The organism is Micromonospora sp. NPDC049374, from assembly GCF_040677165.1.
Lineage (GTDB): Bacteria > Actinomycetota > Actinomycetes > Mycobacteriales > Micromonosporaceae > Micromonospora.
Genome location: NZ_JBFAQH010000004.1, coordinates 56,136 through 111,756, shown reverse-complemented (window position 1 = coordinate 111,756; position 55,621 = coordinate 56,136). Strand labels below are relative to the sequence as shown.

General features: G+C 72.0%; 54 protein-coding genes (1 of these 54 running past the window's edge). 40 read left to right on the top strand and 14 right to left on the bottom strand.

Annotated elements, in window-relative coordinates; translation table 11 throughout:
• The first annotated feature begins 234 nt into the window (after positions 1 to 234).
• From AB0J93_RS08855 to AB0J93_RS08815, 9 genes are all read left to right on the top strand, one after another.
• A complete protein-coding gene (locus tag AB0J93_RS08855) occupies positions 235 to 864 on the top strand; it encodes an RNA polymerase sigma factor (protein ID WP_363919693.1) in 630 nt (209 codons plus the stop codon).
• A gap of 1 nt (position 865) precedes the next feature.
• Positions 866 to 1,621 carry a hypothetical protein gene (locus tag AB0J93_RS08850; protein ID WP_363919691.1) on the top strand — a complete coding sequence of 252 codons (756 nt, stop codon included), beginning with the start codon at positions 866 to 868 and terminating at the stop codon, positions 1,619 to 1,621.
• A 289-nt stretch (positions 1,622 to 1,910) separates the two neighbouring features.
• On the top strand, positions 1,911 to 3,146 hold the full coding sequence (gene egtA, locus AB0J93_RS08845; protein WP_363919689.1) for an ergothioneine biosynthesis glutamate--cysteine ligase EgtA: 1,236 nt from the start codon (positions 1,911 to 1,913) through the stop codon (positions 3,144 to 3,146).
• Complete coding sequence (gene egtB, locus AB0J93_RS08840; protein ID WP_363919687.1) at positions 3,143 to 4,477, top strand: ergothioneine biosynthesis protein EgtB; 1,335 nt, start codon at positions 3,143 to 3,145, stop codon at positions 4,475 to 4,477. The genes egtA and egtB overlap by 4 nt, the downstream gene beginning before the upstream one ends.
• A 22-nt stretch (positions 4,478 to 4,499) precedes the next feature.
• Positions 4,500 to 5,246 (top strand): ergothioneine biosynthesis protein EgtC, encoded by a 747-nt coding sequence (egtC, locus tag AB0J93_RS08835; protein WP_363919685.1) that lies wholly within the window; start codon positions 4,500 to 4,502, stop codon positions 5,244 to 5,246.
• 75 nt (positions 5,247 to 5,321) lie between these two features.
• Positions 5,322 to 6,287 (top strand): L-histidine N(alpha)-methyltransferase, encoded by a 966-nt coding sequence (gene egtD / locus AB0J93_RS08830; protein ID WP_363919683.1) that lies wholly within the window; start codon positions 5,322 to 5,324, stop codon positions 6,285 to 6,287.
• A gap of 267 nt (positions 6,288 to 6,554) precedes the next feature.
• Positions 6,555 to 7,142: a TMEM165/GDT1 family protein gene (locus tag AB0J93_RS08825; protein WP_363919681.1), complete on the top strand. Its 588-nt coding sequence runs from the start codon at positions 6,555 to 6,557 to the stop codon at positions 7,140 to 7,142.
• Positions 7,143 to 7,236: 94 nt separating this feature from the next.
• A complete protein-coding gene (locus AB0J93_RS08820) occupies positions 7,237 to 7,587 on the top strand; it encodes a DUF1622 domain-containing protein (RefSeq protein ID WP_363919679.1) in 351 nt (116 codons plus the stop codon).
• Positions 7,584 to 7,874 (top strand): hypothetical protein, encoded by a 291-nt coding sequence (locus tag AB0J93_RS08815; RefSeq protein ID WP_363919677.1) that lies wholly within the window; start codon positions 7,584 to 7,586, stop codon positions 7,872 to 7,874. Before AB0J93_RS08820 ends, AB0J93_RS08815 begins: the two co-directional genes overlap by 4 nt.
• 18 nt (positions 7,875 to 7,892) lie before the next feature.
• On the opposite strand, the gene nhaA is transcribed toward AB0J93_RS08815, so the two are convergent.
• Positions 7,893 to 9,224: a Na+/H+ antiporter NhaA gene (nhaA, locus tag AB0J93_RS08810; protein WP_363919675.1), complete on the bottom strand. Its 1,332-nt coding sequence runs from the start codon at positions 9,222 to 9,224 to the stop codon at positions 7,893 to 7,895.
• Positions 9,225 to 9,593: 369 nt separating this feature from the next.
• Here nhaA and AB0J93_RS08805 point away from each other — a divergent pair, with 369 nt between their 5' ends.
• Positions 9,594 to 11,060, top strand: a complete 1,467-nt coding sequence (locus AB0J93_RS08805; RefSeq protein WP_363919673.1) for a polysaccharide biosynthesis tyrosine autokinase — start codon at positions 9,594 to 9,596, stop codon at positions 11,058 to 11,060.
• Here AB0J93_RS08805 and AB0J93_RS08800 read toward each other — a convergent pair.
• Complete coding sequence (locus AB0J93_RS08800) at positions 11,041 to 11,595, bottom strand: low molecular weight phosphatase family protein (RefSeq protein WP_363919671.1); 555 nt, start codon at positions 11,593 to 11,595, stop codon at positions 11,041 to 11,043. The two genes, AB0J93_RS08805 and AB0J93_RS08800, sit on opposite strands and share 20 nt — an antisense overlap.
• 162 nt (positions 11,596 to 11,757) lie before the next feature.
• Here AB0J93_RS08800 and AB0J93_RS08795 point away from each other — a divergent pair, with 162 nt between their 5' ends.
• The 3 genes from AB0J93_RS08795 to AB0J93_RS08785 all read left to right on the top strand — a co-directional run bounded on the left by AB0J93_RS08795 (position 11,758) and on the right by AB0J93_RS08785 (position 15,527).
• Positions 11,758 to 13,005 (top strand): glycosyltransferase family 4 protein, encoded by a 1,248-nt coding sequence (locus AB0J93_RS08795; RefSeq protein WP_363919669.1) that lies wholly within the window; start codon positions 11,758 to 11,760, stop codon positions 13,003 to 13,005.
• An 88-nt stretch (positions 13,006 to 13,093) separates the two neighbouring features.
• On the top strand, positions 13,094 to 14,878 hold the full coding sequence (locus AB0J93_RS08790; protein ID WP_363919667.1) for a DUF4012 domain-containing protein: 1,785 nt from the start codon (positions 13,094 to 13,096) through the stop codon (positions 14,876 to 14,878).
• Positions 14,879 to 14,891: 13 nt separating this feature from the next.
• The gene (locus AB0J93_RS08785; protein WP_363919665.1) at positions 14,892 to 15,527 is read left to right on the top strand and encodes a hypothetical protein; all 636 of its coding nucleotides are present in this window, start codon (positions 14,892 to 14,894) and stop codon (positions 15,525 to 15,527) included.
• A gap of 86 nt (positions 15,528 to 15,613) precedes the next feature.
• Here the strand turns inward: AB0J93_RS08785 and gdhA are convergent, their stop codons facing one another.
• Positions 15,614 to 16,951, bottom strand: a complete 1,338-nt coding sequence (gene gdhA, locus AB0J93_RS08780; protein WP_363919663.1) for an NADP-specific glutamate dehydrogenase — start codon at positions 16,949 to 16,951, stop codon at positions 15,614 to 15,616.
• 262 nt (positions 16,952 to 17,213) lie between these two features.
• Here gdhA and AB0J93_RS08775 point away from each other — a divergent pair, with 262 nt between their 5' ends.
• Positions 17,214 to 18,098, top strand: a complete 885-nt coding sequence (locus AB0J93_RS08775; protein WP_363919661.1) for a hypothetical protein — start codon at positions 17,214 to 17,216, stop codon at positions 18,096 to 18,098.
• Between the two features lie 68 nt (positions 18,099 to 18,166).
• The gene (locus AB0J93_RS08770; protein ID WP_363919659.1) at positions 18,167 to 19,138 is read left to right on the top strand and encodes a pirin family protein; all 972 of its coding nucleotides are present in this window, start codon (positions 18,167 to 18,169) and stop codon (positions 19,136 to 19,138) included.
• A 74-nt stretch (positions 19,139 to 19,212) separates the two neighbouring features.
• Here the strand turns inward: AB0J93_RS08770 and AB0J93_RS08765 are convergent, their stop codons facing one another.
• Complete coding sequence (locus AB0J93_RS08765; RefSeq protein WP_363919657.1) at positions 19,213 to 20,331, bottom strand: alpha/beta hydrolase; 1,119 nt, start codon at positions 20,329 to 20,331, stop codon at positions 19,213 to 19,215.
• A gap of 65 nt (positions 20,332 to 20,396) precedes the next feature.
• Between AB0J93_RS08765 and AB0J93_RS08760 the strand changes: the two genes are divergently transcribed.
• The 3 genes from AB0J93_RS08760 (at position 20,397) to AB0J93_RS08750 (ending at position 22,320) form a co-directional block, all read left to right on the top strand.
• Positions 20,397 to 20,987, top strand: coding sequence for a TetR family transcriptional regulator (locus AB0J93_RS08760; protein ID WP_363919655.1), 591 nt, complete (start codon positions 20,397 to 20,399; stop codon positions 20,985 to 20,987).
• A gap of 10 nt (positions 20,988 to 20,997) precedes the next feature.
• The gene (locus tag AB0J93_RS08755) at positions 20,998 to 21,594 is read left to right on the top strand and encodes a dihydrofolate reductase (protein ID WP_363919653.1); all 597 of its coding nucleotides are present in this window, start codon (positions 20,998 to 21,000) and stop codon (positions 21,592 to 21,594) included.
• Positions 21,595 to 21,657: 63 nt separating this feature from the next.
• Positions 21,658 to 22,320 (top strand): hypothetical protein, encoded by a 663-nt coding sequence (locus AB0J93_RS08750; protein ID WP_363919651.1) that lies wholly within the window; start codon positions 21,658 to 21,660, stop codon positions 22,318 to 22,320.
• A 245-nt stretch (positions 22,321 to 22,565) separates the two neighbouring features.
• On the opposite strand, the gene AB0J93_RS08745 is transcribed toward AB0J93_RS08750, so the two are convergent.
• On the bottom strand, positions 22,566 to 22,838 hold the full coding sequence (locus AB0J93_RS08745) for a DUF2795 domain-containing protein (RefSeq protein ID WP_363919649.1): 273 nt from the start codon (positions 22,836 to 22,838) through the stop codon (positions 22,566 to 22,568).
• 145 nt (positions 22,839 to 22,983) lie between these two features.
• On the opposite strand from AB0J93_RS08745, the gene AB0J93_RS08740 reads away from it, so the two are divergent.
• Positions 22,984 to 23,394, top strand: a complete 411-nt coding sequence (locus tag AB0J93_RS08740) for a DUF2267 domain-containing protein (protein ID WP_363919647.1) — start codon at positions 22,984 to 22,986, stop codon at positions 23,392 to 23,394.
• A gap of 73 nt (positions 23,395 to 23,467) precedes the next feature.
• On the opposite strand, the gene AB0J93_RS08735 is transcribed toward AB0J93_RS08740, so the two are convergent.
• Positions 23,468 to 24,634 carry a CaiB/BaiF CoA-transferase family protein gene (locus tag AB0J93_RS08735; protein ID WP_363919645.1) on the bottom strand — a complete coding sequence of 389 codons (1,167 nt, stop codon included), beginning with the start codon at positions 24,632 to 24,634 and terminating at the stop codon, positions 23,468 to 23,470.
• A gap of 243 nt (positions 24,635 to 24,877) precedes the next feature.
• Between AB0J93_RS08735 and AB0J93_RS08730 the strand changes: the two genes are divergently transcribed.
• From AB0J93_RS08730 to AB0J93_RS08710, 5 genes are all read left to right on the top strand, one after another.
• Complete coding sequence (locus tag AB0J93_RS08730) at positions 24,878 to 25,891, top strand: TerC/Alx family metal homeostasis membrane protein (RefSeq protein WP_363919643.1); 1,014 nt, start codon at positions 24,878 to 24,880, stop codon at positions 25,889 to 25,891.
• Between the two features lie 79 nt (positions 25,892 to 25,970).
• Complete coding sequence (locus AB0J93_RS08725; protein WP_363919641.1) at positions 25,971 to 26,570, top strand: sulfite oxidase-like oxidoreductase; 600 nt, start codon at positions 25,971 to 25,973, stop codon at positions 26,568 to 26,570.
• An 8-nt stretch (positions 26,571 to 26,578) separates the two neighbouring features.
• Complete coding sequence (locus AB0J93_RS08720) at positions 26,579 to 27,301, top strand: ferredoxin reductase (protein WP_363919639.1); 723 nt, start codon at positions 26,579 to 26,581, stop codon at positions 27,299 to 27,301.
• Between the two features lie 13 nt (positions 27,302 to 27,314).
• Positions 27,315 to 27,596, top strand: coding sequence for a DUF6510 family protein (locus AB0J93_RS08715; protein ID WP_363919637.1), 282 nt, complete (start codon positions 27,315 to 27,317; stop codon positions 27,594 to 27,596).
• Positions 27,597 to 27,723: 127 nt separating this feature from the next.
• Positions 27,724 to 29,025, top strand: coding sequence for an NAD(P)/FAD-dependent oxidoreductase (locus AB0J93_RS08710; protein WP_363919635.1), 1,302 nt, complete (start codon positions 27,724 to 27,726; stop codon positions 29,023 to 29,025).
• Between the two features lie 73 nt (positions 29,026 to 29,098).
• Here AB0J93_RS08710 and AB0J93_RS08705 read toward each other — a convergent pair whose 3' ends face one another.
• Positions 29,099 to 30,079: a DUF2267 domain-containing protein gene (locus tag AB0J93_RS08705; RefSeq protein ID WP_363919633.1), complete on the bottom strand. Its 981-nt coding sequence runs from the start codon at positions 30,077 to 30,079 to the stop codon at positions 29,099 to 29,101.
• 213 nt (positions 30,080 to 30,292) lie between these two features.
• Between AB0J93_RS08705 and AB0J93_RS08700 the strand changes: the two genes are divergently transcribed.
• Positions 30,293 to 30,595, top strand: a complete 303-nt coding sequence (locus AB0J93_RS08700; protein ID WP_363919631.1) for a hypothetical protein — start codon at positions 30,293 to 30,295, stop codon at positions 30,593 to 30,595.
• 67 nt (positions 30,596 to 30,662) lie between these two features.
• Here AB0J93_RS08700 and AB0J93_RS08695 read toward each other — a convergent pair whose 3' ends face one another.
• A complete protein-coding gene (locus AB0J93_RS08695; protein WP_363919629.1) occupies positions 30,663 to 31,010 on the bottom strand; it encodes an STAS domain-containing protein in 348 nt (115 codons plus the stop codon).
• 64 nt (positions 31,011 to 31,074) lie between these two features.
• Entirely contained in the window at positions 31,075 to 31,401 is a 327-nt protein-coding gene (locus AB0J93_RS08690; protein ID WP_363920233.1) for an STAS domain-containing protein, read from the bottom strand.
• A 252-nt stretch (positions 31,402 to 31,653) separates the two neighbouring features.
• Here AB0J93_RS08690 and AB0J93_RS08685 point away from each other — a divergent pair, with 252 nt between their 5' ends.
• From AB0J93_RS08685 to AB0J93_RS08675, 3 genes are all read left to right on the top strand, one after another.
• Positions 31,654 to 33,408 carry a PP2C family protein-serine/threonine phosphatase gene (locus AB0J93_RS08685; protein WP_363919627.1) on the top strand — a complete coding sequence of 585 codons (1,755 nt, stop codon included), beginning with the start codon at positions 31,654 to 31,656 and terminating at the stop codon, positions 33,406 to 33,408.
• Complete coding sequence (locus AB0J93_RS08680) at positions 33,405 to 34,451, top strand: B12-binding domain-containing protein (RefSeq protein WP_363919625.1); 1,047 nt, start codon at positions 33,405 to 33,407, stop codon at positions 34,449 to 34,451. Before AB0J93_RS08685 ends, AB0J93_RS08680 begins: the two co-directional genes overlap by 4 nt.
• Before the next feature lie 220 nt (positions 34,452 to 34,671).
• Complete coding sequence (locus AB0J93_RS08675) at positions 34,672 to 35,118, top strand: response regulator (RefSeq protein ID WP_363919623.1); 447 nt, start codon at positions 34,672 to 34,674, stop codon at positions 35,116 to 35,118.
• Between the two features lie 43 nt (positions 35,119 to 35,161).
• Here AB0J93_RS08675 and AB0J93_RS08670 read toward each other — a convergent pair whose 3' ends face one another.
• The 3 genes from AB0J93_RS08670 to AB0J93_RS08660 form a co-directional block, all read right to left on the bottom strand.
• Positions 35,162 to 36,016 carry a hypothetical protein gene (locus AB0J93_RS08670; protein ID WP_363919621.1) on the bottom strand — a complete coding sequence of 285 codons (855 nt, stop codon included), beginning with the start codon at positions 36,014 to 36,016 and terminating at the stop codon, positions 35,162 to 35,164.
• A gap of 335 nt (positions 36,017 to 36,351) precedes the next feature.
• Positions 36,352 to 36,774, bottom strand: coding sequence for an OsmC family protein (locus tag AB0J93_RS08665; RefSeq protein ID WP_093402731.1), 423 nt, complete (start codon positions 36,772 to 36,774; stop codon positions 36,352 to 36,354).
• Between the two features lie 60 nt (positions 36,775 to 36,834).
• On the bottom strand, positions 36,835 to 37,782 hold the full coding sequence (locus AB0J93_RS08660) for a serine/threonine-protein kinase (protein WP_363919619.1): 948 nt from the start codon (positions 37,780 to 37,782) through the stop codon (positions 36,835 to 36,837).
• 164 nt (positions 37,783 to 37,946) lie between these two features.
• On the opposite strand from AB0J93_RS08660, the gene AB0J93_RS08655 reads away from it, so the two are divergent.
• From AB0J93_RS08655 to AB0J93_RS08625, 7 genes are all read left to right on the top strand, one after another.
• Positions 37,947 to 38,171 carry a hypothetical protein gene (locus AB0J93_RS08655; RefSeq protein ID WP_099846198.1) on the top strand — a complete coding sequence of 75 codons (225 nt, stop codon included), beginning with the start codon at positions 37,947 to 37,949 and terminating at the stop codon, positions 38,169 to 38,171.
• Positions 38,172 to 38,262: 91 nt separating this feature from the next.
• Positions 38,263 to 39,009: a response regulator transcription factor gene (locus tag AB0J93_RS08650; protein ID WP_363919617.1), complete on the top strand. Its 747-nt coding sequence runs from the start codon at positions 38,263 to 38,265 to the stop codon at positions 39,007 to 39,009.
• A 17-nt stretch (positions 39,010 to 39,026) separates the two neighbouring features.
• Positions 39,027 to 40,460 (top strand): ATP-binding protein, encoded by a 1,434-nt coding sequence (locus AB0J93_RS08645; protein WP_363920231.1) that lies wholly within the window; start codon positions 39,027 to 39,029, stop codon positions 40,458 to 40,460.
• A gap of 201 nt (positions 40,461 to 40,661) precedes the next feature.
• Complete coding sequence (locus AB0J93_RS08640; protein ID WP_363919615.1) at positions 40,662 to 40,811, top strand: hypothetical protein; 150 nt, start codon at positions 40,662 to 40,664, stop codon at positions 40,809 to 40,811.
• A 9-nt stretch (positions 40,812 to 40,820) separates the two neighbouring features.
• Positions 40,821 to 42,296 (top strand): class I SAM-dependent methyltransferase, encoded by a 1,476-nt coding sequence (locus tag AB0J93_RS08635; protein ID WP_363919613.1) that lies wholly within the window; start codon positions 40,821 to 40,823, stop codon positions 42,294 to 42,296.
• Entirely contained in the window at positions 42,293 to 44,419 is a 2,127-nt protein-coding gene (locus tag AB0J93_RS08630; protein WP_363919611.1) for a sulfatase-like hydrolase/transferase, read from the top strand. The genes AB0J93_RS08635 and AB0J93_RS08630 overlap by 4 nt, the downstream gene beginning before the upstream one ends.
• 251 nt (positions 44,420 to 44,670) lie before the next feature.
• Entirely contained in the window at positions 44,671 to 45,954 is a 1,284-nt protein-coding gene (locus AB0J93_RS08625) for a citrate synthase (protein ID WP_363919609.1), read from the top strand.
• 154 nt (positions 45,955 to 46,108) lie between these two features.
• On the opposite strand, the gene AB0J93_RS08620 is transcribed toward AB0J93_RS08625, so the two are convergent.
• Complete coding sequence (locus tag AB0J93_RS08620; protein WP_363920229.1) at positions 46,109 to 46,678, bottom strand: hypothetical protein; 570 nt, start codon at positions 46,676 to 46,678, stop codon at positions 46,109 to 46,111.
• Between the two features lie 99 nt (positions 46,679 to 46,777).
• Between AB0J93_RS08620 and AB0J93_RS08615 the strand changes: the two genes are divergently transcribed.
• Positions 46,778 to 47,224 carry a hypothetical protein gene (locus AB0J93_RS08615; protein WP_363919607.1) on the top strand — a complete coding sequence of 149 codons (447 nt, stop codon included), beginning with the start codon at positions 46,778 to 46,780 and terminating at the stop codon, positions 47,222 to 47,224.
• Positions 47,225 to 47,352: 128 nt separating this feature from the next.
• A complete protein-coding gene (locus AB0J93_RS08610) occupies positions 47,353 to 47,838 on the top strand; it encodes a DinB family protein (RefSeq protein WP_363919605.1) in 486 nt (161 codons plus the stop codon).
• Positions 47,839 to 47,953: 115 nt separating this feature from the next.
• Here the strand turns inward: AB0J93_RS08610 and AB0J93_RS08605 are convergent, their stop codons facing one another.
• A complete protein-coding gene (locus tag AB0J93_RS08605; protein ID WP_363920227.1) occupies positions 47,954 to 49,357 on the bottom strand; it encodes a glycosyltransferase family 4 protein in 1,404 nt (467 codons plus the stop codon).
• A gap of 360 nt (positions 49,358 to 49,717) precedes the next feature.
• Here AB0J93_RS08605 and glgX point away from each other — a divergent pair, with 360 nt between their 5' ends.
• The 3 genes in view from glgX to treZ are tightly spaced (at most 16 nt apart) and all read left to right on the top strand, a layout consistent with a single transcriptional unit that may run on beyond the window.
• Positions 49,718 to 51,835 (top strand): glycogen debranching protein GlgX, encoded by a 2,118-nt coding sequence (glgX, locus tag AB0J93_RS08600; protein WP_363919603.1) that lies wholly within the window; start codon positions 49,718 to 49,720, stop codon positions 51,833 to 51,835.
• A gap of 1 nt (position 51,836) precedes the next feature.
• Positions 51,837 to 54,122, top strand: a complete 2,286-nt coding sequence (gene treY / locus AB0J93_RS08595; protein WP_363919601.1) for a malto-oligosyltrehalose synthase — start codon at positions 51,837 to 51,839, stop codon at positions 54,120 to 54,122.
• Between the two features lie 16 nt (positions 54,123 to 54,138).
• A protein-coding gene (gene treZ / locus AB0J93_RS08590; protein WP_363919599.1) for a malto-oligosyltrehalose trehalohydrolase crosses the window boundary here: on the top strand, positions 54,139 to 55,621 show its 5' portion. 245 nt of this gene lie beyond the right edge of the window; the window shows 1,483 of its 1,728 coding nt (coding positions 1-1,483); its start codon is at positions 54,139 to 54,141; its stop codon lies beyond the right edge, outside the window.

Below are 55,621 nucleotides of genomic sequence, written 5' to 3'. Positions count from 1 at the left end.
CGTCCGCGGTCCCGACGCCAGCCCGATCCGACCGAGTTCGACGGGCGCGCGGGTCAGGTTGTGGTCCTCGGCGTTGTCGGCGAGAATCCGCTACCGGGCCGCACGGGCCCGGTTCGGTTCAGGCCAACGGGGGTGGGGTGCGGATCGAGGTCCGGCGCGCGGAGCGGGCCGAGCCGACGCGTGCCGCCGCTTGGTGGGCCTCCCGACAGCGGCCGGTGGGTCGGCGGTGCGACCGTGGCCGGTGAACTGGACCAACTGGTGGCGGCTGCCCGGGCCGGTGACGAGGACGCCTTCCGTCACCTCTACCGCAACCTTCAGCCCGGGCTGCTGCGCTACCTGACCGCCCTGGTCGGACCGGACGCCGAGGACGTCGCGTCGGAGACCTGGTTGCAGGTCGCCCGCGACCTGCCCACCTTCACCGGTGGCGAGTTTCGTGCCTGGGCCGTCACCATCGCCCGGAACCGGGCCATGGACCACCTGCGCCGGCAACGCCGTCGTCCCGCCTTGTCAGTGCCGGTGCAGGAACTCAGCGAGTTGGCCGGAGACGCGGACACCGCCGAGCGGGCGGGCGAGAGCCTCGGTACCGAGGCGGCGCTCGCGATGATCGCCAGCCTGCCGCCCCGGGAGGCCGAGGCGGTCCTGCTGCGCGCCGTGATCGGGCTCGATGCCGAGACCGCCGGGCGGGTGCTCGGCCGTCGGGCCGGTGCCGTGCGTACCGCCGCCCACCGTGGCCTGCGCCGGCTGGCCGTTCTGCTGGACCAGCGGGCGGCGACCACCGCACCGGACGATGTCCCGACCGCGGCTGACACCCGGCCCCGTCAACGCGCCGGCCTGCCGCCCCAGACCGAACCGGTGGACGGCTGACATGCGCGGACTGCGAGTGATGCTGCGCCGGTCGCAGCGCGCCGACCACGAGCGGCTGTTGGACGCCGCCCCTGACGGCCGGCCGACGCGGCCGGCGCCGGGTCCGGCCGGCCCGCTCGGCGACCTGTTGCGGGCCGCCGCCGCTCCGGCCCGGGAGCGGGAACTGGCTGGGGAGGAGGCCGCCGTCGCGGCGTTCCGCGCCGCCCGCCAACCCGGGGCGGCGGCATCGACGCCCCGGCGACGACGGCACCGGTTCACCGTCGGTGCGGTGGCCTGGATCGCCGGGCTGGCGGCCACCGCCACCGCGGGCGTCGCCCTGGCAGCGGTCGGTCTGAATCACACCGGTCCGGTCTCGCCGCCGGTCGTCACCAGCCCGGCCACGCCAGCACCCAGCACCGACGACGGCACCCCCACCGGCGAGGGCACGGCAGCCCCGACCGACGGTCCTACCGGTGGCGTGACCTCCCCACCCGAGCGGGCACCGAGCGCGTCGGTGCGACCGTCGAGCGCATCGGCGACGCCGGGTCCCGAGGCCGGCGGGCACGTCGGCCCCGGCAACTCGGACAACACCACGGACCGTCCTGGTCTGTGTCGGGCCTACCTGGCCAAGTCGGAACGGCAGCGGGAGAAGGCGCTGAAGACGCCCGCCTTCAACGAACTGGTGGTCGCCGCCGGCGGCGCCGAACACGTCGACGAGTACTGCCACGGCCTGCGGGCCGAACCCGACCCGGAGCCGAGCAGGAGCCCGGCCGGCTGAGTCCGCCCGAACACCTCGGGCCGCCCGCGCGGATCGGGCCTCGCTCGCCCGGCAGAATTTGACCGGATCGTGAAATCCGTTCGACGCACGGTTGGCCCCTGCTACACAGATGGTGGCGGAATCGCCCGTGCCGACATCGGGTGAAGCGCCTCGTCAGCCTGCCGCCGAGGGCGACGTGCCGGGGCTGTGGAACCGGTGCGCCAGCACCGTGCGGTTCAGGTTCACAAGGGTTCGATGTCACTGGGGTGGGCTACCGTGGCGGCGGATCCGATCGGGAAGGGAGCCCCGCATGGTGATGTCACCGGAGGTGGACCGGATCCCGGTGCTGCGGGACCGTGCCGCCGCCGCCCGGCACCTCGCCCGGATCTGCTTCAAGACCGGTCCACCCACCCTCACCGGGGTCGAGCTGGAATGGACGGTCCACGACGCCGTCGATCCGGTCCGGCCCGTCGACGCCGCGCGCCTGCGCACGGCACTGGGGCCGTACGGCCCCACCACGCTGGACCCGACCAGCCCGGCCCTGCGCCTGCTCCAGGGCAGCGCGATCACGGTCGAGCCCGGCGGGCAGCTGGAGATCTCCACCCCACCGCGAGCCTGCGTCGCCGCGCTGATCGAGGCTACCCAGTCCGACGTGGCGCAGGCCACCAGACTGTTGGACGCCGCCGGCCTGACTCTCGGCCGGTCCGGCATCGACCCACACCGACACCCCCGGCCGGTGATCGACACCCCCCGCTACCGCGCCATGCGCCAGGTCTTCGACCGTCGCGGGCCCGACGGGCGGACGATGATGTACAGCACCGCCGGCCTCCAGATCTGTCTCGACGCCGGGCAGCCCGACCAGTTGCCGGTCCGCTGGCAACTGGTACACGCGGTCGGGCCGTCGCTGCTCGCCGCCTTCGCCACCGCCGCCCGGCACGCCGGCCACGACACCGGTTGGGCGTCGGCCCGGATGGGCGCGTGGTGGCGCATCGATCCCGCCCGCACCGCCCCGGTCTGGACGCCCGCCCGGGCCGACCCGGATCCGGTCGCCGCCTGGACGGCGTACGTGCTGGCCGCGCCGCTGCTCTGCGTCCGCGGGGACGGTCCGGACTGGACAGCTCCGCCGGATGTGACGTTCGCCGACTGGATCGACGGGGCGCTGCACCGACCGCCCCGCGTCGACGACCTGGAATACCACGTCAGCACGCTCTTTCCACCGGTACGTCCACGCGGCTACCTGGAGATCCGCTACCTCGACGCCCAACCGGGGCGGGGCTGGATCCTGCCGTTGGCGGTGCTCAGCGCGCTGCTCAGCGGCCCCGACACGATCGTCGAGGCGATGGAGGTGACCGCGCCCGCCGCCGACGGCTGGCACCGCGCCGCGCGGTACGGCCTGCGTGACGCCACCCTGGCCCGCGCCGCCGCGGGTCTGCTCGACCTGGCCCGGACCGCACTGCCGCGGCTGGAGCTGCCGCCGGCCCTGCACCGGGAGATCGACCACGGATTACGACGGCGGCGTGACGCCGCGGAGAGGAGTCAGCGGTGACCGACACCGGCATCGACCGCGACGCCGAGGGGTTGCGCGGCCGGATCGCGGCGGAACTGGCGCGTACCCGCGCCCGCACCGCCCTGTTGACCGAAGCGGTGGACGACGCCGACCTGATGCGCCAGCACTCACCGTTGATGTCCCCGCTGGTGTGGGACCTCGCGCACGTGGGCAACCAGGAGGAGCTCTGGCTGGTGCGCGACGTCGGCGGGCGGGAACCGGTCCGGTGCGACATCGACGACCTGTACGACGCGTTCAAGCAGCCGCGTCGGGACCGCCCGTCGTTGCCGCTGCTGCCGCCTCCGGAGGCCCGGTCGTACGTGGCCACGGTCCGGGAGAAGGTGTACGACCTGCTGGACCGCGTCACCTTCGACAGTGGTCGGCTGGTCGCCGACGGCTTCGCCTTCGGCATGATCGTGCAGCACGAGCAGCAGCACGACGAGACGATGCTCGCCACCCACCAGTTGCGTTCCGGCGCCGCAGCGCTGCACGCGCCGCCGCCACCGGAGCCGACCGTACGGGTGCCCGCCGAGGTGCTGGTGCCGGCCGGCCCGTTCGTGATGGGCACCGACACGGACCCGTGGGCTCTGGACAACGAGCGCCCCGCCCACCGGGTGGACCTGCCCGCGTACGTCATCGACGCCGCACCGGTGACCAACGGTGCGTACCGCGCGTTCATCGCCGACGGGGGTTACGACGACCCGCGCTGGTGGACCGAGGTGGGCTGGCAGCACCGCCAGCAGGCCGGGCTCAGCGCGCCGATGCACTGGCGGCGGGACGGAGACGGCTGGGCCTACCTGCGGTTCGGCAGTTGGGACCGGGTCCGCGACGACGAGCCGGTGGTGCACGTCTGCTTCCACGAGGCGCAGGCGTACGCCACCTGGGCGGGTAAGCGGCTACCCACCGAGGCGGAGTGGGAGAAGGCCGCCCGGTGGGATCCGGTGACCGGCCGGTCCCGGCGCTACCCGTGGGGCGACGGTGACCCCACGGCGGCCCACGCCAACCTGGGCCAACGGCACCTGTCGCCGGCACCGGTGGGCGCCTACCCGGCAGGTGTCTCGCCGCTCGGGGTGCATCAACTCATCGGCGACGTGTGGGAGTGGACCTCCACCCCCTTCCGGGGCTACCCGGGCTTCGCCGCCTTTCCCTATCGGGAGTACTCCGAGGTTTTCTTCGGCGACGACTACCAGGTCCTGCGGGGCGGTTCGTTCGGTACCGACCAGGCGGCCTGCCGCGGCACGTTCCGCAACTGGGACTATCCCATCCGTCGACAGATCTTCAGCGGCTTCCGCTGCGCCCGGGACGCCCGACCGGACGAGGCGCACCGGTGACGGTCGGGAAGCCGGTCGTCTGATGTGCCGACACCTGGCCTACCTGGGGCCACCGGTGACCCTGCGGGAGCTGCTGTTCGACCCACCGCATTCGCTGCTACGCCAGTCCTGGGCCCCGCGCGACATGCGTGGCGGCGGGACCATCAACGCCGACGGTTTCGGCGTCGGGTGGTATCCGGACGGCGAAGCGCCGGTGCGGTACCGGAGGGCGCAGCCCATCTGGAGCGACCCGACCATCGCCGAGCTGGCGGCGGTCACCTCCGCCGGCGCGGTGCTGGCCGCCGTCCGCTCGGCCACGGTCGGCATGGCGATCGTCGACACCGCCGCCGCGCCCTTCGCCGAGGGGCGGTGGCTGTTCAGCCACAACGGCGTGGTGCGGGGCTGGCCCGACTCGATGGTCCCGCTCGCCGCCGAGCTGCCCGTGCGGGACCTGCTCACCCTCGACGCGACGACCGACTCGGCACTGCTGTGGGCACTGGTCCGCAACCGGTTGCGCGCCGGTGTCGCGCCGGCACGGGCGGTCGCCGAGACGGTGACCTCGGTGGCCGCGGCGGCACCCGGCTCCCGGCTCAACATGCTGCTCACCGACGGGCACACGGTGGTGGCCAGCGCGGCCGGGCACGCCTTGTCACTGCGTGTCACGCCCGCGTCGGTGCTGCTGGCCTCCGAACCGCACGACGACGGACCGGGCTGGCGTGTGGTGTCCGACGGGCAGCTCGTGCAGGCCACGGCGACCGATCTGCGCCAGCAGGAGGTGGCGGCGTGGTGAGGCGTCCGGGCGGGGGACCACCGAGAAGACACCGGGCCGCACGGACCTGTCAGACACGACGGAAGGGGACCGCAGATGGGTGCTGAGCCGCTCGAGATCCACCTCGACGACCGGGACATCAGCCGCAGCCTGCGGCGGGATGTCCGGATCGGGCTGACCGCCACGGAGAAGTGGCTGCCGCCGAAGTGGTTCTACGACTCCCGGGGCAGCGAACTCTTCGACGAGATCACCCGCCTGCCCGAGTACTACCCGACGCGGGCCGAGCGTGCCGTCCTGGCGGCGCAGGCGACGGAGATCGCCGAGTTGACCGGCGCGAAGACCCTCATCGAGCTGGGTTCCGGTTCCTCGGAGAAGACCCGCCTGCTGCTGGACGCCTTCACCCAGCGCGGCGGCCTCGGCACGTTCGTGCCGCTGGACGTCTCGGTCAGCGCGCTGGCCGGGTCCACCGCCGCCCTCGCCGCCGACTACCCGGGGCTGCGGGTGCGCGGCATCGTCGGGGACTTCACCCGCCACCTGGATCACCTGCCGACCGGCGGGCGGCGGCTGGTCATCTTCCTCGGTGGCACCATCGGCAACCTGCTGCCGGACGAACGGGCGGAGTTCGTCGCCGGGATGCGGGCCGCGCTGGAGGCGGGCGACTGGCTGCTGGTCGGTACCGACCTGGTCAAGGATCCGGCGGTGATCGTGCCCGCGTACGACGACGCGGCAGGGGTGACCGCGGAGTTCAACCGTAACGTGTTGCGGGTGCTCAACCGCGAACTCGACGCCGACTTCGACCCGGCGGGGTTCGCCCATGTCGCGCTCTGGAACCCGGAACAGGAGTGGATCGAGATGCGGCTGCGGGCGGAGCGATCCATGCGGGTGACGGTGCTCGACCTGGACGTCGCCTTCGCCGCCGGTGAGGACCTGCGGACCGAGGTGTCGGCGAAGTTCCGCCCCGAGGGGATCTCGGGCGAACTGGCCGCCGCGGGTTTCCGTGCCGAGCGGTTCTGGACCGACCCGGACGACCTGTTCGGGGTGACGCTCGCACGCGCCGAATGAGCGCTGCCCACCGGCCGAGCTGATTGGGTCGTCACCGGGGTCCGACGCCGCCACGGCGGACCCCGGTGATCCGGGGAAGGAGGATCGGTTAGGCTGGGCGCAGCGAAGGGGAGTAGCCCATAACGTCGTGGTCGACATACTGGTGCGTCACGCATCCGGCCACCCGGCCTCGCTCCGGCGAGGCGGGCGAGACCTTCGACCCAGGCTGTTGCGGCCGGGTCGAGGGCGTCCCCACACCTTCTCCCGGCCTGATCCGGGAAGGACATCATGGACGGGTTCCTCGCCGCGCTGGTGGTCAGCTTCGGCGTCATCTTCGTCGCCGAGCTGGGAGACAAGTCTCAGCTCATGGCGCTGGCCTTCGCCACCAGGTACCGCACGATGCCGGTGCTGATCGGCATCACCGTGGCCACCACGGTGGTGCACCTCGCGTCCGTGGCGATCGGCCACGGCCTCGGCGCGACCCTGCCCACCGGCTGGATCTCGCTGCTGGCGGGTCTGGCCTTTCTCGGCTTCGGCGCGTGGACGCTGCGGGGCGACCGGCTCACCGAGGACGACGAGCGCCGCGCCGCCCGCGGTGGCAGATCCGCCGTGATCACCGTCGGCGTCGCCTTCTTCCTCGCCGAACTGGGTGACAAGACGATGCTCGCGACCATCACGCTGGCCACCCAGTACGGCTGGTTCGGCACCTGGATCGGTTCGACGATCGGCATGGTCGCGGCGGATGCGCTGGCGATCGTCGCCGGCCGACTGCTCGGCCGGAAACTGCCGGAACGAACCATCAGGTACGGCGCCGCAACGCTCTTCGCCATCAGCGGTGTCTGGCTGATCGTCGACGCGGTGACCCAGTTGCGCTGACCGTCGTCGTCGCCTGCCCGGCGACCGCGCTGACCGGTTCGACGTCGTTTACCCGGCGCCGACTACCCGGATGCAGGCCGGGTAAGGCGCCGGGGTGGACGTCGAGGTGATCCTCCAGCGGGGCCACCAACTGCTGGTGACCGCGGTGGAACTCGTCGGCGCGTTCGTCATCGTCGTCGGTGCGACTCTGGCCGCGCTGCGGTTCGTGATCGACGGGCTGCGCCACCGCGACGCCGCCGTGTTCACCCGGATCCGGCTGTCCCTGGGGCGTTTCCTCACCCTCGGCCTGGAGTTCCAGCTGGCGGCGGACATCCTGCGTACCGCGCTGTCGCCGACCTTCGCGCAGATCGGCCAGCTGGCCGCCATCGCCGCCATCCGGACGGTGCTGAACTACGTGCTGGGTCGCGAGATCGAACACGAGCAGCGGCAGGTCGACAATCGATGAGGATGCTGCTGTCCGCCGTCATCACGGCGCTCGGTGTGCTCGCGGCGGCGGTGGCGCTGCTGACCACCGGTTCGCGCACGACGGCCCTGGGGGTGCTGCTCGACATGCTGCTCGCCGCCGGCTTGCTGCGGCTGACCGGGGAGCAGTCCTGGATGGAGATCGTCGTACTGGTGGCGATCGTGGCGCTGCGTCTGCTGGTGCGTACCGCGCTGACCGCGGATTTCCGGCGGCGGTCGAGAGATGCGAAACGCCCGGCCGAGCGGGTCGGCCGGGCGTTTCCCAGGTGAGTGAGCGGGGGACCGTGGTCAGCCGCCGGGCTTCTGGTAGACGTCCGGCACACCGTCGTGGTCCTGGTCAACCTGTTCCTTGAGGGCGATCGCCCGGTACACCTTGTTGCGCCGCCGTAGCACCACGGTGGCCAGCAGCGCCGAGATCAACGAGCCGGCCAGCACCGCCGCCTTGACGTTGTCGCCCTCGGTGCCGTCGGAGCCGAAGGCCAGCTCGCCGATGAGCAGCGACACGGTGAAGCCGATACCGGCCAGGAACGATACGCCGAGCAGGTCCGACCAGCTGATGTCCTCGTCCAGGCTGGCCCGGGTGAATCGGGCCAGCAGGAAGGTGGAGCCGAGGATGCCGACGCACTTGCCGACGACGAGGCCGAGCACGATGCCGAGGACGATCGGGTCGGTGATCACCGCGCCGAGGTCCGCGCCACGCAGCGAGACCCCGGCGGCGAAGAACGCGAAGACCGGTACCGCGAAGCCGGCCGAGATCGGCCGCCACACGTGTTCCAGATGCTCGGCGAGGCCGGGCATCGGGCGACCACCGGTGCCGCCCTTTCCGGCGAGCACCGGCACGGTGAAGCCCAGCAGCACGCCCGCCACCGTGGCGTGCACTCCGGAGGAGTGCACCAGGGTCCAGGCGACCACGGCGAGCGGGATGAGCGCCCACCACCAGGTGCGGCGGCGCTGCACCAGCAGGCCGAACAGGGCGATCGGTACCAGGGCGCCGAGCAGCGGGAGGACGCTGAAGTCGTCGGTGTAGAAGATCGCGATGATGGTGATGGCCAGCAGGTCGTCGACCACAGCCAGGGTGAGCAGGAAGGCGCGCAGCCCCTGCGGGAGGTAGGCCCCGATCACGGCCAGCACCGCCAGCGCGAACGCGATGTCGGTGGCGGTCGGGATCGCCCAGCCGCGCAGTCCGTCGCCACCACCGACGACGTTGGCGCCCACGAAGAGCAGCGCCGGTACGACCATTCCGCCGACCGCCGCCACCACCGGCAGCGCCGCCCGCCGCGGATCGCGCAGTTCGCCGGCGACGAACTCGCGTTTCAACTCCAGCCCGACCACGAAGAAGAAGATGGCCAGCAGGCCGTCGGCGGCCCAGGTGGCGAGGTCGAGGTCGAGATGCAACGCCTTGCCGCCCGACCAGGGCACCCACCGCCCCAGCTCCGCGTAGGCATCACCCCACGGGGAGTTCGCCCAGACGAGCGCGATCACGGCACCGAGGAGCAGCAGGGCGCCGCCGACGGTCTCCGTGCGCAGCACGTCGGCCACGAAACGCGCCTCCGGCCAGGAGGTGCGGGCGAAGAGGCGGCGCACGCCGCGGCGCTCGGGGCGCGGGGTCTGGTTGGTCATACGTGAGGTCCACCTCGTCGGTCGGAGGGCAGCACGGCACCATCGCCGACCAGGCTTCCCGGCACACCCGTGCAAGACCCTATCCAGTGCCGACGGCCGTCGCGAGCGGGGTGAACGCGACTCTTCCCACAGGAGGGCGACGAGTCACCCAAAGCGCTCGGCGACGACATCGCATTTTTTCCGAGTCTGAGCGATTCCGACAGACCACTGGTCCGGTTGGTCACTGCGGGCACGATCCGCCATTGAGAAAATACCTAACTCCGGACATAAGCCGCATGAGCCGCTTTAATGGTTTCACGAGATTGAGTCGACCTTGGGGGTTTTCGTGAAGTTCTTTGGCGTTACCGGCCCGGTACGGAGGCCCGCCTGATGGACCTGTACCGCCAACTACGCCTGGTGCGCCGGCACTGGTGGATCGTCCTGGTCACCCTCATGGTGGCCCTGGGCGTGACCGCGCTGGTCACCGTGCGGGCCCAGCCTCGTTACGTCGCTTCGGTCACCTTCTTCGTCACCACGCCGAGCCAGGGCGTCACCGATGCCTACCAGGGCGGGCTCTTCCTCCAGCAGCGGGTGAAGTCCTACGCGGAGCTGCTGACAAGTGACCGGCTGGCGCAGGCCGCGGTGGCCGACAACCAGCTCGGGCTGACCGCCGAGGAGATCCAGCGTCGGGTCAGCACCTCCACCGAGAACGGCACCGTGCTGCTGCGGGCGTCGGTGACGGACACCGACCAGACCCGAGCGTTGCGGGTGACCGAGGCGCTCTCGGCGAAGTTCGTCGAGCTCGTGCAGAAGGTCGAGGCGCGGCCGGACGGCAGCCCAGGGCCGATCAAGATCGAGGTGGTAAGTGGGCCACGGGTGACCCCGACGCCGGTGTCACCGCAGCCGGTACGCAACACCGCGATCGGGGCCCTGCTCGGCCTGCTGGCCGGCGTCGGGCTGGCGATACTGCGCGGCATGGCCGACGTCCGGCTGCGCGACGCGGCCGGGCTGCAGCGGGTGACCGGCAGCCCGCTGCTAGGTGAGATCCCGATCGACACCAGCGCGCGGTCGGCCCCACTGATCGTCGGCGACGCCGCCACCTCGGCGCGGGCCGAGGCCGTCCGCAAGCTGAGGACCAACCTGCGCTTCGTCGACGTGCACGAGCCGGCCCGGGTCATCGCGGTCACCAGCGCCCTACAGGGGGAAGGCAAGACCACCCTGTCGTGCAACCTGGCGATCGCCCTGGCCGAGGCGGGCTGGCGGGTCCTGCTCGTCGACGCCGACCTGCGTCGACCGAAGGTCGGCGACTACCTGGGCGTCGACCCGGGAGTGGGGCTGACCGACGTGCTCGTCGGTGACGTGCAGGTGGGCGACGTGGTTCAGCGCTGGGGAGACAAGTCACTGCTCGTGCTGCCCAGCGGCTCGGCGCCGCCCAACCCGAGCGAGCTGCTCGGTTCCAAGGCCATGTCGGATCTGCTGCTCGCCCTCCGTGAGTCCGCCGACATCGTCATCATCGACACCGCGCCGCTGCTCGCGGTGACCGATGGTGTGGTGGTGGCCGTGCAGGCCGACGGCGCGCTGCTGGTCACCCAGCAGGGACGTACCTCGCGGGCGCAGGTGGCCGCGGCCGCCCGGGCCCTGCACTCGGTCTCGGTGCGGCTGCTCGGCTGCGTGCTGAACATGGCCCGGGTGCCCAAGGCCGAGGCGTACCAGTACGAGGCCTACCGGGTGGTCGCCGCCGCGACGGGTGGCCAGTCGGTGCCGACGGACCGGAGCCGGGGCGGTCGGCATGCCGAGCGGGCCCACACCGGCGAGGTGAGCGACCACACGCAGGAACTCACCCGGCTGTCCCGATGAGCGTGGCCAGGGGGCGCAACGCCCGGTCGATCTCCTCCGCGCAGCGTCGGAAGTCCTCCGGGGTGCCCCCCACAGGGTCACGCAGGTCGTCGGCGTCCCCGGGGGCGGGCTGCAACCGCCCCCGGGCCAGGGCGGCGGCGGCCACCGCGGCCCGTACCGGATCGTCCTGCTCGTCCGGCGGCGGCTCGGCTGCGGCGGCGAGCCGGCCGAACTGGCGCAGCGTGAACGTCCGGTGCAGCGCGGCCGGCGCCAGCGTGGTGCAGATGGAGCGCTGGCGCCGGGTGGCGGTCAGCACCAGCACCGCACCGGTGAGGTGTTCCGGCAGTAGCCGCCGGCTGCGGAACGAGGCCGGGTCGTCACCGGTCTCGGCGGCGATCGCCGCCGCGTACGGATGCATGGCCAGGCCCTCGACGGCGTCGGTGCCGGCGCTGGCCACCGACACCGGCCGCCCGGTGAGCAGGCGACGGGCGGCGTACTCGGCCATCGGTGACCGGCACAGGTTGGCGTGGCAGACGAACAGCACCCCGCTGAGCATGTGGAACCCCCTGGACGACGCGGTCGCGGGCGGTGGCACCGCGACGATGGGCGGTCGCCGGCGGCGTCCGCCCGGTGAGGGGATGTCGAGATCGTACGCAGTCGTCGTGCTCCCGGTCCCGGGCGGCACGCCGAACCGGTACGCGGGGACGGGGGTGTACCGGTGCGAATCGGGATGGTGACGTACCACTTTCCACCGGAGCCGGCGTTCATCCCCGGCAGCCTCGCCGAGGAGTTGGCCGCACGGGGCCACGAGGTGCGGGTCCTCACCGGCTTCCCCGACTATCCGGGCGGGCACGTGTACCCGGGCTGGCGGCAGCGCTGGCACCACGAGACCCGCAGCCGGGGGCTGACCGTGCGTCGGGTGCCCCGGTACAGCACCGGCGACGCCACCGTACGCGGCCGGATGGCCTCCTGGCTCTCCTTCGCCGGCAGCGCGGCGCTTGTGGGTCGCCGCTTCCTGGCCGGTGTGGACGTGCTGTACGTGCATCAGCCGCCGGCCGCCGCGTTCGCCTCGGCGGCCCTGCTACGCCTGGTCGGCCCGGTGCCGCTGGTGCTGCACGTGCCGGACGTCTGGACCGAACAGCTCCCCGAAGCCGTCGACGACGGCCGGTGGGCGGCGCGGGTGCGGGCGGCCACGCTCCGGACCTACCGGGCCGCCAGCCGGGTCGCGGTCACCACGCCCTCGCTGCGGGACGCGGTGGTGGCGGACGGGATCGACCAGGCGCGGGTCCGGGTGGTGCTCAACTGGACCGACGAGCGGATCTTCCGTCCGGTGCCGGCCGGTCCGGCCGCCCGGCGGCTGGTCCGTCGGGACGAGCGGTGCGTCGTGATGCACGCCGGCACCATCGGCGCACGGCAGGGACTGGACACGGCGGTACGCGCGGCGGCGGCCCTGGGCGACACCGTTGACCTGGTCCTGGTCGGCTCGGGCTCCGACGAGCGGCGGGTGCGGGGCCTCGCCGCCGACCTGCGGGCCGACAACGTCCGGTTCGTGGACCGGCGCTCCCCGTTGGACATGCCTGAGCTGTACGCCGCCGCCGACTACCAGCTGGTGATGGTGCGCGACCTGCCGGAGTTGCGCAGCAGCGTGCCGGACAAGCTCCAGGCGGCCCTGTCCTGCGGCGCACCGGTGGTCGCCTCGGCCGGCGGCGACACTGCGACCCTTGTCGAACGGGCCCGGGCGGGGCTGTCCTGCCCGCCGGAGGACTGGGCCAGCCTGGCGGACCGGCTCTGGCTGGCGGCGCAGATCCCGCCGCCGGCGCGGGCCGAGATGGGCCGGCGCGGTCGGGACGTGTACCTCCGGGAGATGTCGCTGCCGTCGGGCGTCGACCGGATCGAGGAGCTGCTGCGCGAGGCGGCGGACGTCGGAACCAGGCGTGATGCGGAAAACCGAGCGAACCTCTCGTAACTCCTGATCCCGTCATTAATGCACTCAATTAGCCGTTAGGTGTTAAGAACAATGTGGTCTTCTGTCCGTTTTTGGAAAGAGGTGTGATGTGACGGAGAGCGAGAGCCCTCGACGGCGGCGTAGCCGGTCCCGCCGCCGTCGGCGCGCCCGACTGCGTCGCATCCTGCTGACCACGTTGGTGGTCGGTTCGTTGGTGCTGGGTCTCAGTGGGTGGGTTGGTCTCCGCGGCTGGCAGGCGCGCGCCCACCTGGTCAACGCTGCCGGCCTGGCCGGTGAACTGAGCGCCCATCTGGTCGGTGGCGACACCGCACGCGCCCAGCGGACCCTGGCCGCGTTGCAGGAGCAGTCGGGAGCGGCGCGGCGGGCCACCGGAGACCCCGGATGGTGGCTCGGCCGACAGGCCCCGGTCGCCGGGGCGAACCTCACCGCGGTCCGGCAGATCGCCGTCGCCATCGACGACCTGGCCCGCCAGGCGTTCCCGGCGTTACTCCGCGTCGATCTCGGCGGACTGATCCCCCAGGAGGGTCGGCTGGACCTCAACGGCCTGCGTACCGTCACCGACGATCTGGTCGCGGTGCACGCCACGGTGCAGCGGACCAGCACGGAGTTGGCCGAGGTCTCCGGTGGCCGGCTGGTCGGGCAGGTCCGACGCGCCCTGACGGAGCTGCGTGGCGAGATCGACCGGTTGGCCGCGATGACCTCGGCGGCGGACCGGGCCAGCCGCCTGCTGCCGCCGCTGCTCGGCGTGGACGGACCGCGGAAGTACCTCCTGGTGTCCCAGAACCCCGCGGAGCTTCGTGCGACCGGCGGCATGTTCGGCGCGTATGCGGTGATCGAGGCGAACAAGGGCCGGGTCAAGATGGGCGCCCAGGGCAGCGGTTCAAGCATCGGTCGGTTCGAGCAGCCCGTGAAGATCCCCGCCGAGGTGCGTGCGCTGTGGGGGGAGCTGCCCGGCATCTATCCGGCGGACGTCAACCTCAGCCCGCACTTCCCGACCGCGGCGGCGCTGTACCGGGAGATGTACCGGCGGCACAGCGGGGTGCAGGTGGACGGCGTCCTGGCCGTCGACCCGGTGGTGCTGTCGTACCTGTTGAAGGTCACCGGGCCGGTTCGGGTGCCGGGCGGGGTGGCGTTGAGCGCCGAGAACGCGGTCCGGACGCTGCTCAGCGACACCTACCAGCGGATGGGTCCGCGGGAACAGGACAGCTTTTTCGCGGGCGCGGCGGCCACCGTCTTCGACACGCTTTTCGCCCGGAACGTACACCCGAATGGGTTGTTGTCCGCATTTGACCGCTCTATACAGGAACGTCGGATACTGTTCTGGAGTGCCCGACCGGAGGAACAGCGGACATTCGGCGACAGCCGGATGGCCGGGTCGCTTCCGGAACAGGACACCGTGCCGACGGTCGGCGTGTTTCTCAACGACGGCAGCGGCGCGAAGCTCGGCTACTACCTCCGGCAGACCGCCGACCTGACGGTCGGCGACTGCCACGCCGACGGCCGCCGCGAGCTGAACCTCCGGGTGACGCTCCGGTCCACCGCACCGGCCTCGGGGCTCAACGAGTCGGTTCTCGGCCTCGGCCTGGCCGGCGACCCGTACACCGTCCGGACGCTCGTGTCGGTGTACGGCCCGGCCGGCGGGGCGGTGCTCGACACCCGGATCGACGGTGCCGAGACCTCGGTGGGCAACGGCACCGAGCGGCGGCGGCAGGTCGCCACCGTGAACGTCGATATCGGACCGGGCGGGACCCGCACGTTGGAGGTCGCGCTGCTGACCGGCAAGACGGAGAGCGGTGCGGCCGAGCTGTGGCTGACCCCGACCGCCACCCCATGGACCACCCATGTTGTTACCGCACCAAGCTGTTCTCAGTAGGAGGGAACGAACCATGCGGCTATCCCGCATCATCATGGCGCTCACGGTCGGTCTGGCCGTGGTGGCCGTGCCGGCTGCGGCGGGGGCGGCGCAACCGCAGCCGCAGCCGTCGCCAACAGTCGTCGATCCGCCCCAGCCACCGCCGTATCCGCCGGTGCTGGCGTCGCTGACGGTGAACCGACCCACCATCTTCCTCGGTGAGACGGTCATCCTGACCGGTCGCAACTACGGGCCGAACGAGACGGTGGACATCGTCGTCTCGGTGACGCCGCTGGCCGCGCCGGCCGCCGGTACGGCACGGCGCAGCGACGGCAGCACCGTCGCCATGGCGCCGGTGGCCTTCCAGGCCAGCGCGCCGTTGAGCTTCACCGCCCGGACCAACTCCGAAGGGGTCTTCACCCGGCGGTACACGCCGTCGGTGACCGGCCTGCTCACCTTCACCGGCACCGGCCGGGAGTCCGGGCGTACCGCCTCGACCCAGCTGCGGGTGCTGCACAAGAAGAAGAAGCCGCACCTGCCGGTAACCGGCAGCAGCCTGGACACGCCGATGAAGGTCGGCGGCGGGCTCGTGGCCGCCGGTGCCGTCCTGCTGCTCGGCACGCTGGCCTGGCGGCGGCGCAACCGCTTCGGTGCGGGTGGCGCGAACTGATCCACGATTCCGGGCAGGGCCCGGAGAACGAAGGTACCGGTGCCCGCCGCTCCCTCCGACGGGCACCGGTACCTGTCTGCCCCGCCCTAGACCACGCCGTGCGCCAGCATCGCCTCGGCGACCCGGCGGAACCCGTTGATGTTCGCCCCGGCCACGTAGTCGCCCGGCAGGCCGTACTCCTCCGCCGTCGCCCAGCAGCGGGCGTGGATGTCCCGGATGGTCTCCCGTAACCGCTGCTCCGACTCCGCGAAGGTCCACGACTCCCGGCTGGCGTTCTGCTGCATCTCCAGGGCGCTGACCGCCACGCCACCGGCGTTGGCCGCCTTGCCGGGCGCGAACCGCACGCCGGCCCGACCGAGGATGCGCACCGCCTCGGGTGTGGTCGGCATGTTCGCCCCCTCCACCACCACGGCGCAGCCGCCGGCGACCAGTTGGGCGGCCTCCGCGCCGCCGATCTCGTTCTGGGTCGCGCAGGGCAGGGCCAGGTCGCACGGCACCTCCCAGGGGGTACGGTCGGCGACGCTCACCGCGTGCGGCACGTCCAGCACGTAGTCCGCCAGCCGGCCGCGCCGCCGCTCCTTCAGCTCCCGCAACACGTCGAGGTCGACGCCCTTCTCGTCGAGCAGGTAGCCGGTGGAGTCGGAGCAGGCGACCACCGTCCCGCCGAGCTGGTGGACCTTCTCGATGGCGTGGATGGCCACGTTGCCGGAGCCGGAGACCACCACCCGTTTGCCGTCCAGGCCGTCCCCGGTCTGCCGCAGCATCTCCTCGGCGAAGAACACCGCGCCGTACCCGGTGGCCTCGGTACGCGCCTGCGCGCCGCCGTATGACAGACCCTTGCCGGTCAGCACACCCGACTCGTACCGGTTGGTGATTCGCTTGTACTGGCCGAACAGGTAACCGATCTCCCGGCCGCCCACCCCTATGTCACCGGCCGGCACGTCCGTCTGCGCCCCGATGTGCCGGTGCAGTTCGGTCATGAAGCTCTGGCAGAAGCGCATCACCTCGCGGTCCGAGCACCCCTTGGGATCGAAGTCCGCGCCGCCCTTGCCGGCGCCGATCGGCAGCCCGGTCAGCGCGTTCTTGAAGATCTGCTCGAAGCCGAGGAACTTGACGATGCCCAGGTACACCGACGGATGGAAGCGCAGCCCACCCTTGAACGGGCCGAGGGCGCTGTTGAACTCGACCCGGAAGCCCCGGTTCACCCGGATCCGACCCCGGTCGTCCTCCCAGGGCACCCGGAAGATGATCTGCCGTTCCGGCTCGCAGATCCGCTCGATGATCCGGGCCTGCGCGTACTCCGGGTGTCGGGCCAGGGCCGGCCCGATGCTCTCCAACACTTCCCGTACGGCCTGGTGGAACTCGGGCTCACCCGGGTTGCGGGCGACCACACTGGAGAACACCGACTCGACCGTCTCCGGCATCACCGACACGTCCCTTCCGGTTCAGGCCCGGCGCCGTTGCCGGACCTCGGCGGCGTCGCGCCGACCGTCCTCGGATACGGTTCGTCACCGCCGTCCGGTTCATCGACGGTCGGGGACCAGCTCAGGCACGGGTTCGACGCCCGGTCGACTGATCCGTCCCGCCTTCTGGCGCGTACCCCTCGGTAGGGGACCGTGGAAGGGGAGACCGATGGCCGGATCGGTGCAGGACGGACAGGATCGAACACGACCCGGGTCAGCCCCGGTGCCGCTGATCGAGGTCGAGGTGTCACCGGCGACGCCCAGCGGCACCGGGGAACCAGTACCGGACCGACCGATCTGGTCCCCGGCTGCCCGGCTGCTGGTCGCCGCCGCGGTGCTGGTGCTGGGCCTCGGGGCGGTCGCCGTCGTGGTGATCCTCTCCGACCCGCACCGGCTCGGCCGGGTCTTCTCCGGCGGAACGGACTCGGTGGCCAGCGCGACCGCCGCGCCGGACGACGCCAGCGGACTTGGCGGTGCCGCCCGGGCCGCGAAGGAGAGCTCCGAGGAGGTACGGACCGCGCCGTTGAACGACCGACGGCGGGCCAGCTTCGAGCTGGTCGACGGAGTGGACCGCGTCGATGTTCGGGTCACGGAGCTGGGGGAGGAGCTGTACCGCGTGGTCAGCCCTGCCGCGTCCGGCTCGCGGGCACGTCCTGAGCTGGTTGGCGACCGGGTGTCGCTGCGGATCGAGCGGACCGGCGAGCAGCCGGGCACGGTCGAGGTGCTGCTGAACGCCCGGGTGTCCTGGGATCTGCGACTCACCGGTGGGGCTGCCGAGCGACGGATGGACCTGGGCGCCGCCCGGCTGTCCGGACTGGAGCTGGTGGGTGGCGCGACCCGGACCGACCTCCGGTTGCCCCGCGTCGACGGGCTGCTCGTGGTGCGGGTGACCGGTGGGGTCAACCAGTTCGACGTCACCGTCACCGACGACGTGCCGGTGCGCGTCCGGGCGGGCTCCGGTGCCGGTGCCGTCGAGGTGTACGGCGAGCGCCGCGACGGCCTCGCACCGGGCACGGTGCTCGGCTCGCCGGGCTGGGACCGGGCCGCCAATCGGATCTTCCTGGACCTGGTGGCCGGTGCCAACGTGGTGACCGTACGCGGCGGCTGAACCCTCTCGCGGGAGCACCCGCTCGCTGACGAGCGGGCGGGCGACCGAGGCGGGCGTAGAGTCGAACCGTGGAGCGTGCCGAGGCGATGCCAGCCGAGACCCGTCCGCCCGGTGTGGCGACGGTCGATCCGGGCAGCGTGCTGCTGCCCGGCCACGATGTGCCGCTGGGCCGCTACACCACGGTGCGCCGGCTGCTGCCGCAGCGCACCCGCCGGTTGGTCGGGGCGTGGTGCTTCGTCGACCATTTCGGCCCCGACGATGTGGCCCGACGGCCCGGCATGGAGGTGCCGCCGCACCCGCACACCGGCCTGCAGACCGTGTCCTGGCTGCTCGATGGCGAGATCTTGCACCGGGACAGCCTCGGTAACCAGCAGCCGATCCGCCCCGGCCAACTCAACGTGATGACCTCGGGCCACGGCATCGCCCACTCCGAACGCTCACCGGCGCAGCATCCGCCCCTGATGCACGGGGTGCAGCTGTGGGTGGCGTTGCCGGACGAGGCGCGAGCCGGCGCGGCCGACTTCGCCCACCACGCCGAGCTGCCCCGGTGGCAGGACGGGGACCTCGACGTCACCCTGCTGGTCGGGGAACTCGCCGGGGAACGCTCGCCGGCCCGGGTGCACACCCCGCTGCTCGGCGCGCAACTGGAACTGGCCGGACCGACGCCGGCCGAGCTGCCGCTGCGGCGTGACTTCGAGTACGCGCTGCTGGTCCTCGACGGTGCCGGCGAGGTCGACGGCCAGCCGCTGGCGCCCGGGGCGCTGCTCTGGCTCGGCGCCGGGCGGGACGTGCTGCGCCTGCATGGTGAGCCGGGTAGCCGGTTGATGCTGCTCGGTGGCACACCGTTCGAGGAGCCGTTGGTGATGTGGTGGAACTTCGTCGGTCGGGACCACGACGAGATCGTCGCCGCCCGGGAGGACTGGATGGCCGGGCGGCGGTTCGGGGTCGTCGCCGACGACCCGGATCCGCCGCTGCCCGCACCGGCCCTGCCCACCGTCCGGCTCAAGGCCCGCGACCGTTCCGGCGGCTTTCACAAGTGAATTGCTGGCAGGTCAGGCGGGATGATCCAGGTCGCGCACCAAGGGGTCGAGCAGCCCTCCGGCGATCAGCACCTTTACGACGCCTCCAGCTGACGTCCCGCGCCCACGCCGATGTCGGCAAGCATTGCGTCCAGGGTGTCGATGACAGCGGTCAGCCGCCAGGAGGAGACGAGGTCGAACGCGTGCTGGCCGCCGGGCAGTTCGACGTGGACCACCGGTTGCGACGACTCGGCCCGCAGCTTGTCCGCCAGTGCGCGCGCCGTGGCGGGGGAGGTGTAGTTGTCGAGGCTTCCGTGCGCGATCAGGAAGGCCGGTGCGTCGGCTGCCGGCAGTGCGAACGGGGTCGACGCGACAGTCTCCTGGGCGCTGCGGCCGTAGTAGTGGCCGTAGTAGCCGTAGAGGCAGACCGCCGCGGCAGGGCGCTCGGCCGGGGCCGCGCGTAGCGCGTACAGGGAGGTCAGGTGGGCGCCTGCGGAGCTACCTGCCATCACCACCGTCGTCGCGTCCGCGCCGTACTCTTCTGCGTGCTCGCGCGCCCAGGCCATCGCGGTGTCCGCGTCGGCCAGGTGCTCCTCGAAGCCGGCCCCGGGGCGGAGCCGGTACGTCGCGCTCACGCACACCCATCCGCGCGCGGCGAGGTGGTGCAGCAGGCCGCGCCCCTCCCAGTTCTTGCTGCCCGAGAAGTAGCCGCCGCCGTGGAAGTAGACCAGCAGCGGGCCACCCGTGGGTCGGTCCCGGCGCCGCAGCACGTCGAGGCGCTGGCGCCGATGGTCGCCGTAGCGCAGGTTGCGTAGTCGCTGCACGGAACGCGGTCGGATCGGAAGCGGGGTGAGGGCGGTACGCCACCGGCTCTGTCGCGGCGGTGCGCGGTCTATGCCGGCCGCTCGCAGCGCGGCATCAGCGACGGATCCCGAACGGATGGCTCGGCGGGTCAACGCGACAAGCATCACCGCGGTAGCGGCCGCGCCGGCCAGCAGGACGCCCGACAACACGTCGCGGCGCAGGTCCCCGCTCCAGATCGCCGCGGCGGTCGAGACCGCGAGCAGCGTCAGCACCAGGTGGGGCACCTCGTTCACGACCATCCCGGCCAGGAAGGCGGCCCGCGCCAGTGGCCGTGGTCGCGTGGGTGGGTTGAACGCTGCCGTGGCGGCCAGGCCGAGTACGAGGACGTGCACCACGTAGTCGTTCGGCATGGACTCCTCCTCTACAGGTGTCGAGAAATGCTACTCTGCACCTGTAGAGCAGGGAGGGGAGCCCCATGGCGACCGAACGTCGGACGGTGATCGCGGACGCGGCGATCACCACGCTGGCCAGGGCCGGCGGACGTGGACTCACCCACCGGGCCGTCGACAAGGAGGCGGGGCTTCCGATCGGCTCGACCTCCTACTACTTCCGCACCCGGGCGGACCTGCTCCGGGCGGCCGTCGACCGGCTGGCCGAGCTGGACGAGGCGGCGCTCGCACCCGCAGCCGCCGGGACGCTCGCGGCAGACCTCGCGCGCGTGGCCGACCAGTTGCTCGCCACCGACCGGGACCGGCTCATCGCCCGATACGAGCTCGTACTCGAATCCGTACGCCGTCCCGAACTGCGCGCGTTCCTGGCGGCCGGCACCCACCGGGTGCGTGGTGCCATCGAGCAGCGACTGACCGAGCAGGGCGTCGCGGGAGCACGCGATGTGGCCACGGCCGCGCTCGCGCTCGTCGACGGCCTGCTCTTCGCCGAACTCACCGCGACCGAGGGACAGCAACGCAGTCGCGCCGAGCTGGAAGCTACCCTGGCGAAACTCGTGGGCGCCGAGTGGCCCCAGGCCCGGCCGGAACCCCCCGACGACCACCGGTCCGACAGTTGAGCATCCCGTGATGGAGGGCCCCGTGCGCCGACTCACCTACTACGTGGCGACCACCCTCGACGGCTTCATCGCCGGCCCGGACGGCGGTGACCCGAGCGGCCAGAGCTACTTCCCGGTTCCAGCCGACCTGATCGACTACATGGTGAGCAACTTCCCGGAGACTCTGCCCGCGCCCGCCCGTGCCGCGCTGGGCGTCGAGGGGCCGGCAAAGGTCTTCGACACCGTGCTTGAGGGCCGGGCGTCCTATCAGGTCGGCCTCGACGCCGGGCTGGACGACGCCTACCCACATCTGCGTCACCTGGTGTTCTCGACCACCCTGCGGGAGACTCCGGGCAACACTGTCGAGCTGGTCCGCACCGACGCCCTCGACCGAGTTCGCAGCCTCAAGCAGGACGGCAGCGAGCTGGACATCTGGCTGGTGGGCGGCGGCAGGTTGGCGCACAGCCTGCTGCCCGAGATCGACCGGCTCATCATCAAGCAGCACCCGTCCGTGATCGGTACCGGCATCCCGATGTTCGCCGGTCCCTTCCAGCCCACCTTGTTCACCCACGTGGACGCCGCCGTTCTGGACTCAGGGGTACGCGTACTGACGTTGGACCGCAACTGAGGTCTGTGCCCAGGCAGCCGGGAAACCCGGCCTACTCACCCTGGGCGCGGGTAACAGCCGCTCATGCCCACCACGGTTTCCACCATCGAGGACAAAAAGCGGTTGGCGCGCCGGCTCGCCGGCAGTGGCCGGGGTTTCGCCGAGCAGTACGGCTTCCGGGTCACCAACAACCCGTCCAGCCTGTTCCAGGTGCTCTGCCTGGCGGTGCTGCTCGCCCGTCGGGGAGATTTCCGGCGCGCCCTCGACGGCGCGCACGCGCTGCCCGACGCGGGCTGGGACAGCGCTGCCAGGCTGTCCGGTTCGTCACACTCCGACCGGGTCAGGGCGCTGCGCGACAGCGGCCAGCGCGGTGACGTCGACACGTTGGCCGACCTGCTGGGCGAGCTGGCCCGCACGGTCGTCGAACGGTACCGGGGTGACCTGCGGCGGCTGCGCTCGGCGGCGCGCCGCGACCCGACCCGTGAGCGGGCACTGCTCACCGCCCTTCCGGGGGTGGACGACCAGGTCGCGGACCTGTTCCTGCGCGAGGTGCAGGCGCTGTGGGGCGAGGTTGCGCCGGTGGCCGACCGGCGGGCGCTGACGGCGGCGCGGCGACTCGGGTTGGGCCGCTCCGCCGAGGATCTCGCCGGGTTGGCCGGTGGCCGCGAGTCGGAGCAGCTCGCCTGGCTGGTCGGTGCGCTCGCCCGGGTCGACCTGGAGGGGCGATACGCCGAGCTGACGGGATGAGGCCCTTTGTCGGCACCCACTGTCCGTTCGGCTGATGGCGTGCGGTAAGCTGATCGCAGTAACACGCAGCCACCCGGTTCGGGTGGCTGTCGGCCGCCTGGTGGCCGCGACCCGGTTCGGGCGCACCGTCGCCAGGGCAGGCGGTTACGCAGGGGCGCCCCCGGCAGCGGTTCGCGGCTGGGGCGCCCCCCTGTCTGCGGGCGGGTAGCCAGCCGGCCCGGTTGCCGGCGGGCCAGCCGGGTGCTCTAGATGCTGCGCAGGTGCTGTGACACCCGTTGGTGCCGTTTGTCACGTCCCTGCGCGCCGCGCTGCGCGTCGGTGATCTCGGGAGCCGCGTCGATGCCGGCCGACCGCGCCACCTGGTTGCCGTTGGCGTAATCCACCGGAGGCAGGGCGCGCAGGGCCTGCAGCACGTCCGGCGGCGCGCCTTCCCGCTCGGCCTCGCTTACCACCTCGTCCTTCCCGGCGGGGTAATCCAGGCTGGACAGGTACTGCAGGACGTCGGTGTAACTCGCCATGGTGTCGGCTCCTCCCGGGCTTCGATCCGGCCACGACCGGGCGCGGATACCCGAGCCGGGGCCGCTCACGCGCCGAGTCCGACGAAAAGCGGTCGCCGTTTCCGCGCCGGGCGGATGGGTAAGCGCCGGCCGGAGGGGGTACGCGATGAACTACGACACGTTCGTCGACCAGGTCGCCCAGCGCACCGCTACCTCGTCGTCACGGGCGGCGGAACTGATCCGAGCGACGCTGGAGACGCTGGCCGAACGGCTGACCGGTGGCGAGGTGCTGGACCTGGCCGTGCAGCTGCCCGCCCCGCTGCGGCTGCCGATGCGCCCAACACCGGACATCGAGGCGGCGGAGCGGTTCGGCGCCGCCGAGTTCGTCGCCCGGGTCGCCGTCCGCGCCGGGGTGGCGGAGCCGGCCGCCCGGGACGCGGCCCGCGCGGTCTTCACCACGCTCCGGGAGGCGGTTACCGGCGGTGAGTTCGACGAACTGGTGGTCCAACTGCCCCGCGACTACCGCGACATGGTCGAGCCCGCCCTGGCGCCCGGCGCGACGCTGCGGCGCCACTGAGCGGGCCGCCGCATTCCGGCCCAGCGGCGGCCGCACCTGGGTCGTGGGCGCCGGCCACGTGCACAGTCCGAACTCAGCCGATCGTTCCGTCGGCGCGCAGCCGGCTGATCCGGTCCCGGTCGAAGCCGGCCTCGCCGAGAATCTCGTCGGTGTGCTCGCCCGGCCAGGGCGGCGGCCGGCGGATCGCGGCCGGGGTGGCGGAGAACCGGGGTGCCGGAGCCGGCTGGACGACCCCGTCGCGAAGCAGGAACGTCTCCCGGGCCGCCAGGTGCGGGTGCTCCGGTGCCTCCCGCCAGTCCAGTACCGGCGCGGCGCAGGCATCGGAGGCGGTGAGCAACGTCGCCCACTCGTCGCGGGTACGGGTGCGGAACAGGCGCGCCCAGGCGGCCCGCAACGCCGGCCAGTTCGCCGGGTCGGTCCGGTCGATCGGCTCGTCCGGCGGGAGCGGGAAGCCGGTGAGCCGGACCAGTTCGTCGTAGAAGCGTGGCTCCAGTGCGCCGACGGCGAGGTATCGACCGTCGGCGCACTCGTAGGTGTCGTAGAAGGGGGCACCGCCGTCGAGCAGGTTGACCCCGCGCGGGTTGCGCCACATGCCGAGCTGGTGCAGAGCGTGGATCTGGGTGCTGAGCACGGCGACGCCGTCCACGATGGCCGCGTCGACCACCTGACCGGTGGCACCCCCGCGCACCGCGTACAGCGCGGAGACGACACCCAGGGCGAGCATCATGCCGCCGCCGCCGAAGTCGCCGAGCAGGTTCATCGGTGGTACCGGAGGCTCTCCGGCCCGTCCGATGCCGTGTAACGCACCGGTCAGCGCGAGGTAGTCGATGTCGTGCCCGGCGTACGGGGCGTTCGGGCCGTCCTGGCCCCACCCGGTCATCCGGCCGTAGACCAGGGCCGGGTTGACCGCGTGGCAGTCGGCCGGGCCGACACCGAGCCGCTCGGTGACGCCGGGCCGGAACCCCTCGATGAGGGCGTTCGCGTGGCGGACCAGTGCCAGCACCACCTCGCGTCCGTCGGCGGACTTCAGGTCGACCGCGACCGAGCGGCGTCCCCGGTTGAGCAGATCGGGGTGCGCGGTGCCGAAGGCCGTGGTGTCCACCTCGGTGACCCGGTCGACCCGGATCACGTCGGCGCCGAGGTCGGCCAGCATCATGGCGGCGAACGGGCCGGGGCCGATCCCGGCCAGTTCCACCACTCGTACGCCGGCCAGCGGGCCGGTCGCCAGGTCTGCGGTCACCGGGTCACGATAGGCGCTCACCTCGGGATCGGCCGGGTCGCCGGCCGTGAGCGAAGCCACCGGGTCCGACAACGCCCCGCGTGGCGGGCGGAATTCGGCTGTCCTAACCTTGTCAGCACGAGGGGAGTACTTCCCACGAACCATGCCGGTCAGTACGGCGCGCCCGGAGCGCGCCTCGGGTGGTTGCCCACGAAACGTGGGTGAAGGAGACCTCGAACATGACACGGTGTTCGAGGAGGCCCCATGTCCGAATTGTCTGTCGCGGCGGACCTGCAGACCATCGGTACGCCCTCGCTGTGGGCGATCACCATACTTGGCGTGCTCGCCCTGCTGGTGCTGGACTTCGTGGTGACGCGTCGCCCGCACGAGGTGTCACTCAAGGAAGCGCTGGGCTGGTCTGCCTTCTACATAGCCCTGCCACTGGCCTTCGGCGCCTGGGTCTGGTCCCAGTACGGACGGCAGGAGGGCATCGACTATCTCGCCGGCTACCTCGTCGAGAAGTCGTTGTCGGTGGACAACCTCTTCGTGTTCATGCTGCTGCTGGCGGCCTTCGCGGTGCCGACCGTGCTTGCCCAGCGGGTGCTGCTGTTCGGCATCACCGGCGCATTGGTGCTGCGCGGCATCTTCATCGCCCTCGGCGCCGCCGCCCTGCAGACCCTGGACTTCGCTTTCCTGATCTTCGCGCTGATCCTGTTGTTCACCGCGGCGAAGCTGCTCCGCGACGCGTTCACCGGGCACGAGCAGTCGGTGGACATCGGCACCATGCGTTCGGTGCGTCTGCTCCGCCGCTTCATGCCGGTGGTCCACGAGTACCACGGCACCAAGATGACGGTGCGGGTCGACGGGCGCCGGGCGCTCACCCCGCTCGCACTGGTGGTGGTGGCGGTGCTCGCCACCGACGTGGTCTTCGCCGTCGACTCGGTGCCGGCCGTGTACGGCATCACCGAGGACCCGTACCTGGTCTTCGCCACCAACGCCTTCGCCCTGCTCGGCCTGCGGGCGCTCTACTTCGTGCTGCACGCGGCGCTGAGCCGCCTGGTCCACCTCACCTACGGCCTGGCGATCATCCTGGCCTTCATCGGGGTCAAGCTCGGCCTGCACTGGGCGCACGGCATCTGGGAGGGCGTGCCGGTGATTCCCACCGAGATCTCCCTCGGCGTCATTGTCGTGGTGCTGGCCGTGGTCACCTTCACCAGCCTGCGGGCGACTCGTAACGTGGTGCCGGGCTCCAAGGAAGTCGTCACCGAGCGGAAGTGACCGGCGTCGGTCCGGGCGACTACCAACCCTGGCCGGGCGAACGCGTCCGTCGTGGCGCGGGGCGTGGTAGGACTGAGCGGTGGGCATCGTCACACCGGGCTTCCAGGGCCGACCCCGCGCCGAGGCGCCGGATCTGCCTCCCGGCCAGTACCTGACGCCGGACTTTCCCGTGCTCTCCGCCGGCCCGACCCCGCGGGTGCCGCGGGACCAGTGGGAGTTCGTGATCAGCACCGAGGCCGGTACGGAGTACCGGTGGAGCTGGGACGAGATGATGGCGCTGCCGCAGGAGACGCCGACCGTCGACATCCACTGCGTCACCAGGTGGTCCAAGCTCGGCACCAGCTGGCGCGGCGTCTCGCTGGACACCCTGCTCGACGGCGTGGACACCGCCGCCGACTACGCCCTGGCCCACTCCTACGGTGGCTACACCACGAACCTCCCGCTGGAGGACCTGCGCGACGGGCAGGCCTGGCTGGTGCACACCTACGACGGCGACGACCTGCCGGCCGAGCACGGCGGGCCGGCGCGGCTGCTCGTTCCCCATCTCTACTTCTGGAAGTCCGCCAAGTGGGTGCGGGGCATCCACCTCACCGTCGAGGACACCCCGGGTTTCTGGGAGACCGCCGGCTACCACGACTACGGCGACCCGTGGCGTGAGCAGCGGTACCAGGGCGATTGAGCGGCCGGATGAGCTGGCGGGCGGCCCGGTTGGTGGAGCACCGGGTCGAGACGCCCTCCGCGCGGACCCTGGTGCTGGAGGTGCCGGGCTGGCCGGCCCACCTGCCCGGCCAGCATGTCGACATCCGGCTGACCGCGCCGGACGGGTACCAGGCCGCCCGGTCGTACTCGCTGGCGGCCCCCGCCGACGGTGACCGGATCGAGGTGTCCGTCCAGCGTGTGTCCGACGGCGAGGTGTCGCCGTTCCTGGTTGACGCCTACCGCGAGGGTGACCCGGTCGAGGTGCGCGGCCCGATCGGCGGCTGGTTCGTCTGGCGGCCACAGCAGACCGAACCGGTGCTCCTCGTCGCCGGGGGATCGGGGGTGGTGCCGTTGATGGCCATGATCAGAGCCCGGCGGGCGGCCGGAAGCCGGGCCCCGTTCCGGCTGATCTACTCCGTCCGCACCCCCGACGACGGCTTCTACGCCGACGAGCTACGGCGCCGGGTACGCGACGACGCCGGCCTCGACGTGGCCTACGTGTACACCCGGCAGGCGCCCGACGGCTGGCGCGGCGAACCGCACCGGCTCGGCCTCGCCGACGTCAACACCCACGGCTGGCCACCGGAGCTGGAGCCGCTGGTGTACGTCTGCGGGCCCACAGGTTTCGTGGAGGCCGTCTCCGATCTGCTCGTCGGGCTGGGCCACCCGGCGCGGCGGGTACGCACCGAACGTTTCGGCCCGACCGGTTGAGAGGAGATCGCGGATGACCGCGCTGCCCTACGTGGACGGCAACATGCTCGACGGTCCGATGGGGGAGGTGTTCGCGGTCGACCTCAGCAGCGCCACCGTCCGGTGCGCCCACTGCGGCACCACCGGTCCGATGGCCGGGCTGCGGGTCTACTCGCACGCTCCCGGCCTGGTGGGCCGCTGCCCCACCTGCGTCGAGGTGATGGTGCGGCTGGTCCGCGCCCCCGACCGCGCCTGGCTCGACCTGCGCGGCACCACCTTCCTCCAGTTCCCGATGCCACCCGACCAACCACGCTAGAACCCCCCGCGATCTTGCACTTTCGGTCGCCAAGATCTCCCCTTGGTGCCGGTCTGTCCCGACGAGAAGTGCTCGATCGGCGGGGTGGGTGAAGTTTGCCGGCGCTCATGACGGGAACCGGGCCGAAATGACGAAGCCTCGTGTGGTGATCGTGGGGGCCGGGTTCGCCGGGTACCACGCGGCGAAGACGTTGAGCCGGTTGGCCCGCGGCCGAGCCGAGATCGTCGTGCTGAACTCGACGGATTACTTCCTGTATCTCCCGCTGCTGCCGGAGGTGGCGGCGGGGGTGGTGGAGCCGGGCCGCATCGCGGTGCCGCTGTCCGGCACCCTGGACGGCGTACGGGTGGTGATCGGCGAGGCCGACAGCGTCGACCTGCAGAACCGGTGGGTCGGCTTCACCCAGCCGGAGGGCGACCGCAACCGGCTGGCGTACGACCGGTTGGTCCTGGCCGTCGGCAGCGTGAACAAGCTGCTGCCCATTCCCGGCGTGACCGAGTACGCCCACGGCTTCCGCGGCCTGCCCGAGGCGCTCTACCTGCACGATCACGTGGTCCGGCAGATCGAACTGGCCGAGCAGGCAGAGGACCCGGCGGAGCAGCAGGCACGCGCCACGTTCGTGGTGGTGGGTGCCGGATACACCGGTACCGAGGTGGCCGCGCACGGCATCCTGTTCACCGACGAACTGGCCGCCCAGCACCCCCGGCTCAAGATCCGACCGCGGTGGATGCTGCTGGACGTCGCCCCACGCGTGCTGCCGGAGCTGGACCGACGGATGTCGGTCACCGCCGACAAGGTCCTGCGACGACGCGGGGTCGACGTTCGGATGGGTACCTCGGTGGCGGTCGCCACCTCCGACGGGGTCAAGCTGACCGACGGCGATTACGTGCCCACCTGTTCGCTGGTCTGGTGCGTCGGCGTACGCCCCGACCCGTTCGTGGCGGAACTGGGCCTGCGGACCGAGAAGGGGCGGTTGGTCGTCGACGAGTACCTCAACGTCCCCGGGTTCCCCGAGGTCTACGCCTGCGGCGACGCCGCCGCGGTGCCCGATCTGACTCGGCCCGGTGAGATCTGCACGATGACCGCCCAGCACGCGCAGCGGCAGGGCAAACTGGCCGCGCACAACATCGCCGCCTCGTACGGACAGGGACGCCGTCGGCCGTACAAGCACCACGATCTCGGTTGGGTGGTCGACCTGGGCGGCAAGCAGGCCGCGGCGAATCCGTTGAAGGTGCCACTGTCGGGCCTGCCCGCCAAGGCGGTCACCCGTGGCTACCACCTGCTCGCGATGCCCGGCAACCGGGCCAGGGTGAGCGCGGACTGGTTCCTCGACGCCGCGCTGCCCCGGTCGGCGGCACAGCTCGGACTGATCTCCGCCACCGCCGTACCGCTGGAGAGTTCGTCGCCCGAGATGCCGGTGCGGGTCCGCTGACCTCAGACCCACCGGCTGGTACGGCCGTGCGGTCGTGGGTGCACCCACGACCGCACAGCTGATCTCCGACGGCTCAGCCGGCGGCCATTCCGGCCCCCGCCTCGTCGATGGCGTCATCGACCGTGTGTGCCAGGTCGATGTCCATCGCGGTCACCGCCCCGGCGTTGCCGGAGGTCACGGTCAGCACGGCGGTCGCCGGGTCGGCGCGGCCGATCCGTGGTCCGCGGCCGGTCTGCTGGCGAAGGAGATCGAGCCGGTCCAACACCCGGTCCAGGTTGCCCGGCGGCAACTCCAGGGTCCGGGACAGCGCGGTGCGGTCACCGGACCAGTAGGGCAGGTCGGCCAGGGCCGTACGTAGCTCGGCCGCCGACAACGGCGGCAGCGCGCTGACCGGGCCGACCACGCCGCCGCCGGCCGGCGGCTGGTCGAGCAGCTGTCGCAGCTCATCCGGTACGTGCAGCGACTCGATCAGGTCACCGTCGTGCTCGGCGAGCGCGGCGAGGGTCGCCTCGGCCTGATAGCGCGCCTGCTCCGGGCTTCGACCGCTGATCCGACCCACCTCGGACAGGAAGCCGCTCAGGTCCTGGTGCCGCTCGATGCCGTCCACCGGGACCACATCGTGCAGGGAGGCGGGCACTGCCTCCAGCAGACGGCGGCGTTCGCCGGCCTCCAGGGCCCAGGCCAGCACGAGCACCGTCGACTCGACCCCGACCTTGGCGGTGCGAAAATCGACCCCGGCGCGGCGAACGACGTCCTCGACCAGGTCGCGGTAGCCCATCGTGATGACCCCCGGTGCCTGCGCACCCGGCTCCGGCCGGGGCCGGGGGGCCTGCGGGGAACCGGCCGCCGGGGGAGCGGGACCGCCGCGCGTGGTGTCCGGTTTGTGGCGGCCACCGGCCGGCGCGGGGCCGGCCCGCTTGTTCTGGTCGAGGTGGGTGAGTTGCTTGGACGCGCTCAGGCTGGCGCCGGTGTCGGCGGCCCGCATACCGCGTTCCCGGGCCTGGCGGGCCAGTGCCCGACGGCGCTGGTTGTCGCCCTCCATCTGCTTACGCATGGTGCACACCTCGCTTCCGCTGGTGTTCCTGGCTTCGTCGATGGCCTTCCCGGCCGCCGCCGGTGCGAAACGATCGAGCCGGCGTGGGCCGGGTGCGGGTCGCCGACATTGGTGAGGCTTCATCCGGCCGGGGTGAGGGCCGGTCACCCGGGCGGGGCTGACGATCGCGGTGGACCGGAGATCTTCCGAGGCACGGCGGAAGGGAAGGTCGTGATGAAGCGGATAGTCGAGATCGTCCCCGCCCGACCCGGTTGGTACGCCCGGTGGCGGCTGGAGCCTGAACAGACCCGCTGTTACCCGGTGAGCCTGTGGGCGTTGTTGGAGGAGGCCGACGGCGGCGGTCGCGAGGTGATCGGCGTCGACTGCGCCGGCCAGTGGCCCGGAGAGCAGGACGACGGGACAGGTGCGGAGTTCGTCCGCTATCTGTTCAAGACTCCGGATTCGGGGCCGCCCGAGGACGCGGAGCCGACCACGCAGTCCCAGCGCACGGGCCGGTATCCGGTTCCGGCCCCCTGAGCCATCCTCCGGCCCCCGACCCCTGGTCCCAGGGTCGGGGGCCACCCCTTCGGGTGGCCCGGGCGGGTCAGCCGGCGGCCTGCACGTCATCGCTCCCGGCGGCCAGGGACAGCTCCAGCAACTCGGCGAGGCCCGTGCGGTCCAACAGTTGGCGCAGCGTGGGGTTGACACCGGTCAGCCGCAGGGGCACGGAACCACCCCGGTAGGCCACCACGAACGCGCTCAACCCGGAGGAGTCGCACATCCCCACACCGCTGAGGTCGATGACGAACTGCTGGTAGCCGTCGCGCCGCAGGGTGGCCACGACGTCGATGAGTTCCGGCGCACTGTCGAAGTCGAGGTCGCCGGTCAGCCGCAACTCGGCCTTTCCCGCGTCGTGCCGGTCGACCTCGATGACCAACAGCTGTGCCGACATGGGTACATGCTCCCAGTACGTCGGCCAGGCGCAAGTCGCGGGGTGGAAAGTTTCCGGACAGCCGCTACGCGGTGACCGGAGCCGGATCGTCCGGCTCGCGGGCCAGCAGGCCGGTAACCCCCGTCATGTCGAGGATGGTCTCGAGGAACCGGGGGACCGTCCGCAACCGCAGTCGGATGCCCCGCTGCTGCCCCTCGCGCCAGGAGTGCACGATGACGCTGAGCCCGGTGCTGTCGATGAACTGCAGGCCACCGAAGTCGAGCACCAGAGTGGTGGGGTCGGTGCTCATCAACCGGTCGATCTCGGCTCGTAGCGGCGCGGCGGTGGTGTAGGCGAGATCACCGACGACCTTGATCACGGGTGCGTCAGGATCGGACCGGTCGACGGACATGCTCAGCGGCGGCGTCTCGGGTCTGCGACCGTGGGACAGCAACGATCACGCCTTCCGCGGGTGGCGGGCGGGTAGGGGCGCTCGGATCGTAACAACCACTGAGCTGGCCCGCCTGTCGGGCGGCCGTGGGTGTCCGGCGGACCGTCGCTCGGGTGGCGGCACCGGCAGACCCGCGTAGGCTGGGTGTCAGGACGTGACCATGCATGCCGCTCGAAGTGGCTGCGGACCCGACAAGGAGCGAGGCTCAAGCTGGTGACAGGTGCCGACGTCAGGGACCTCGACCCCGGCGACGGACGGTCTTCCACGCCGAGTGTCGCCCGGGTCCCCGCCTGGCGTCCGACCAACTCCCGGCCGGTCGCCGGGCTACCCGCCCTGGAGCCGCCGCAGAACCAGCTCGCCCTCGACTGGCCCGAGGTCGCCGAACATCTCCGCGAAGGCGTGGTGGTGTGCGGCCCGGACGGGACCGTACGGCACGTCAGCCCGATCGCGCAGCGCCTGCTGCCCGAGGTGGTCGTCGGCGGGACGCTCGCGGCGGTCGAGCCGTTGGCCTCGCTCGATCCATACCTGCGTCATCACGGCCGACGGCTGCGGGTGCGTCGAGTCCCCCTGTCCGGCGGGCGTAGCTCCTGGTACGTCGAGGATGTCAGCGACAGCGACAAGCGGTCCGAGGAACTGGCCGCGGAGCGGTCCAGATCGGCCTTCCTCACCATGGTCGGCGACAAGCTGGGAAACCCGCTGCACCCGGATCGGGCCGCCGCGGCAGTGGTCCGCCTCGCCGTGCCCACTCTCGCCGAGGCGGCGGTGCTGGTGCTGGCGCCCCGCTCCGGACGCGCCCGCTGGTGGCGGGCTCGCCAGGCCGGAGACGACACGCCCACCGTCGACCGCGGCGTCATCGGCGCGACGGAGCTGCCCCCGGCGATCATCGAGAGCCTGCGCGGCAACCAGCCGCATTCCGTCGACTGGCTGGTCGAGCAGGTCGTCGACGCCGGCTGGCTGCCCGGTGTCTCCGCCGCCGAGGTGGCTGCCCGTCTGGTGTCGTTGCCGGGCCGGGACACGCCCGCGGGGGTGCTGCTCGTTGCGCGGGGGAGCGGCGGCTGGTATGGGGAGGACGACCTCGACCTGGTTTGGGCCTTCGCCGCCCGGGCCGGTGCGGCGTTGACCACCGCGCTGCTCTATCGCGAACAGGCGGAGGTGGCCGACATGTTGCAGGCCAGCCTGCTGCCTGTCGAGCCGACGCCGGCACCGGGTGTGCAGTGGGGGACGGCGTACCGTCCAGCCCAGGCCGGCCTGCGCATCGGCGGCGATTTCTACGGTTCGCATCGGCTGCCCGACGGTGGCTCGGTGTTCTTCCTCGGCGACGTCTCCGGTAAGGGGGTCGAGGCGGCGGTCTTCACCGGGCAGCTGCGTCAGTGTCTGCACGCGCTGCACCGGGTCGAGCAGCAACCGGCCAGGCTGCTGCGGCTGCTCAACGACGCGCTGCTGGAGACGACCCTGGCGCACGGCCAGGGCCGGTTCGCCACCATGGTGCTGGGCGTGGTCCGTCCGCACCGCGACGGTGGCCTGCATCTGACGCTGGCCGGCGGCGGGCACCTGCCGCCGTTGGTGCTGCGTTCCTCCGGCGAGGTGGAGCAGTTGCCGCTGAACGGCATGCTCATCGGCGTGGTGCCGGATCCGCGGATCGGTCAGGTCTCCACGCGGCTTGCCCCCGGTGAAACCTGCCTGCTCTACAGCGACGGTGTCACTGAGGCGCGGGGCGGTAGGCGGGGCGAGGAACTGCTCGGCACCGATCGTCTGGTGCAGGCGCTCAGCGGGTGCCACCGAATGCCGGCACCCGCGCTGGCCGAGCGGATCGAGCAGGTGACCTGCGACTGGTTGGCTCAGCGCGACCACGACGACATCGCGGTGCTCGCGCTGCGTGCCGCCGGTGTCGGCGGCCGGCCGCAACGGCATCTGCACGCGGTGCCGACCGTGGCCGGGCCGGACCCGGAGGGGGCCACCGTCCGGTGACCGCCGCGACCCGGGACACCTCGCTCGAGGCCGTCTACCCGGACTATCTGCACTGTCTCGCCGAGGCCGACGAGCACGCCGCCGTCGAGGTGGCGCGCGAACTGCTCGACGCCGGCGTGGCGGCGGATCGCGTTCTCCTCGACCTGGTCGCTCCGGCGCAGGCCGAGGTGGGGGAGCGGTGGGCGCGCAACGAGTGGAGCGTGGCCCAGGAGCACGCGGCGACCCACATCAGCGAGCGCGTGGTGGCGGCGGTCGCCGCGTACGCCGACGTGCGCCCGACCCGCGCCCGGATCGTGGTGGCCTGCATGGACGGTGAGTGGCACGCGCTGCCGGCGCGACTGGTCGCCGAGGTGCTGCGGCTGCGCGGCTGGCAGGTCACCTTCCTGGGGGCCAGCGTCCCGGCCGCACACCTGGTGTCGTACCTGCACCGGTACGACGCGTACGCGGTGGCGCTGGCCTCCGCGTTGCCGATGCGGCTACCGCACGCGCACCGGATGATCGAGGCGTGCCGGCGCGCGGACGTGCCGGTGCTGGTCGGCGGTCGCGGCTTCGGCATGGACGGTCGGTGGGCGCGGCGGCTCGGCGTGCCCTGGGCAGCCAACGCGCCCGCCGCCGCCGACCTGCTCGGCGACGAACGGGCCCTGCGCGCGGCGGTGCCGGTCGACCTGGCACACCTGGCCGACGACGAGTACGCCAGCCTGGTCAACCGACGCGGCGAGCTGGTGGACAGCGCCCTGGCCGAGCTGGCGCAGCGGTTCCCGGCCACCCGCGACCACACTCCGGCCCAGCTGGATTCGACGGTCAGCGACCTCGGATACATCCTGGATTTCCTGGCCGCCGCCCTCTACGTCGACGACGCCTCGCTGTTCACCGAGTTCATCGAGTGGCTGGTGACTATCCTGGACAGTCGTGGGGTGCCGGCCGCGACGGTGGACGCGTCGCTTGCCCACTACGGTCGGTTGCTGCACGACTTTCCCCGGGCGGCGGACCATCTCCAGCGGGGACGCGCGGTACTGCCGACTGCTGACCGGCGAGCCGCCTGACCGCGGCGTGACACGCCGCCCGCCAGGCACCCCTATACTTGCCGCGCAGCAAACGTCTGTCCCGGAACCGGTGCTGATCGTGACCGGCCAGGCCGCAGGGTGTTGGAGGCACGGCCGCGACTTCGCGGACCCGGCGGTCGTCGACCGTCCGGCGATGGGCTAGATTTCCGCCAGCGCGGGGCCGGCAGGTCCCGTCCTGGCCGACCTGAGGCAGGTAGAGATGGGCGCACACACCCTCGCTCCGGTTCGCATCCTCGTGGTGGACGACGACCCGGGCGACGTGCTCATGATCGAGGAGGCCCTGGCCACCTCGGACGTCGAGAAGGTGATCGACGTGGTCGGTGACGGTCAGGAAGCGATGGAGTTTCTCCGCCGCGAGGGCCGGCACGGCGACGCCCAACGTCCGGACGTGATCCTGCTCGACCTCAACATGCCCCGGATGGACGGGCGTCAGGTGCTGGGCGAGGTGAAGGGCGACGAGGACCTGCGGACGATCCCGATCGTCGTGCTGACCACCTCGAACGCGGACACCGACATCATCAGCAGCTACACGCTTCAAGCCAACGCCTACGTCACCAAGCCGATCGACCTGGACGACTTCAACGACGTGGTGCACCGGATCGACGAGTTCTTCGGTCGAGTGGTCGTGCTGCCCAAGCGGGCCTGACCCGCCGTTTCCGGCGGGCCCGACCCGACCACCCGCGTCCGGCTCAGGTCAGGGCCGCCACCACGGTGCCGGCCCGGTCCTCGTGCTGGGCGTAGGCGTAGGGGAAGGCGGAGATCTGCACGGCCTGGGCGGCCAGGGTCAGGCTCATCTGCTGCCATCCGGGTACCTCAAGCAGCGCCTCGTAGAACGCACGGGCCGCGTACGCCGGCCGCATCAGGTCCCGGACGCTGCCCCAACCGCTGCTGGGGCGTTGCTGGAACAGCCCGACGGAGTCGTGGTCCCAGCCGATGGCCTGGTGCGGGTAGTTCTGCGACTCGGGCAGCACGCCGCTGGCGTAGTTGAGCAGGGTGCTCTCCTGCATCGCGGTGGCAACCGCGATCACCAGCCCCTGGCGGGGGATCTTCATATCGACGCCGACGTCCACGATCGCCTTGGCGTTGTCCATCTGTGCCTGGGTGAGCCCGGCGACGGGCCGGGGGCGTGGTGGCTTGGTGGGGGCCTTCTTCTTCGGCTTCGGCTTGGGGGTGGGCGACGGCTTGGCGCTGGGCGAGGCGGTGGGGCTGGCCGGGGTGGGCGTGGGGCTGCGGTCGAGGGATCGGGAGGCCGCCTTCTCCTGGGCGGCGAGCGCGCGGTCGGTGAGTGCCTCGGTCACCGGGGGTGGGGGTACCTCGTCGTCGTGCCTGGCGGCCACGACGGCGGTGGCGCCGAGGCAGCAGGTCACGCCGGTGGCCAGGGCCACCCGGACCGGGGTGGAGGCGAGCACGGCGCGAATGCCGCGGCGCGGTGTCGGCACGGCGCGATGTCGCCCCATCACCCCTTCGGATGATGTGTCGTCGGCCGAAAGGCTCGCCGGTTGCCCGGGGGTCAGCTTCTGGTCGATGTCGTCGTCGGGATGCACCCGCCGAGGCTAGAAAGCCAATCGCCGCCTGCCATCGGCCCGGTTGGTGGCATGCGTCACAATTCGCGGCTATCCGCCAGGTCATTCTCCGCTTACGCCTACATAGCGGTCGAGCAGGGCCTATCCGTCGTGGAGTAAATGTCAGAAATGAGCATATAAAACAGGGCGGAAACGGGATCTTATAGACGTCTATCGGCCCTGTTGGCTGCCTCCCCCGAATGGGCGAGGTTGGGCTCGACCCAATCGAGCCGTCGCGTGGGGCGGTCGGACCATGCGGTGCCCTCCGGCGTCGGTACGCGCAGGCAGGAACCCGGCCGGCTCATCTCACCAGCGGGTCAGTGTCGGCCGTTCTCCGCCGGACTGACCGTGAGCCGGTGCCGGCCGCCGTCCTCGCTGGAGAACGGCCACAGTCGGTCGGCGTGCTCGACCAGTTCGGCGAGCTGCTGGCGACTGAGCCCGACCGACGAGATGGACGCGTGCACGTCGGCCCGGTAACGGCCGTCGTCGTCCCGCCCCAGCTTCGCCTCCGCGCGTACCTGCACGGTGTGCGCCTCGTCGGTGATACCGCCGGCCGCCTCCACCGCCGCATGGTGCAGGCAGGACGCGAACGCGGCGGCCAGCAGCTGCGACGGGGTCAGCCCGGTGCAGTGCGGCGCCAGCGGCGAGGCGAGGGCGGTCGACAGCGCCTCGTCGTCGGTGTGGATGTGACCGCCCTCGGCGGTCGCGGCGGCAACCTCGTTCAGCCAGGAACTCGGCATCGCGTTCCTCCCGTCACTCCTCGCCCGGCTACCCGGGGCCGGACGCGTGAAACCGGAGAATCAACTGCCGTGCCGACTCGACTGGGCGACGGCGACGGCCTCGGTGGCCTCAGCCGCCGCCCGTTCCGTCCACGGGCTCACCTTCGGCGGCCGCTGCCGTGGCATCAGCGGCTCGTGCATCGGCACGTACACCCGGGCGTCGACCGCCTCGGCCAGCAGCAGTGCGGCCACCAGGCTGCTCGGCCGCCGGGTCGGATCGTCGGCGAGGCAGCGCCGGCCCAGGTCGGCCACCTCGGTGGGCAGTCCGGGCAGCTCGGGCAGCGGTCGAGGTGCTCGGCGTGGCTCCCGCCCGAGCAACTGGCTCACGCTGTCCGCCGGGTACGGCAGGCGCCCCGCGAGGCAGTAGTGGAGAAGGACCCCGAGGGCGTAGATGTCGGCCGCCGGGGTCGCCGGGGCCCGGTGCAGCTGCTCCGGCGCCAGGTACGCGGGCGTACCGACCACGACGCCGTCGGGCGCGGTGTCGGCTGCGCCGGCCGGAGTGGCGATGCCGAAGTCCAGCACCTTCACCCCGGACGGGGTGAGCATCACGTTGGCCGGCTTGATGTCGCGGTGCACGATGCCGTGGGCGTGTGCGGCGGCCAGCGCGGCGCTGACCTCCGCGCAGACCCGCACCGCGATCCGCCAGTCCAGCGGGCCGGTGCGCAGGTGCGCAGCCAGGGTCTGCCCCTCGGCCAGCTCCATCACGATGTACGGCAGCTCGTGCCCCACCCCGGTGTCGCAGGTGCCGAAGTCGTGCACGCTTGCCACGTTGGGGTGGACCAGGCGGGCCGCGGAGCGGGCCTCGGCGCGGATCCGCTCCACCGACGCCGTCCCGTCCGGCTGACCGGGCGAGACCAGTTTCACCGCGACCGACCGGTCCAGCACGGTGTCGTACGCCCGCCACACCTCCGACATCCCGCCGATGCCGATGCGCTGTTCGAGCCGGTAGCGCCCGTCCAGCGTACGCATCGACCGCCTCCTGCCCTCATGCTGCTCCGCCGCGGCGCGTGCGGCCGTGGCCTCGGCACGGTACCCCGGCTCCGATCAGGGCAAACCCGCCTCAGACGGCGGCTGGTGCGTTAGCGTGCGAGCCGGGACGCCCGACGCGCCGGGCGGGCTGGAGGCGGAACGTGATGAGTGAGGTGACCGTACGTTTCGTCGGCGGTCCGGCCCACGACCTGGTCCGGTCGTTGCCGGCCGGCCCGGACGGCACCCCGCCGCGGCTGTGGGTACTGCGCCGGCCACAGGAGGCGCCCACGCCGGCAGCGGACCATCTCTACGTGCGGCAGCGACCCGACGGGTCGGGAACCTGGTCCATGCGCTTCGTCCGGACCGACCCGGTCGGTGTGACCGAGTGACACCAGGCCGACCCCGCCCGATGGTGACCGCACAGCTGGCACACAGCAGCCGCACAAGCGGACCCAAGTGCGCGGCACCACCATGGCAACCATGAGGATCGAGGGCGAGGCCGCGCCGGGCCGGGTGGAACTGCGTCGACCGGACGGTGAGCCGGTCCGGGTGCTGGTCGTCGACGACGAGCCGACCCTGACCGACCTGCTGTCGATGGCGCTGCGCTACGAGGGCTGGCAGGTGCGCACGGCAGCCGACGGCATGGCGGCGGTACGGGCCGCCCGGCAGTTCCAACCCGACGCGGTGGTGCTCGACGTGATGCTGCCCGACCTGGACGGGTTCCAGGTGCTGCGCAAGTTGCGGGCGGACAACGACAACGTGCCGGTGCTGTTCCTGACCGCCCGGGACGCGGTCGAGGAGCGCGTCGCCGGGCTGACCGTCGGCGGCGACGACTACGTGACCAAGCCGTTCAGCCTGGAGGAGGTCATCGCCCGGCTGCGCGCGCTGCTGCGCCGCTCCGGCTTCGCGGTGGCCACCCGCCCCGACGCGGTGCTCACCGTGGGTGACCTCACCCTCGACGAGGACAGCCACGAGGTACGCCGGGACGGCCGGCTGATCACCCTCACCGCCACCGAGTTCGAGCTGCTGCGATACCTGATGCGCAACCCCCGCCGGGTGCTGAGCAAGGCGCAGATCCTCGACCGGGTGTGGAACTACGACTTCGGCGGCCAGGCCAACGTCGTCGAGCTGTACATCTCGTACCTGCGGAAGAAGATCGACGCCGGCCGCCAGCCGATGATCCATACGCTGCGCGGGGCCGGGTACCTGCTCAAGCCGGCGGAGTGAGCGGGGTGCGCCGGTGGCTGGCGGGCTGGTCGCTGCGGACCCGACTGGTGATCACCCTGGTGGCACTGCTCGCCGTGGTCAGCCTGGCCATCGGCGGCCTCACCACCCTGGCGCTACGACAGTTCCTGATCTCCCGGGTGGACGAGCAGTTGCGCTTCGTGCCCGGAGGGCGACCCAGCGCCCCATGGGAACCCGGCCCGGGCACGGGCCCGTGGGGCGACGTGCGGGTGCCACGCGGCTTTCCGCCCGGCACCATCAGCGCGCAGGTGGTCGACGGCCGGGTCACCGAGGCGTGGACGCTTGTCGGCCGGCAGGAACAGTCGGTACCGGTCGACGAGGTGGGCGAGCTGGCCGACGTGCCCACCGACGGTCGGGCGCACAGCCTGAGCCTGGGGGAGCGGGGCGGCTACCGGGTGGTGGCCCGGCAGTCGGCCACCGGGACCGTGCGGGTGCTGGGCGTGCCGCTGGCCGGCGTGCAGGAGACCGTGTGGGCGATGGTGGCCGCGCAGGCCGGGGTCACCGTCGTCGGCCTGCTCGTCGCCGGCACCGCCGGGGCGCTGATCGTACGGGTCACGCTGCGTCCGCTGCGCCGGGTCGCCGCCACCGCCGCCCGGGTCAGCGAACTACCGCTCGACCGGGGCGAGGTGGCGCTCTCCGAACGGGTCCCGGCCGCCGACACCGACCCGCGTACCGAGGTCGGGCAGGTCGGCTCCGCGCTCAACCGGATGCTCGGCCACGTCGCCGCCGCACTCGCCGCCCGGCAGGCCAGCGAGACCCGGGTACGCCAGTTCGTCGCCGACGCCAGTCACGAACTGCGTACGCCCCTCGCGGCGATCCGGGGCTACGCCGAGGTGGCCCGCCGGGGTCGCGACGAGGTGCCGCCCGACGCGGCCCACGCGCTGCGCCGGGTCGAATCGGTGAGCACCCGGATGACCAGCCTCGTCGACGACCTGCTGCTGCTGGCCCGGCTGGACTCCGGTCGACCCCTGGCGGTCGAGCCGGTCGACCTCACCGCACTTGTGGTGGACGCGGTCAGCGACGCGCACGTGGCCGGCCCCGAGCACCGCTGGCAGCTCGACCTGCCCGAGACGGTCATCCGGGTGCCCGGCGACCCCGCGCGGCTGCACCAGGTGCTGGCGAACCTGCTGGCCAACGCCGGGGTGCACACCCCACCCGGCAGCACCGTCACCACCAGCCTGCGCCGGGCCGGCGACGCCGCCGAACTCAGCGTCACCGACGACGGTCCCGGTGTACCCCCCGAGCTGCGGCCCGAGGTGTTCGAACGCTTCGCCCGCGGCGACAGCTCCCGGTCCCGTGCCCACGGCAGCACGGGCCTCGGCCTGGCCATCGTCGCCGCCGTGGTGGAGGCCCACCACGGCACCGTCGCCCTGGACTCCCGGCCGGGCCGCACCGTGTTCACCGTCCGGCTGCCGAACTCGGAAACTTCTTGATCAACCGGAGCGTCGGGGTGGAGTGGGGGTGCGGAGGGCATGGGGGGTTTGGGGAAATGGGGGTGTGAAGTGTGTTGTTGTGCCCGACAGGTGGCAATTGGCAGCGTACGGTGGCATGGTCCGGCCAGGCCGTCTGAATCCGTAATGTGAGCTTATGGCGGTTGGTGTCGGTGTCGTGACGGCAGAGGGAAGGAGCGGTCGGTGAACCACCTGGCCTACCTGGACGCGGGATCCGGCAGCCTGATCGTGCAGGCGGTGGTCGGCGGGATCGCCGGGGTCGCGGTGGCAGCCAAGCTCTACTGGCGCAGGCTCGTCAACCGGTTCCGCCGTCAGCCCACCGACCAGAGCTGACCCGAGCCGATGGTGATCCCAGACCTGGGCCGGTCGCCGCGACCGGCCCCCCTCGACGTCGACCCTCGACCAGAGCCCGGTTCCTTCCGCGACCCGGCCAACCGGGTGTTCCACGCCGGCGACGACGTGCTGCGCGCGCTCGACCGGACCGCCGCCGCCGACTGGCGCGCCCTCGTCGCCAGCAGTTTCTTCCCACCACTGCTCGCCGCCGGCAAGGTCTGCGGCACCGAGGAACTGCCGGCGGAGTCGCCGTTGCGGAAACTGCCGAAAGGTTCGGCGTCGTCGGGCTGGGCGACGGTGCTGCGGCACGAGCGCGTCCCGTTCGTCTCACACCCGTACGAATGGTCCTTCGCCATGCTGCGCGACGCCGCGCTGCTGCACCTGGAGATCCTCCGAGCCGCCCTGCCGGCGGGCTTCACCACGAAGGACGGCTCGGCGTACAACCTTCAGTGGCGCGGCACCGAGCCGGTCTTCATCGACGTCGGTTCCTTCACACCGCTGCGCGACGGCGAACCCTGGGCCGGCTACCGGCAGTTCTGCCAGACGCTGCTCTACCCGCTGATGCTCAACGCCCACCTGGGGCTGGCCTTCCAGCCCTGGCTGCGGGCCCAGGTCGACGGCATCGAGCCGGAGCAGATGGGCCCACTGTTCCGGGGCACCCGTCGGCTGCTGCCCGGGGTGCTCACCCACGTCCACCTGCACGGCTCAGTGCAGCGTCGCAGCGCCGCCACCAGCACCGCCGACGTACGCGCCCAGTTGCGTGACGCCGGGTACACCCGTGAGCTGGCCGTGGCCACCGCGCGGGGGCTGGAGAAGCTCGTCCGCCGCCTGGACCATCAGCCGCCGGCCACCCACTGGGTCGACTACCAGCACACCTGCGGCTACTCCGGCGACGACCGGGCGGGCAAGGAGCGCTTCGTGGTCGCCGCGCTGAGCGCCACCGGTCGGCGCCGGCTCGTGCTCGACCTGGGCGCCAACGACGGACGGTATGCCCGTCTCGCCGCCCGGCACGCCGACTACGTGGTCGCCGTCGAGCAGGACCCGGCGGTGGTCGACCGGCTGTACCGCACCCTGCGGGGCGAAGGTGAACGGCACGTGCTGCCGCTGGTGATGGATCTGGCCGACCCGTCCCCCGGCGGTGGCTGGCGCGGCATCGAGCGGGCCTCGTTCGCCGCCCGGGCCAACGCGGACACCGTGCTCGCGCTGGCCCTGGTGCACCATCTGGCGATCGGACGCAACGTGCCGCTGCCGGAGGTGGTGGCCTGCCTCGCCGGGCTCGTCGCACCCGGCGGCCGGCTCGTGGTCGAGTTCGTCCACCCGGACGACCCGATGGCCGCCCGGCTGCTGGCCAACAAGCCCGACGGCATCTTCCCCGACTACCGGCGGGACGCCTTCGAGGCCCTGCTCGCCGGCCACGGCACCGTCGAGGACCGGCTGGAGCTGCCCTCGGGTACCCGAACCCTGTACCGACTGGCGCTTCCGTGACCGACCGCTCCACCACCGAGGCCGGCGCGCGCGGACCCGGTGCCGCACGCTCGGGTGCCGCGACCGGCGACGATCCGGTGCCGGAGGGATCCACCACCACCGGTACGACCGGGGAGACGGTACGTCGCCGGTGGTGGGGTTGGGGCGGCTGGCGGGCCGAGGGCCGGCGGCTGCTGGAGGTCACCGCGCTGGTCGGGCTGGTGATCACCCAGCCGCTGCTGGACATCCTGGGCCGCAGCCCGGACTTCTTCCTGTTCCACCGGGCCGACCGGGGCGAGATCCTGCTGCTGGTGGCCCTGGTCGCGGTGCTGCCGACGGTGGCGCTCGGGCTGCTGGGCCTGCTCGCCGGCCTGGCCGGAGCCGCGGCGCGGACGGTGACCCACAGCCTGCTGCTCGGGCTGCTGGTCGCCGCACTGGCGGTGCAGGTGGGCCGGCACACCACACCGCTGCGGGGCGTACCGCTGCTACTTGTGGCTCTGGCCGTCGGTGCCGCCGCAGCCGTCGTCCACCGGCGTTGGGCGACCCTCGGCCGGGTGCTGCGCCTGGCGGCCGTCGGCCCGCTGGTCTTCGTCGCGCTGTTCGTGTTCGCCTCGCCGACCGGGCCGGTGGTGCTGCCGCTCGGCGACGGCGGCGTGGCGGGCACGGCGACCGGCAACCGGCACCCGCCGGTGGTCATGCTGATCCTCGACGAGCTTCCGCTGGTCTCCCTGCTCGACGCCGCCGGTGGCGTCGACGCGACCCGGTTCCCGCACTTCGCCGAGCTGGCCGCCGCCTCGACCTGGTACCGCAACGCGACCGGGGTCAGCGGATGGACCCCGTACGCGCTGCCGGCGATGCTTACCGGCCGCTACCCGGCGGAGCCGTTCGCCCCGCACTACTCGCACTACCCGGACAACCTCTTCACCGCCTTCGGTGGGCTGTACGACATCCGCGCCGAGGAGAGCATCACCCGGCTCTGCCCACCGAGCCGCTGCGAGCGGCCGGTCACCCCGGAACAGGGGATCGGCGTGCTGGTCCGCGAGACGGGAGAGCTGCTGCGCCAGGTGACCGCGCCGCACGACAGTCGGATCGACCCGGAGGACTCCTACCGCGAGCGCACCGCCGAGGAGGCCGGTATCGACGCCGCCGAGCCGGTGCCGACCGACCCGAAGTTCCGCTGGGACAGCCTCAACGTCAACCAGCCGGCCCGGTTCACCAGCTTCCTCAACGGCCTGACCCCGTCGGCCCGACCGACACTGCACTTCCTGCACCTGCTGATGCCGCACTCGCCGTGGGCGTTCCTGCCGTCCGGGGCACGGTACGAGGCCCCGGAGGACTTTCCCAACGAGGGTGACGGCTGGGTGGACCTGGCCCGTGCCCGGCACCTCGCCCAACTCGGCTACACCGACCGGCTGATCGGCGAAACCGTGCGTACGCTGCGCGCCGGCGGACTGTGGGACGAGGCGCTCGTGGTGGTCACCGCCGACCACGGGGTCAGTTTCACCAAGGGTGTGCAGGGACGCGGCGAGGACGCGATCCGGGCCGCCGCCGACGAGGTGGCCTGGGTGCCGCTCTTCGTCAAGACACCCGGCCAGCGCAGCGGGCGGGTCGACGACCGCAACTGGCAACACGTCGACCTGCTGCCGACGATCGCCGACGAGGCCGCCATCCGGTTGCCCTGGCGGGTCGACGGCCGTTCCGCCCGGCAGGCACCCCGCACCGACGCGGGCAAGGTCTTCTACGACCGGCCGTCCCAACCGATGCCGATCAGCGGCGGAGTGCCGGCCGCGCCGCCACCGGCAGCACCGCATCGGCTGGTCGGTACCGCCGTGGGCGCGGTACCGGCCGCCGGCAGCGCCCGGGTCGGTGGACTGGGTGCCTTCCGCGCCGTCGATCCCGACGAGGGCGTGCTGCCCGGCATGATCTGGGGCACCGTCGACGACGACGTCCCCGACGGCACCGAACTGGCGGTGGCCGTCAACGGCACCGTCGCGACGGTGGTCCCGGTGGTCGCCCCGGATCCGGGCGGCCGGCGCTTCGCGGCGTTGCTCGCCGACGATCGGCTCTTCCGGGCCGGCGCCAACCGCCTCGACCTCTACCTGGTCGGACACGACGGCCGCCTGCGTCAGCTGTCGGTCTCCTGACCGGTCGGGCCGGCCGACGGTTCAGCGGCTACCGGTCCTCGCTCGCGCTCTCACTCACGTCGCCTGGTTGCACGCTACGTATGACTTTCGTACCTGTCCGTCCCGGTCGTCGGGGTTTCCCCGCGCTTCGGTCGGGAATCGGGTGACGCATGCCTCACCGCCGAACCACGAGCGGCGGTGTTGCCGCAACCGCAATTACGGTAGAAGCGAAGGCAATTCAACGTAGATCTGCCGGCGAAGCGAGGAACCACATGACGGAAGTCAAGCTCGATCACCCCGGCGGGCAGCTGTCGATGCCGGTACATTCCGCGGTCGAGGGCCCCGCCGGGATCGGTGTGGGCAAGCTGCTGAAGGAAACCGGGCTGACGACGTACGACCCGGGGTTCGTCAACACCGCCGCCTGTTCGTCCGCGATCACCTACATCGACGGTGATGCGGGCATCCTGCGTTACCGTGGCTACCCCATTGAACAGCTGGCCGGGAAGAGCTCCTTCCTGGAGGTCTCCTACCTGCTGATCTACGGTGAGCTGCCGACCACCCAGGAGCTGACCGAGTTCACCGAGCGGATCCGCCGGCACTCGTTGCTACACGAGGAGATGCGGCGCTTCTTCGACGGCTTCCCCCGGGAGGCCCACCCGATGGCGGTGCTCTCCTCGGCCGTCAGCGCCATCTCCACCTTCTACCAGGACAGCCTCGACCCGTTCGACGCCGAGCACGTGGAGATGTCCACGGTCCGGCTGATGGCGAAGGTGCCCACCATCGCCTCGTACGCGTACAAGAAGGCGATCGGGCAGCCGCTGCTGTACCCGGAGAACTCCCTGGGTTACGTGGAGAACTTCCTGCGGATGACGTTCGGCGTGCCGGCGGAACCGTACGAGGTCGACCCGGTGATCGCCCGGGTGCTGGACATGCTCTTCGTGCTGCACGCCGACCACGAGCAGAACTGCTCCACCTCGACGGTGCGGCTGGTGGGCTCCAGCAACGCCAACCTGTTCGCCTCGGTCTCGGCCGGCGTCAACGCCCTGTTCGGCCCGCTGCACGGCGGCGCCAACCAGGCGGTGCTGGAGATGCTGGAGCGGATCCAGGCCGACGGCGGCGACGTGCAGTCGTTCGTCCGCAAGGTGAAGGACCGCCAGGACGGCGTCAAGCTGATGGGCTTCGGGCACCGGGTCTACAAGAACTACGACCCGCGGGCCGCGATCGTGAAGAAGGCGGCGCAGGACGTGCTCGGCCGGATGGCCAAGCCGGATCCGCTGCTGGACATCGCGATGCAGCTGGAGGAGATCGCCCTCGCCGACGACTTCTTCGTCTCGCGCAAGCTCTACCCGAACGTCGACTTCTACACCGGCCTGATCTACAAGGCCATGGGTTTCCCGACGAAGATGTTCACCGTGCTGTTCGCCCTGGGCCGGCTGCCGGGCTGGATCGCCCAGTGGCGCGAGATGATCAACGACCCGGAGACCAAGATCGGCCGCCCGCGGCAGGTCTACACCGGTGCCGCCGAGCGGAACTACCTCCCCGTCGAGCAGCGCTGACCGCGAGCAACCCGACGCAGCCCTCACGACGACGGCCGCCGCACCCGGATCACGGGTACGGCGGCCGTCGTCGTGCCAGGCACGGTTCTGCGGGGCAGGGTCATGTCGAGCAGCACCAGGTCGACCGGACCGCGGGCCACGCCGGTGTCCCGGGTCAGTCGACGGCGGCCTTCAGCACCCAGGACGTCACCCGGGGATGGCCGGCCAGCTCGGCCCGGCCGGTGCACCAGAGCAGCACATCGACCGGATCCCCGGCTGGGGCCTGTGGAAAGAGCCGGGCGAGCACCGCCGCGCACAGCTCCGCCGGCGGCCGCCAGTCGATGCCGAGCCCCTGGGTGATGTCCCAGGTGTGCACGAGCGTCTCGTTGACCCCGAGTGCGGCGAAGCCACCCGGGTCGGTCGCCCCCCAGTGCCAGCCACGGGTGGCCGGATCCGCAGCGCCGACCGCGTCGCTCAACAGCCGCCCGCAGGCGGTGACCACGGCGAGGACATCGCGCGGCGCGGCGTCGTCCCGGACGACCAGGTCGAACGGCAGGTACGCGTCGGTCGGGCGGGCTGCGACCTGACCCGCGTACGCCAGCAGGTCGTGGGCGACGTGGACTGCCGTCGTCCAGCAACTCCACTCCAGCGTGCCCGCCCGGTGCTCACGCCAGTCCCGCGACACGTGCGGCGTGAGCGTCCGCACCATCTCGGTCACCGCCTGGTCGACTTCGCCACCATCCATCCCCGTCATGTCCACCATGCTGCCAGTCGCCCTGCCGGCCGGCGGCCCCGTCGGGTGCGGGGCAGCCGTACCCACCGGGTGAGCGGTACGGTGCCGCCCATGAGTCAGCAGGTGCGGGTCCGACCAATCTCGCTCGGTGGGCGCGTGGTGCTGACGGCCCAACTGCTGATGCTGGCCGCCGCGCTGATCGGCAGTCTCGGTGTGCTGCTCGCGGCCGCGCTGCGCGTCGACGACCTGCCGGCGCTGCTGAGCCCGGGGGTGGAGCGGTTGGGCGATCCGAAGGACTCCCTTCCGCCGGTCGGCCCCGACTCGGCGTGGAATCCACTGCTCTGGGTCTTCGAACTCAGCCGCGTGGTGGCGATGTTCGTCCATCCGCTCGCCGCGGTGGCCGTGCTCCTCGGGCTGGTGTCCCTCGTCCGCACCTGGCGGGTCGGCGATCGGTCGACCTTCCGCTGGCTCGCGGTCAGCACGACCCTGTGGTGCGCGACAGCGGTCCTCGCGCTGACCCCGTACGGCACGCAACTGCACCACTGGCTGCTCGACTAGGGGTTTGTCGACGGCGGTCGTGAGCGAGTGCTGTCGGTCGGGATTGCTACCGTCCGGCATTCGCTGGAGTCGATCTGGGCGACACGTCCCGCAGGGGCCACCGGCTGGCAAGAGAGGGGAGGCACGGCATGGTTGACGAGGAGAAGAGCGCACTGTCGATGTTCCTGAAGGCGCAGCGGGCAAGCGTCCTCGCGATCATTGACGGGCTCGACGTGACGGCCCTGACCACCGCCGTGCTGCCCTCCGGGTGGACGCCGCTGGGCCTGGTGGAGCACCTCGGCTACGCCGAGCGGCACTGGTTCCAGGAGATCATGTTCGGCTCGGCCGTCCCGCTGGTCTGGCCCGACGACGACCACGCGCCGCTGACCACGCCCCGACCGCCGTCGGTGGTGCGGGAGTTCTACCGCGCCCAGTGCGAGCGGTCCGACGCCGTCCTCGCCGCCACGCCGCTGTCCGCCCCGGTACGCGAGCGGCACCCCGGTCCGCTCGCAGACGAGGTCACCGACCTGCGGCGCGTCGTCCTGCACATGATCGAGGAGACCGCACGACACGCGGGTCATCTCGACGCGGCGCGTGAGCTGCTCGACGGCAGGACCGGTCTCGGGCCCCGATAGCCGCCACCCCGGTCAGGCGCCGCTCGACCCCCGGTCGGGTCGGCGGCCCGACCCGGCCGAGGACCAGGTCGGGCCGACTGCGAGCGCGATGCAAGCGCGTCGACGGACGCAGCGGTCAGCGCAGGCCGGCGGCGGCGAGCAGGTTGCCCGCGGGGATCGCCGGGAGCGCCCGCCCGTACGCCATCTGCCGGGCCGCGCGTTCGGCGGTGAACGCCGGTGCCTGGGCGATCGCCGAGGCGTACGTGGAGGCGGTGCGGCTGGCGATGGCCGCCCAGCCGTACTGCTCGTGCACCATGACGCGGGCCCGGCGGGCCAGCGTCCGGGCGCGTTCGGCGTCGGCGAGCAGGGTGTGCACCGCGTCGGTCAGCGCGTCCGGATCGTGCGGCCGGAAGGTCACGCCGGTGACGCCCGGCTCGACGATCTCGGCCAGCCCACCGGTCTCGGCGACCGCCAGCGGCGCACCGGCGGCGGCGCCCTCCAGGGCGACCATGCCGAACGGCTCGTAGATGCTGGGCACCGCGAAGCAGTCCGAGGCGGCCATCACCGCGGGCAGGTCGGTGCCGCCGAGGAAACCGGGCAGGCTGACGGTGCCGGCAAGGCCGAGCCGGTGCACGTGGGCCTCCAGTTCACCCCGGTACGGCCCGTCGCCGACGATCACCGCACGCAGCCCCGGGTGCCGCTCCCGCAGCCGGGGCAGCCCGGCGATCAGGTGCTGCACGCCCTTCTCGTACACCAGCCGGCCGGCGAAGGTGACAAGCGGGCCGTCCCCGGCGAACCGGGCACGCGCCTTCGCCACGGCGGCGGCGGAGACCCGCCAGCGGTGCGGCTCGACCCCGTTGGGCACCACGTCGACCCGGCCGGTCGGCACGCCGAACAGGCCGGTCACCTCGTCGCGCATGTAACCGGAGCAGACGATGACCCGGTTCGACTCGCCGCCCAGCCAGTGTTCGACACCGTGGATGGTGCGGTTCATCTCCTCGGGCAGCCAGCCCTGGTGTCGGCCGGCCTCGGTGGCGTGGATGGTGGTGACGAGGGGGAGGTCGAGGTGGTCGCGCAGGGTCATCGCGGTGTGCGCGACTAGCCAGTCGTGGGCGTGGATCACGTCGTAGCCGCCGGTGGCGGCGGCGCGCAGCGCGGCCCGGGTCAGGGTGTGGTTGAACGCCATCGTCCAGGCCAGCAGCGAGCCGGTGGCCAGCGGGAAGGTCACCGGGTCCTCGGCGGCGCGCACGACGCGCACCCCGTCGACGTACTCCTCCAGCGGGGCGCCGTCGGCGTGGCGGGTGACGACCGTGACCTCGTGTCCGGCGGCGGCCAGGGCCACCGACAGCGCGTGCACGTGCCGACCGAGACCGCCGACGAGCACCGGCGGGTACTCCCACGACAGCATCAGGATGCGGCGGGCCTGCGACCCGGCGGCGGGGCCGGACTGCGCTGGGACCTGGGGTCGCGAGGTGAGCGTGGGGCGGTGGACGCGGTCCGGAGCGGTGGCGGTACGTCCGCCGACCCGCAGGGTGGTCACATCAGTCTCCATCCGTGCAGGGAGGAACGCGCCGACGTCGGTGGCGGCGAGCGGGCAGGGTTGGGTTTCGGACACGCGTGAACGCGCCGGCGGTGCGAGGATCTGGTAGGCGCGCGGACAACGCGCCCGCGAACAAGGAAACGTCATGACGGCCGATCCCGCATCTCGAAGAGGGCGTCAGTGACCGACGACACCGCAGGGTTCATCTCGGCTCAGTCGGGCGGATACCGGGCATTCACCCGATCGGATGGATTGGCGGTGGACCGTGCGGGGCATTACCGCCGCGCGCATCACCGGGCGGCCCCGGCGGGTGCGCTCATGGTGCGGGCGCGCTCATGACATGTGGGCCGAAGGAGCGACATGCAGGTCTGGCCGGGCGAGCGGTATCCCCTCGGCGCCACCTACGACGGGATGGGCACCAACTTCGCGATCTTCTCCGAGGTGGCGGAGAAGATCGAACTCTGCCTCTTCGACGAGTGGGACGTGGGCCACGAGCGCCGGGTCGAGCTGCGGGAGGTCGACGCGTACGTCTGGCACGCGTACATCCCGGGCATCGGGCCGGGCCAGCGGTACGGCTACCGGGTGCACGGCCCGTACGACCCGGCGAACGGGCTGCGCTGCAACCCGGCCAAGCTGCTCATCGACCCGTACGCCAAGGCCATCGACGGTGACGTGCGGTGGGATCCGACGGTCTACGACTACACCCACGGTGAGCCCGAGCGGATCAACACCGACGACTCGGCGCCGTTCATGCCGAAGTCGGTGGTGGTGAACCCGTACTTCGACTGGGGCAACGACGCGCCGCCGCGCATCCCCTACCACCACTCGGTCATCTACGAGGCCCACGTCCGTGGCCTCACCATGCGGCTGCCCGGCATCCCCGAGGAGCTGCGCGGCACGTACGCCGGCATCGCCTCGCCCCCGATGATCGAGCACCTGACCCGGCTCGGCATCACCGCCATCGAACTGATGCCGGTGCACCAGTTCGTCAACGATCACCGCCTGACCGACCTGGGGCTGCGCAACTACTGGGGTTACAACACAATCGGCTTCTTCGCCCCGCACCACGCGTACTCGGCCCTGGGGCACCTCGGCCAGCAGGTGCAGGAGTTCCGGGGCATGGTCAAGGCGCTGCACGCCGCCGGTATCGAGGTGATCCTCGACGTGGTCTACAACCACACCGCCGAGGGCAACCACCTGGGCCCCACGCTGAGCTTCAAGGGGGTCGACAACCCCAGCTACTACCGGCTGTCCGAGGATGACCGACGCTACTACGTGGACTACACCGGCACCGGCAACAGCCTCAACGTCCGCAGTCCCCACTCCCTGCAACTGATCATGGATTCGTTGCGGTACTGGGTGACCGAGATGCACGTCGACGGCTTCCGCTTCGACCTGGCCGCCACCCTGGCCCGCGAGTTCTACGAGGTGGACCGGCTCTCCACCTTCTTCGAGGTGGTGCAGCAGGACCCGGTGGTCAGCCGGGTGAAGCTGATCGCCGAACCGTGGGACGTCGGCCCCGGCGGCTACCAGGTCGGCAACTTCCCGCCGCAGTGGACCGAGTGGAACGGCAAGTACCGGGACACGGTCCGCGACTTCTGGCGCGGTGAGCCGGCCACCCTCGCCGAGTTCGCCTCCCGCATCTCCGGCTCCGCCGACCTCTACCAGGACGACGGCCGCCGCCCCTTCCACAGCATCAACTTCGTCACCTGCCACGACGGGTTCACCCTCAACGACCTGGTGTCGTACAACGACAAGCACAACGAGGCCAACGGCGAGGACAACCGCGACGGCGAGAGCCACAACCGCTCCTGGAACTGCGGCGTAGAGGGCGACACCGACGACCCCGGCGTACGCGCCCTGCGTGCCCGGCAGCGCCGCAACTTCATCGCCACCCTGCTGCTCTCACAGGGCGTACCGATGATCGGCCACGGCGACGAGTTGGGTCGCACCCAGCGGGGCAACAACAACGCCTACTGCCAGGACAGCGAACTGGCCTGGATCGACTGGGAAAACGCCGACACCGAGTTGCTCGACTTCACCCGCCGGCTGGTCGAGTTCCGCCGCCAGCACCAGGTGTTCCAGCGTCGCCGGTTCTTCAGCGGCCTGCCGGTGCACGGCCGCGAAATCGACGAGCCGCTGCCCGACCTGGCCTGGTACACCCCCGACGGGCGGGAGATGACCGGCGAGGACTGGGGTAACGACTTCGGTCGCTCGGTGGCGCTCTTCGTCAACGGTGAGGGCATCCGCGAACGCGGCCAGTACGGCCAACGCCACCACGACGACTCGTTCTGGCTCTGCTTCAACGCCCACGACGCGCCGTTGGACTTCACCTTCCCGCCGGCCGAGTTCGGCCAGCGCTGGGAACTGGTGATCAGCACCGCCGAACCGGACCAGGACAAGGGCACCACGGTGGAGGCCGGCGGCACGCTCTGCGTACCGGACCGTTCCCTGGTGGTGCTGGAGAGGATGGCCTGACATGCCCGCGAAGCCTGTCGTCGCCACCTACCGGGTGCAGGTGCGCCCCGGCTTCGACCTGGACGCCGCCGCCGGCCTCGCCGGCTACCTCGCCGACCTCGGCGTCACCCACCTCTACAGCGCGCCGCTGCTGGCCGCCGCCCCGGGCAGCGCACACGGCTACGACGTGGTCGACCACCGGCAGGTCAACCCGGAGATCGGCGGCGAGGCCGGTCGGCAGCGGCTGCTGCGGGCGCTGCGGGACGCCGGCCTCGGCCTGGTCGTGGACATCGTCCCCAACCACGCCGGGGTGGCCGTGCCGGCGGCCAACCCGGCCTGGTGGGACGTGCTGCGCCGGGGGCGGGACTCGGCGTACGCCGGCTGGTTCGACATCGACTGGCAGCGGGGTCGGCTGTTGCTGCCGATCCTCGCCGACACCCCCGACGCGCTCGACGACCTCAAGCTCGCCGACGGGGAACTGCGCTACCACGAGCACCGCTTCCCGATCGCCGACGGCACCGGCGACGGCAGCGCCCGGGAGGTGCACGACCGGCAGCACTACGAGCTGGTGTCCTGGCGACGCGGCGACGCCGAACTGACGTACCGCCGGTTCTTCGCCGTCTCCAGCCTGGCCGGGCTGCGGGTGGAGGATCCGGACGTCTTCGCCGCCACCCACGAGCTGATCCTGGCCTGGGCGGCGGCCGGCGAGGTCGACGGCATCCGGGTCGACCACCCCGACGGGCTGCGCGACCCCGCCGGCTACCTGTCCCGGTTGCGCGCCGCCGCCGGTGACGTCTGGCTGATCGTGGAGAAGATCCTGGAGTACGGCGAGGAACTGCCGGCCTGGCCGGTCGACGGCACCACCGGCTACGACGCACTGGGCGCCGTCGGCGGGCTCTTCGTCGACGGCGACGCCGAGGCCGACTTCACCGCCCTGGACACCCGGCTCGCCGGCCGGGCCACCTCGTGGGCCGACCTGACCCACGACACGAAACTCGGTGCCGCCACCCGCCTGCTGGCCGCCGAGCTGACCCGGCTGGCCGCGCTCGCCCCCGACGTGGCACCCGAGGCGGCCCGCGCCGCCCTGGCCGAACTCGCCGCCGCCTTCGCCGTCTACCGCGGCTACCCGCCCGACGGGGCCCGGCACCTGGCCAACGCCCGCGCCGAGGCCGGCCGCCGCCGCACCGACCTGACCGGCGCGTTGGACGCGGTCACCCGCCGGCTACGCGACCCCGACGACGAGCTGGCCCGCCGCTTCCCGCAGTTCACCGGCGCGGTGATGGCCAAGGGCGTCGAGGACACCGCCTACTACCGGTGGAGCCGGTTCATCGCGCTCAACGAGGTCGGCGGCAGCCCCACCCACTTCGGCACCCGGCCCGGCCGGTTCCACCGCTTCGCCGCCGCCCGCCACGAGCGCTGGCCGGCCAGCATGACCACCCTGTCGACCCACGACACGAAACGGGGCGAGGACGTCCGCGCCCGCCTCGCCGTCCTCGCCGAGCTGCCGCAGCGCTGGGCCGAACTGGTCACCCGCCTGATGGCCGCGGTGCCACTGCCCGACGCCGCCCTGGCGCACCTGCTGTGGCAGACCGCCGTCGGCGCCTGGCCCGTCGAGCGCGAGCGCCTGCACGCGTACGCGGAGAAAGCCGCCCGGGAGGCGGCGGCCTCGACCAGTTGGACGGAGCCCGACTCGGCCTTCGAGCGCGCCATGCACGCCCTGGTCGACGCCATGTACGACGACCCGGCCGTCACGGCGGAGCTCGCCGCCTTCGCCGCCGAGATCACCCCGCCCGGCTGGTCGAACTCGCTCGGGCAGAAGCTGGTGCAACTGGCCATGCCCGGGGTGCCCGACACCTACCAGGGCACCGAGCTGTGGGACAACTCCCTGGTCGACCCCGACAACCGCCGCCCGGTCGACTTCGGCGTACGCCGGGAACTGCTGGCCCGGCTCGACGCCGGCTGGCAGCCGACGGTGGACGAGACCGGCGCGGCGAAGCTGCTCGTGGTGTCGCGGACCCTGCGGGCGCGCCGCGACCACCCGGAGCTGTTCGGCGACTACCAGCCGCTCATCGTGCACGGCCCGGCGGCCCGGCATGCGGTGGCCTTCGACCGGGGCGGCGCGGTCGCCGTGGCCACCCGGCTGCCGCTGCGCCTGGCCGCGGCCGGCGGCTGGCGGGACAGCACCCTGTCACTACCCGTTAAAGAGATGTCGTGCCTGTTCACCGGTCGGGTCTACAGTGGCTCTCAGGTCCGCTTGGCCGAGCTGTTGACCACCTATCCCGTCGCGCTGCTGGTGCCCACCACCTGACCCGGGAGGCTGCGTCATGACCGAGTTCACCGTCTGGGCACCCGAGGCGAAACGGGTCCGGCTGCACCTGCCCGGTGCCGCCGACCACGAGATGCGGGCCGGCCGTGACGGCTGGTGGCGGGTCGAGGTGCCCGACGCCGGCACCGACTACGCGTTCCTGCTCGACGACGACGATCAGCCGCTGCCCGACCCGAGGTCGGCGTGGCAGCCCTCCGGGGTGCACGGTCCCAGCAGGATCTACGACCATGCGGCGTTCGAATGGACCGACGGCTCGTGGACCGGCCGGCAACTGCCCGGCAGCATTCTCTACGAGCTGCACGTCGGCACCTTCACCCCGGAAGGCACCTTCGACGCCGCCATCGGCAAACTCGACCACCTGGTCGACCTGGGCGTCGACCTGATCGAGCTGTTGCCGGTGAACGCGTTCAACGGCGAACACAACTGGGGCTACGACGGCGTCTGCTGGTACGCCCCGCACGAACCCTACGGCGGCCCGGACGGCCTGAAACGGTTCGTGGACGCCGCCCACGCGCGCGGTCTGGGGGTGATCCTCGACGTCGTCTACAACCATTTCGGGCCCTCCGGGGCCTACGCGCCGAAGTTCGCGCCCTACGTGGGGGAGCGGCACACCCCCTGGGGCCAGGCCGTCAACCTGGACGGCCCGCACTCCGACGGGGTACGCCGGTTCATCATCGACAGCGTGCTCATGTGGTTGCGCGACTACCACGTGGACGGGCTGCGGCTGGACGCCGTGCACGCCATGCCCGACACCCGCGCCGTGCACCTGCTGGAGGAGATCGCCGCCGAGGTCGAGAACCTCTCGACACACCTGGGCCGCCCGCTGTCCCTGATCGCCGAATCCGACCTGAACGACTCCCGGCTGATCACCCCCCGGGAGGCCGGCGGCCACGGCCTGCACGCCCAGTGGAACGACGACGCCCACCACGCCCTGCACACCCTGCTCACCGGCGAACGACAGGGCTACTACGGCGACTTCGGCACCATGGAATGCCTGGTGGAGGTGCTCACCGGCGGCTTCTTCCACACCGGCACCTGGTCGTCGTTCCGGCAGCGGCACCACGGGCGGCCGGTGGACCGGCAGCGGGTCTCCGGTTACCGCTTCGTCGCGTACCTGCAGAACCACGACCAGATCGGCAACCGTGCGGTCGGTGATCGCCTCTCGGCTTCGCTCTCGCCTGCGCTGCTGCGGGTGGGGGCGGTGCTGCTGCTGACGGCACCCTTCACGCCGATGTTGTTCATGGGAGAGGAGTGGGCCGCCGCCACACCCTGGCAGTACTTCACGTCGCACCCCGAGCCGGAGCTGGCCGCCGCGGTCGTCTCCGGTCGTCGTGCGGAGTTCGCCGCCCACGGCTGGCCACCCGGCGACGTGCCGGACCCGCAGGACCCGCAGACCTTCCTCCGCTCCCGTCTCGACTGGGCCGAACTGGACAAACCCGAACACCGCGAGATGTACGACTTCTACCGTCGCCTGATCGCGC

What these genes read in the sequence shown, in the direction of transcription:
- AB0J93_RS08850 (WP_363919691.1), top strand. Translation starts at nt 866, where the DNA reads ATGCGCGGACTGCGAGTGATGCTGCGCCGGTCGCAGCGCGCCGACCAC.
- AB0J93_RS08615 (WP_363919607.1), top strand. Translation starts at nt 46,778, where the DNA reads ATGAGTCAGCAGGTGCGGGTCCGACCAATCTCGCTCGGTGGGCGCGTG.
- nhaA (WP_363919675.1), bottom strand. Translation starts at nt 9,224, where the DNA reads ATGACCAACCAGACCCCGCGCCCCGAGCGCCGCGGCGTGCGCCGCCTC.
- AB0J93_RS08755 (WP_363919653.1), top strand. Translation starts at nt 20,998, where the DNA reads ATGGAGGGCCCCGTGCGCCGACTCACCTACTACGTGGCGACCACCCTC.
- AB0J93_RS08650 (WP_363919617.1), top strand. Translation starts at nt 38,263, where the DNA reads ATGAGGATCGAGGGCGAGGCCGCGCCGGGCCGGGTGGAACTGCGTCGA.
- AB0J93_RS08660 (WP_363919619.1), bottom strand. Translation starts at nt 37,782, where the DNA reads ATGCGTACGCTGGACGGGCGCTACCGGCTCGAACAGCGCATCGGCATC.
- gdhA (WP_363919663.1), bottom strand. Translation starts at nt 16,951, where the DNA reads ATGCCGGAGACGGTCGAGTCGGTGTTCTCCAGTGTGGTCGCCCGCAAC.
- AB0J93_RS08620 (WP_363920229.1), bottom strand. Translation starts at nt 46,678, where the DNA reads ATGGATGGTGGCGAAGTCGACCAGGCGGTGACCGAGATGGTGCGGACG.
- AB0J93_RS08655 (WP_099846198.1), top strand. Translation starts at nt 37,947, where the DNA reads ATGAGTGAGGTGACCGTACGTTTCGTCGGCGGTCCGGCCCACGACCTG.
- AB0J93_RS08625 (WP_363919609.1), top strand. Translation starts at nt 44,671, where the DNA reads ATGACGGAAGTCAAGCTCGATCACCCCGGCGGGCAGCTGTCGATGCCG.
- AB0J93_RS08710 (WP_363919635.1), top strand. Translation starts at nt 27,724, where the DNA reads ATGACGAAGCCTCGTGTGGTGATCGTGGGGGCCGGGTTCGCCGGGTAC.
- AB0J93_RS08805 (WP_363919673.1), top strand. Translation starts at nt 9,594, where the DNA reads ATGGACCTGTACCGCCAACTACGCCTGGTGCGCCGGCACTGGTGGATC.
- AB0J93_RS08745 (WP_363919649.1), bottom strand. Translation starts at nt 22,838, where the DNA reads ATGGCGAGTTACACCGACGTCCTGCAGTACCTGTCCAGCCTGGATTAC.
- AB0J93_RS08610 (WP_363919605.1), top strand. Translation starts at nt 47,353, where the DNA reads ATGGTTGACGAGGAGAAGAGCGCACTGTCGATGTTCCTGAAGGCGCAG.
- AB0J93_RS08700 (WP_363919631.1), top strand. Translation starts at nt 30,293, where the DNA reads ATGAAGCGGATAGTCGAGATCGTCCCCGCCCGACCCGGTTGGTACGCC.
- AB0J93_RS08690 (WP_363920233.1), bottom strand. Translation starts at nt 31,401, where the DNA reads ATGTCCGTCGACCGGTCCGATCCTGACGCACCCGTGATCAAGGTCGTC.
- AB0J93_RS08695 (WP_363919629.1), bottom strand. Translation starts at nt 31,010, where the DNA reads ATGTCGGCACAGCTGTTGGTCATCGAGGTCGACCGGCACGACGCGGGA.
- AB0J93_RS08815 (WP_363919677.1), top strand. Translation starts at nt 7,584, where the DNA reads ATGAGGATGCTGCTGTCCGCCGTCATCACGGCGCTCGGTGTGCTCGCG.
- AB0J93_RS08665 (WP_093402731.1), bottom strand. Translation starts at nt 36,774, where the DNA reads ATGCCGAGTTCCTGGCTGAACGAGGTTGCCGCCGCGACCGCCGAGGGC.
- egtC (WP_363919685.1), top strand. Translation starts at nt 4,500, where the DNA reads ATGTGCCGACACCTGGCCTACCTGGGGCCACCGGTGACCCTGCGGGAG.
- AB0J93_RS08730 (WP_363919643.1), top strand. Translation starts at nt 24,878, where the DNA reads ATGTCCGAATTGTCTGTCGCGGCGGACCTGCAGACCATCGGTACGCCC.
- AB0J93_RS08675 (WP_363919623.1), top strand. Translation starts at nt 34,672, where the DNA reads ATGGGCGCACACACCCTCGCTCCGGTTCGCATCCTCGTGGTGGACGAC.
- egtD (WP_363919683.1), top strand. Translation starts at nt 5,322, where the DNA reads ATGGGTGCTGAGCCGCTCGAGATCCACCTCGACGACCGGGACATCAGC.
- AB0J93_RS08760 (WP_363919655.1), top strand. Translation starts at nt 20,397, where the DNA reads ATGGCGACCGAACGTCGGACGGTGATCGCGGACGCGGCGATCACCACG.
- AB0J93_RS08715 (WP_363919637.1), top strand. Translation starts at nt 27,315, where the DNA reads ATGACCGCGCTGCCCTACGTGGACGGCAACATGCTCGACGGTCCGATG.
- AB0J93_RS08825 (WP_363919681.1), top strand. Translation starts at nt 6,555, where the DNA reads ATGGACGGGTTCCTCGCCGCGCTGGTGGTCAGCTTCGGCGTCATCTTC.
- AB0J93_RS08720 (WP_363919639.1), top strand. Translation starts at nt 26,579, where the DNA reads ATGAGCTGGCGGGCGGCCCGGTTGGTGGAGCACCGGGTCGAGACGCCC.
- AB0J93_RS08740 (WP_363919647.1), top strand. Translation starts at nt 22,984, where the DNA reads ATGAACTACGACACGTTCGTCGACCAGGTCGCCCAGCGCACCGCTACC.
- glgX (WP_363919603.1), top strand. Translation starts at nt 49,718, where the DNA reads ATGCAGGTCTGGCCGGGCGAGCGGTATCCCCTCGGCGCCACCTACGAC.
- treY (WP_363919601.1), top strand. Translation starts at nt 51,837, where the DNA reads ATGCCCGCGAAGCCTGTCGTCGCCACCTACCGGGTGCAGGTGCGCCCC.
- egtA (WP_363919689.1), top strand. Translation starts at nt 1,911, where the DNA reads ATGGTGATGTCACCGGAGGTGGACCGGATCCCGGTGCTGCGGGACCGT.
- AB0J93_RS08635 (WP_363919613.1), top strand. Translation starts at nt 40,821, where the DNA reads ATGGTGATCCCAGACCTGGGCCGGTCGCCGCGACCGGCCCCCCTCGAC.
- AB0J93_RS08785 (WP_363919665.1), top strand. Translation starts at nt 14,892, where the DNA reads ATGCGGCTATCCCGCATCATCATGGCGCTCACGGTCGGTCTGGCCGTG.
- AB0J93_RS08705 (WP_363919633.1), bottom strand. Translation starts at nt 30,079, where the DNA reads ATGCGTAAGCAGATGGAGGGCGACAACCAGCGCCGTCGGGCACTGGCC.
- AB0J93_RS08750 (WP_363919651.1), top strand. Translation starts at nt 21,658, where the DNA reads ATGCCCACCACGGTTTCCACCATCGAGGACAAAAAGCGGTTGGCGCGC.
- AB0J93_RS08765 (WP_363919657.1), bottom strand. Translation starts at nt 20,331, where the DNA reads ATGCCGAACGACTACGTGGTGCACGTCCTCGTACTCGGCCTGGCCGCC.
- AB0J93_RS08800 (WP_363919671.1), bottom strand. Translation starts at nt 11,595, where the DNA reads ATGCTCAGCGGGGTGCTGTTCGTCTGCCACGCCAACCTGTGCCGGTCA.